Below are 56,836 nucleotides of genomic sequence, written 5' to 3'. Positions count from 1 at the left end.
GCCGCAGCGGTCACCTGGGCGATCATGAAGCCGGAGTTGACCCCGCCATTGGCCACCAGGAACGGCGGCAGCTGGGACATGTGCTTGTCCATCATCAGCGAGATACGGCGCTCGCTCAGGGAAGCGATCTCGGCGATGGCCAGGGCCATGTTGTCGGCCGCCATGGCCACGGGTTCGGCGTGGAAGTTGCCACCGGAAATCACATCGCCTTCGGCTGCGAACACCAGCGGGTTATCGGATACGGCGTTGGCTTCGACCACCAGCACTTCGGCCGCCTGGCGGAACTGGGTCAGGCAGGCGCCCATCACTTGCGGCTGGCAACGCAGGGAGTACGGGTCCTGAACCTTGTCGCAGTTCTGGTGCGAGGCGGACACCTCGGTGCTGTCGCCGAGCAAGGCGCGATAGGCCGCAGCGGTATCGATCTGCCCGCGCTGGCCGCGAGCGGCGTGAATCCGTGGATCGAACGGCGAGCGCGAACCCAGCACGGCTTCCACCGTCAGGCCGCCACAGACCAGGGCACCGGCGAACAGGTCTTCGCCTTCGAACAGACCGCGCAGGGCGTATGCGGTGGACACCTGGGTGCCGTTGAGCAGCGCCAGGCCTTCCTTGGCGGCCAGGGTCAGCGGCTTGAGGCCGGCGACTTCCAGGGCCGCAGTGGCGTCCAGCCATTGCCCCTTGTAGCGCGCCTTGCCCTCACCCAGCAGCACCAGGGACATGTGGGCCAAAGGCGCCAGGTCGCCGGAAGCGCCCACCGAGCCCTTGAGTGGAATATGCGGATAGACCTCGGCGTTGATCAGGGCGATCAGGGCATCGATCACCTGACGGCGGATGCCGGAGAAACCGCGGCTCAGGCTGTTGACCTTGAGCACCATGATCAGGCGCACCAGATCGTCGCTGATGGGCTCGCCCACGCCGGCGGCATGGGACAGCACCAGGGAACGCTGGAGGTTTTCCAGGTCGGCGCTGGCGATGCGGGTCGAAGCCAGCAGGCCAAACCCGGTGTTGATCCCGTAGGCGGTGCGGTTCTCGGCGAGAATCTGCTCGACACAAGCGACGCTGGCGTCGATCTGCGCCGAGGCGCTGTCATCCAGGGTCAGGGTCAGCGGCTGCTGATAGATGGCCCGCAGTTGGGCCAGGGTCAGTTGGCCGGGAATCAGGTTTAGCGCAGTCACATTCATGCTCCTTTTGAGAGTTTTGTAATAACTACCAGTCGCTCCGGAAGCTTCCGTTATCCGTCGTCACTCGCAGTATCGAGCGAGTGACGCCTTGGCACGCTGGTTATGGGAAAAACGGTTTATTGCACTTTGGAAAAACGTTTGGGCAGCAGCAAAGGGTCCTTGAGCAGCGCCGCGGCGCCGGCAATGTCCGGCGCCAGCCAGCGGTCCTGGTCATAGGCCGCAATCCGCTCGCGCAGCAGGCACCAGGCGATACCGGTGCCGGTGCCGAAGCGCTGCTCCTTGAGAAATTCGAAGGCCTGGGCGGCCAGCAGGTACTCGATGGCCAGGATCTGGGTGCAGTTCTCCAGCACCTGATGCAGCTTCAGCGCGGCGTTGGTGCCCAGGCTCAAGTGGTCCTCCTGCAGGCCCGAAGTCACGTAGTTGTCCAGCACCGCCGGCTGGGCCAACTGACGGTTCTGCGCACACAGCGAGGCCGCCACGTACTGCACGATCATCATTCCGGAGTTGACCCCGGGCTCGCTCACCAGGAATGCCGGCAAGCCGCTGACATGGGGGTTGATCAAGCGGTCCAGGCGACGTTCGGCAATGGAGCCGATCTCAGCCATGGCGATGGCCAGCAGATCCGCCGCCAGAGCCACCGATTGCCCGTGAGGGTTGGCCTGAGACACCACCCGATAGTGATCCGGGGTGCCCAGCAGCAACGGGTTGTCGGTAGCTCCATTGAGCTCGGTTTCTACCTGCTTGATCGCATGGGCCAACTGATCCCGGGCTGCACCATGTACCTGGGGAATGGAGCGGATACTCAAGGCGTCCTGGGTGCGAATGCCGCGGCTAGCGGCGATGACTTCACTGCCATCGAGCAAGGCCCGCAGATTGCTGCCCACCACCTGCATGCCGGGGTGCGCCTTGAGGGCGATGATCTCGGCATCGAAGGCGTCGATCTGGCCCCGCTGGGCTTCGAAGCTCATGGCGCCGATCACGTCGGCCCATTGCAACAGGCGGCTGGCATCGGCCAGGGCCAGACAGCTCAGACCCGTCATGCACGGCGTGCCGTTGACCAGGCACAAGCCATCCTTGGCCCCCAGTTGCACCGGCTGCAGCCCCTCTTCGGCCAGGGCCTGTTCGGCGCAAACAATGCGACCGCGATAGCTGACCTGACCGACGCCCAGCAAGGCGATGCCAATGTGGGCCATATGGGTCAGATAACCCACCGACCCCTGGGACGGCACTTGTGGGGTGATGCCGCGATTGAGCAGGGCCAGCAACGCCTCGACCACCTGCCGGTGGATACCGGATTTACCATGGCTGTAGTTGATGATGGCGGCGCAGAGGATCGCCCGAGTCTGTTCGTCGGCCAGCGCCGGCCCGACACCGCAGGCATGGCTGAGCAAGGTATTGCGCGATAGCTGGCTGAGTTGCTCACCGGCCAGCACCACGTTGCACAAGGCGCCAAGGCCCGTGCTGATGCCATAGGCGCGCTCGCCGCTGTTCACCACCTGGCGGACGATGGCCTGGGCATTGTCGATACGCGCCCAGGCCTGGGCCGACAGCTCGAGCTGCGCGCCATGACGGGCGACGGCGACTACATCCTGCCAACCCAGGGGGGCGTCGACGATAACGATTTTTTCAGCCTGGGACATCGGGGACCTCTTCTTGCAAACCTTGGGTTGTCTGCCGCTTTGCCGGACCTTTCGCCGGCAAGCCGGCTCCTACACTGTGGCGGCGCGACGCTGGACGAAACGATCGACGTATTCATCCGCCGGCGAATGCAGGATCTCCTTCGGCGTCCCCACCTGGATCAGGCGGCCGTCCTTGAGAATCGCGATGCGATTGCCGATGCGTACCGCCTCGTCCAGGTCGTGGGTGATGAAGACGATGGTCTTGTGCAGGGTCTTCTGCAGCTCGAGCAACTGGTCCTGCATCTCGGCACGGATCAACGGGTCCAGGGCGCTGAAGGCTTCGTCCATGAGGATGATGTCGGTGTCAGCAGCCAGGGCCCGGGCCAGGCCGACGCGCTGGCGCATGCCGCCGGACAGCTGGTGCGGGTACTTCTTCTCGTAACCCTTGAGGCCCACGGTGTTGATCCAGTGCAAGGCCCGCTCGGCGCACACCGACTTGCTCTCGCCACGCACCTTGAGGCCGTAGGCGACGTTGTCCTGGACATTGCGGTGGGGCAGCAGACCGAAGCTCTGGAACACCATGCTGATCTTGTGTCGACGGAATTGGCGCAGGGCTTCCATGTCGTATTGCAGGATGTCTTCGCCATCCACCAGGATCGCCCCACTGGTGGGGTCGATCAGGCGGTTGAAGTGACGCACCAGAGTCGACTTGCCGGAACCGGACAGGCCCATGATGACGAAGATCTCACCGGTGCCGATGCTCAGGGACAGGTCGTTGACCCCCACTACGCAACCGGTTTCGGCCAGCACCTGGTCCTTGCCCTTGCCTTGGCCAATCATCGCCAGGGCGTCGGCGGAACGGTTGCCGAATATCTTGAAGACGTTCTTGACTTCGATCTTGCTGACGGCAGCGTTGTTCATTTGTTCACCTCATGGCGTGGACGACCATAGGCCTGGGTAATGCGGTCGATCACCACCGCCAGAATCACGATCGCCAACCCGGCTTCCAGGCCGCGCCCGACGTTGAGGGTCTGGATCCCCACCAGCACATCCTCGCCCAGGCCACGGGCGCCGATCATCGAGGCGATCACCACCATCGACAGGGCCATCATGGTGGTCTGGTTGATCCCCGCCATGATGCTCGGCAGGGCCAGGGGCAGTTGTACGCCGAACAGCTGTTGCCAGCGGTTGGCACCGAAGGCGTTGATCGCCTCCATCACTTCACCGTCCACCTGGCGGATGCCCAGGTCGGTGAGACGAATCAGCGGCGGTGCGGCGTAGATCACCGTGGCGAAGATCGCCGGCACCTTGCCCAGGCCAAACAGCATCAGCACCGGGATCAGGTACACGAAGCTGGGCATGGTCTGCATGATGTCCAGCAGCGGCATCAATACCGAACGCAGGCGGTTGCTGCGGGCCGAGAGGATCCCCAGGGGAATGCCGATCAGCACCGAGATCACCGTCGCCACCAGCATCAGCGCCAGGGTCTGCATCAGCTTGTCCCACAGGCCGACGGCGCCCACCAGGAACAGCAGGCCGACAATCACCGCCGTGGTCAGCAGCTTGCGGGTGGAATGCCAGGCGATGCCGCCGACAATCGCCAGCATCAGCCACCAGGGCGCCGCGCGCAGCAGGCCTTCAAGGTTGACGATGGCCCACAACAGGGTGTCGGAGATGTGCCGGAACACATCGCCGTAGTGGGTCACCAGGGAGTCGACCCAGCCGTTGACCCAGTCGGCGATGGAAAAGGTGAAGCTTTCTGGAAACATAAGAAATTCTCGATCAAAGGAGGTTGTGGTCCAGCCTCCGACGGCTCTTGTGAACCGCCGGAAAAGCCCGACCTACAAGGCCGCGTCGATTTTCCTGGCTGCGTCGTCACTCACCCATGCGTGCCAGACTTCAGGATGTTCCTTGAGGAAGATTTTCGCCAGTTTCGGCGACTCGATGCGCTCGCGGGTCATGCGCGCGAGGTTCTGGTTGAGCAGGTCGATGGGCAGGTTGGCCTTGGCCAGTACCGCCACCAACTCCGGGGCTTCGTCGTGGAAGGTCTTGGACAGGCCGACCTTGATGCTCACGCTCTTGTCGACGCCGGGTTTCTCATCCAGCTTGACCAGATCCACCTGGCCCATCAGCGGGGTCGGCGACCAGTAGTAGAAGAGAATCGGTTCGCCACGCTTGTAGCTCGACAGCACCGCCGCATCCAGGGCCGGGCCGGTGCCCGGACGGAAGTTGGTGTAGCTGCTTTCCAGGCCGTAGCTCTTGAGCATCTCGCTGTTGTCCAGCTCACAGGTCCAGCCGGCCGGGCAATTGTAGAAGCGGCCCTTGGTCGGCTCTTCCGGGTCCTTGAACACGCTGGCGTACTTGCCCAGGTCGGCGATGTTCTGCAAGTCCGGCGCCTTGGCTTCGAGCTTGCGCTTGGCGTCGCCCTCGATCACATAACGCGGCACATACCAGCCTTCGACGGCGCCCACCACCGGTGCGCCGACACCCACGACCTTGCCGGCCTTCTCGGCCTTGTTCCACACCTCGCTGCGGCCCACCCACTCTTCGGCGAAGACCTGGATGTCATTGCTGCCCAGGGCGTTCTCCATGGTGATGGAGTTGCCCGGCAGGCTGTCGGTCTTGCAGTCGTAGCCCTTCTCCAGAACAAACTGCAGGACGTCGGTCAGCAACATGCCGCTTTCCCAATTCAGACCGGCGAACTTCACCGTTTTGCCCGACTCGCACCAGCCGGCCGCCTGGGCGCCGGAAGCGGCCAGCAAGCCCAAGGACAGCAACGTGGTCAGCAGGGTCTTATGCATTTTCATTGTGTGACGCTCCTAATCATGAGTTGGCTTACGGCAGTTAAGAGGCATCCAGCCCTGTCCACGTCCCGTCAAGACTCACACCGCAGCAGCGCGACGGGCCTGACTCAGCTTTTGTTCGTTGGGCGCGTCCTGCTCTACCGGCAGGATCAGGTGCTCGGGCACCGCGCCATGCCACTTCTTCGCGCAGACGTAGTACAACGCCGCGGGCACCACCAGGCCGATGATCCAGGAGATATCGGTATCGCCAAGACTCGCCACCAGGGGGCCGGTATAGAAGTGGGTGGAGATGAACGGCATCTGGATCAGCACGCCGAACACATAAATGGAGATGCCCATGGCATTCCAGCGCCCGTAGCGGCCGTCCGGGTTGGACAGGGCCGGGATGTCATAGCGCTCTTTGGTGATGCAATAGAAGTCCACCAGGTTGATCGCGCTCCAGGGCGTGAAGAACGCCAGCAGGAACAGGATGAAGGCGGAGAAGTCCTTGAGGAACGAGTCCTTGCCCAGCAGTGCCAGCGCCGCGGCGATCGACACCATGAGGAAGATGTAGAGCAGGCGCACGCCACTGCCGATATGCCGGCTGCCGCGGAAGCCGCTGATGATGGTGGCGATCGACATGAAGCTGCCGTAGGCGTTCAGGGTGGTCACCGTGACCTTGCCGAAGGCCACCGCAAAATACAGCAGGCCGGCGACGATCCCGGTACCACCGAGGCTGACGATGAACGACACCTCATGATGGGCGAACTGGGAACCGGCCAGCGCCGCGGCAAACACCCCGAAGACCATTGAGGCCTGGGCGCCGATCACCGAACCCAGGCCAACCGCCCAGAAGGTTTTTGCCGCCGAAGTGCTGCGCGGCAGATAACGCGAGTAATCGGCCACATAGGGGCCAAAGGCAATCTGCCAAGAGGCCGACAGCGACACCGCCAACAGGAAGCTGGCCAGTGAGAAATGCTTGTTGCCGAGCAAGGCCGCGATATCGTTGCCTGCCAGCAGCTTGTAGAACAGATAGATGAAAGCCACCACGCCAAGCACGCTGGCGATGCGACCGATACCGTGGATCACCCGGTAGCCAAAAATGGTGAAGACCATGATCGAGCCGGCGAACAGCACAATGCCGACCCAGTCCTCGACGTGCAGCAATTGCGCCACCGCCTGCCCGGCCAGCAACGAGCCGCTGGCGGAAAAGCCGACGTACATCAGGCACACCAGCACCAGAGGAATCACCGCGCCATACACACCGAACTGCACGCGGCTGGAGATCATCTGCGGCAGCCCCAGTTGCGGCCCTTGCGCCGCATGCAGCGCCATCACCCCGCCGCCCAGCAGTTGCCCGATCAACAGACCGATCAACGACCAGAACACATCACCGCCCAACACCACCGCCAGAGCGCCGGTGACGATAGCCGTGATCTGCAGGTTGGCACCCAGCCACAGGGTGAACTGGCTCAATAGACGACCGTGTCTTTCCGCTTCCGGGATGTAGTCGATCGAACGCCTTTCGATCAACGGCTTGTTGCTTGCACGATCATTCGATGAAGCCATGGACGTCAAACCTCTAATGGGCACTGCAGACGATTTCCACTGTAGGAGCGCGCTTGCTCGCGAGGCGGTGTAGCTGATGCACCGCGGTGCTTGCTTCGCCAGCAAGCTGGCTCCGACAGGGAGGGGTGGTTATTTGCCGGTGATCATCGGCAGATTCAGGCCCTGTTCCTTGGCGCAATCGATAGCGATCTGGTAGCCGGCATCGGCATGCCGCATGACCCCGGTGGCCGGATCGTTGTGCAGCACCCGGGCAATCCGCTCGGCTGCTTCATCGGTACCGTCGCAGACGATGACCATCCCCGAATGCTGGGAGAAGCCCATGCCAACGCCACCGCCATGGTGCAGGGAAACCCAGGTCGCGCCACTGGCGGTGTTCAACAGGGCGTTGAGCAGCGGCCAGTCGGACACGGCGTCGGAACCGTCCTGCATGGATTCGGTTTCACGGTTCGGGCTGGCTACGGAGCCGGAGTCCAGGTGATCGCGACCAATGACGATCGGCGCCGACAACTCGCCGCTGCGCACCATCTCGTTGAACGCCAGACCCAGCTTGGCGCGCTGGCCCAGGCCGACCCAGCAGATCCGCGCCGGCAGGCCCTGGAAGCTGATGCGCTCACGCGCCATGTCCAGCCAGTTGTGCAGGTGGGCGTCGTCGGGGATCAGTTCCTTGACCTTGGCGTCGGTCTTGTAGATGTCCTGAGGATCACCGGACAGCGCCGCCCAACGGAACGGGCCGATGCCGCGGCAGAACAGCGGACGGATATAGGCCGGGACGAAACCTGGGAAGTCGAAAGCGTTTTCCACGCCCTCTTCCTGGGCCATCTGGCGGATGTTGTTGCCATAGTCGAAGGTCGGAACGCCCATTTTCTGGAAGGCCAGCATGGCTTTGACGTGCTCGGCCATGGACTGCTTGGCGGCCTTGATCACGGCAGCGGGCTCGGTCTTGGCGCGGTCGCGGTACTGCTCCCAGGTCCAGCCTTTGGGCAGGTAGCCGTTGAGCGGATCGTGGGCGCTGGTCTGGTCGGTGACCATGTCCGGACGCACGCCACGGCGTACCAGTTCCGGAAGGATTTCAGCGGCGTTGCCGCACAGGGCGATGGAGATCGCGCGGCCTTCGGCGGTGTACTTCTTGATCCGCGCCAGGGCGTCGTCCAGGTCAGTGGCCTGCTCGTCGACGTAGCGAGTCTTGAGGCGGAAGTCGATGCTGATCTGCTGGCACTCGATGTTCAGCGAGCAAGCCCCGGCCAGGGTCGCGGCCAGCGGTTGTGCGCCGCCCATGCCGCCGAGGCCGGCGGTCAGAACCCAGCGGCCCTTGAGGTTGGAATCATAGTGCTGGCGACCGGCTTCAACGAAGGTTTCGTAGGTGCCCTGGACGATGCCCTGGCTACCGATATAGATCCAGCTGCCGGCGGTCATCTGGCCGTACATGGCCAGGCCCTTGGCGTCCAGCTCATTGAAGTGCTCCCAACTGGCCCAGTGCGGCACCAGGTTGGAGTTGGCGATCAGGACCCGTGGCGCGTTGCTGTGGGTCTTGAACACGCCCACCGGCTTACCGGATTGCACCAGCAGGGTCTCGTCGTCATTCAGCTGAGTCAGGGCTTCGACGATCTTGTCGTAGCACTCCCAGTTGCGCGCGGCGCGACCAATGCCGCCGTAGACCACCAGTTCCTTGGGGTTCTCGGCAACTTCCGGGTCGAGGTTGTTCATCAGCATGCGCAGCGGCGCTTCGGTCAGCCAGCTCTTGGCGGTCAGCTTGTTGCCGCGTGCGGCGCGAATTTCGACATTGCGGAATTTGGTGGGTTTGCTGTCAGTCACGGAAAAACTCCTCGGCGATGAGTCCAAGGTGCGAAGAGGATTCCATCGACTCTTACGCACACATATTTACTTGTACATACAAGCATATGCAATCAAGCGGCCAACTCGCTTGAGACGTAACTGAAAAACCTTGGGAGAAAACCGCAGGCCTTGCTGGACAAGGCTTTCAACAGGGCGAGAATTTTCTAGAAGAGATTTTTGGCCGCAACGAAGCTGTTACCAAAACTCGGTTTTGCGCTGTGCTGGGGCGTTCGGTAACAAACTGGTGCGCGAGAGAAACAGCAACTGCAGGGAAATGTGCGCCCGTTCTGCACGACAGGTGCGCACAGGGGTTCTGGCGCAGCGAGGGAGCGAATAGAAGAGAGAAGCCGGCAGCAGGCGCAGGCCGTATCCCGGCCTGCACCCACCCACAATGATCAGATGGCGGTGAGCTCGATGACGCAGCAGCGTCCATCGGTGGCGATTTCCACAACCCCGGCATTGTCATCCAGGCGCAGGCAGTCATAACGCCCCAATGCCTGCACCGGAGTGCTACCCGTGTCCACCCAGGCCTGTTCGGCAGCACTGAACACCAGCACGGTGTGTGCCTGGGTGAAGAAACGTTGCTGACCATCGAACCACTGCAAGCGAGCGACGTAACGCTCAGGGCAATAGATCAGGTTGAAATCGCGGATCGCCCCCTCCAGCAGGGTGCAATTCACCTGGCTGGCACCGCTGAAGGCAAAGGGGTCCAGGGGCAGCAAGGGCCGTACCTCTTCGCCATCGACCGTCAGTTGCATGCCCGCACCCTGCAGCACGGTGATGATCCGCTGATAACCGGCAAAGCTGGAAAAGCCGCCGGATTCGCCGATATCGGCAATCGACAGGCGCCAGCCAAACCCTTCCAGGCCAGTGCCGGCATCACGAGTGATTTCTTCGGTGCTGCCGCCGCCGTTTTTCCACGGCATGCGCGGGTAATCGGCGGCGCGTAACAAAGTGGACTGGATCATTTATGAAAGCGCCCTTCCAGACGATGACGGGAACCGGGGTGGATCAAGCGGGCGGCGGTCACCGGCTGGCGCCCGGACCAGGTGCGACGCCGAATCAACAGGCACGGCTCGCCACGCTCGATCTGCAGCAGCTCGCACTCTTCAGGCTCGGCGAGAATCGCCTCCACCACATGCTCGCCCTCGGTCAATGGGGCGACCTGGGACAGATAGGCGTAGGGGGTTTGCAGGGTGAAGTCCTGCTTGAGGTACTCCGGCGCCACCAGGGCGTTGACGAAGCGATCCTCGATCTGCACCGGGATGTCGTTCTCGAAATGCACGATCAGCGAGTGGAAAACCCTCTGGCCTTCGCGCATGTCCAGGGCCAGGGCGCGCTCGGAACCGGCAGCCTCTTCGCCCAGGGTGACGACCTGGCAGGTGTGGCGATGACCGCGAGAGGCGATCTCGTCGGCAATGTTATGCACTTCGAACAAGGCCGACTGGCTCTTGGGTTCGGCGACGAAGGTCCCCACGCCCTGCATGCGCACCAGCATGCCCTCAGCGGTCATTTCCCGCAGCGCGCGGTTGATGGTCATGCGGCTGAAGCCCAGCTGATTGACCAGTTCGCTTTCCGAGGGAACGCGGTAATGCGGCGGCCAGTTTCCGCTCTCGATCTGCTGGGTGATCATCTGTTTGACGCGGGCATACAAGGGCGCCGGACTATCGCCCAGATGGGCAGCCAGCGGCGATTTGGCAGGCGGAGTCGGCACGGGAAATCCTTGTTGAGCAAAAAAGGTGACTAGCTTGCCGGAGTTTACCGAGCAGGCAAACGTCTGTATATGTATATACAAATAACACACGATGGGGTGCTTGAACCATGTCCGCCTTCTTCGCCGAACGCGCGCTGCTGCCTAACGGATGGGCCAACGATGTACGTCTTGAAGTCAGCGCCGACGGCCTGCTGACTCACATCCAGGCCAACGCCAGTGCGGAAGGTGCAGAGCGGCTCAAGGGCCCGCTGCTACCCGGCATGCCCAACCTGCACTCCCACGCTTTCCAGCGAGCCATGGCCGGGCTGGCGGAAGTGGCCGGCAATCCCAACGACAGCTTCTGGACCTGGCGCGACCTGATGTACCGCCTGGTGGGCAAGATCAGCCCTGAACAATTGGAGATCATCGCCCGCCAGCTGTACATCGAAATGCTCAAGGCCGGCTACACCTCGGTGGCGGAATTCCACTACGTGCATCACGACACCGACGGCCAACCCTACGCCGACCCTGCCGAGCTGTCCCGACGCATCAGCCAGGCCGCCGCCGGCACCGGTATCGGACTGACCTTGCTGCCCGTGCTGTACAGCCATTCGGGATTCGGCGGCCAGGCCCCCAATGACGGCCAACGCCGCTTTATCAACAGCACGGAAAACTACCTCCAGCTGCAACAGCGCTTGCAGCCTCTGCTGGCGCAACAGGCCAACCAGCAACTGGGCCTGTGCTTTCACTCGTTGCGCGCGGTCACGCCACAGCAGATCAGCGAAGTCCTGGCCGCCAGTGACCGCCAGTGCCCGGTGCACATCCACATTGCCGAACAGCAGAAGGAAGTCGACGACTGCCTGACCTGGAGCGGACGTCGCCCACTGCAATGGTTGTATGAAAATGTCGAGGTGGATCAACGCTGGTGCCTGGCCCACGCCACTCACGCCAATCCGCAAGAAGTCAGCCTCATGGCCGAAAGCCGGGCCATTGCCGGCCTGTGCCTGACCACCGAGGCCAACCTGGGCGACGGCGTCTTCCCGGCGGTGGAGTTCCTCGCCCAAGGCGGACGCCTGGGCATCGGCTCTGACAGCCATGTGTCTTTGAGCGTGGTGGAAGAACTGCGCTGGCTGGAGTACGGCCAACGCCTGCGGGACCAGCGTCGCAACCGTCTGTACCGCGCGGACCAGCCCATGGTCGGCCGCACTTTGTACGATGCCGCGCTCGATGGCGGTGCCCAGGCGCTGGGGCAACCCATAGGTACATTGGCCGTGGGCAAGCGTGCCGACTGGCTGGTACTGGATGGCAACGACCCTTACCTGGCCACGGCGGATGGCGACGGGATTCTCAACCGCTGGCTGTTTGCCGGCGGCGACCGCCAGGTATGGGATGTGATGGTGGATGGCCAATGGGTCGTGCGTGACGGCCGTCACGCCGCCGAAGAAGACAGTAACCAGGCCTTCACCCAGGTCCTGCGCGACCTGCTCAACTGACCCATAGGCATAGGAGCCGGCTTGCCGGCGAAAGCGTCCATGAGAGCGCCTTCGCCGGCAAGCCGGCTCCTACAGGTCTATTTCGAGGTCTGGGCCATGGCCGAGTCCGACACCCGCCAGATCAACCGCGTGGTGTCATAACCCTGCTGACGCGCCTTGCTCAGCAACTCTTCACGCACCGTCTCGTTGACCTCCGGCGTGCGCGACAGCAACCACAGGTAACGGCGGTTCGGATTGCCGACAATGGCGGTCTTGTAGTCATCGCTGACATACAACACCCAATAGTCGCCCTTGGTTGCCCCCGGCAGCAGTCGCGAGAACCAGTTATCGAACTCGACCCAGAGCTTGTCGGTCTTGCCCGGTACCTGAGGCGTTGCCGTGCCACGAGCCTCCTCCCACTTCCACTCCGGAGTCAGGCAGCGGTTGAGCACCGCCACGGTGCCATCCGGCAGCAAGGTATAGCGGGCCTCGGATTGCGCGCAGTTACGCTGGAAATACATCGGCAACCGCGCCAACTCGTACCAGGTCCCCTGATAGCGCTTGAGATCGACGTGGTTGATAGTCTTGGGCGCCAGCGAATCGTCCCGGGACGTGGCGCAGCCGGCCAAGAGCAGGCCGACCAGAAGAGTGAAAACAAAACGCATCATTATTTTTCTCCCGCGGGCCCGAAGCCCCGGTTTTTACTTCAGGCCTTGCCCGGAAAACATCAGAACCTTGTCACCGGCATACTGCACGCTGATAAAGCTGTTCTTGTCACCCCAGGTGCAACTGGACATGCCCAGCGCGCCCGAACAGTCAGTCGGCTTGCCCAGGAGTTGTTCAACCTCGGCCTTGGGCATGCCCGCCGAGAGCTTGGAATAGTTTTCCTGATTGACCTTGCTGCACGCAGCCAGCAGCACGCAGAACGACAACAGAGCGAGAGAACGCAGGGACATGGTGAACTCCTGGACGAAAGGGGGAAGGCCTGTCAGCCAACCAGAAGCTTAGAAGAGAAAAGCCCCTTCTGGTTCCCCGGAGAGCCGGGTATTTCTTGCCCGGCTCTGTGGGCATTTTCCCGGTAAATCAAACACCTTTTCGCCTTGCCCTGCTGTTCGTCGGTTTTTCTCCACGAGGCCTCATCTTCAGTAATGGCCAGTCGACATAACTGCAGCGTAAAGCCCTCCACTGTGGCAAATTGACGCCCCTCGTTGACCAGCCCATCGCGGTAGTTCACTTAATGACCAGCAATATGAAATTCAGCCACAAGATCCTGCTTGCCGCCGCCCTTGTGGTGGCCGTCGCGTTCGCCTGTTTTATTCTGTTCAATGACTACCGACAGCGTGAGGCCCTGCGCAGCAGCACCGAGTCCACCATGCAGGAACTGGGTAGCCTGACCACCAGCAATATCCAGACCTGGCTGGAAAGCCGCATCCAGCTCCTGCAATCTTTGGCCCAGCAGATCGCCGTGGACGGCAACGGCGCCGACAGCCTGAAACGCAGCGTCGGCCTGCCCGCCTACACCAGCAACTTCCAGCTCAGCTACTTCGGTGGCCAGGACGGCGTGATGTTCTCGGTACCGGCCGGCAACCGCGCCGCCGACTACGACCCCCGCGCCCGGGGCTGGTACAAGGCGGCCAACAGCGCCCAACAAACCATAGTCACCGAACCCTATATCGCCGCCTCGTCCGGCAAGCTGGTGATCACCGTCGCCACTCCGGTGCAACATCAGAACCAGATGATCGGCGTGGCCGGTGCCGATATCGATCTGTCGAGCATCAGCGCCATCATCAATTCACTGAACTTCGGCGGCCATGGCCAGGCTTTCATCGTCAGCGCCGACGGCAAGATCCTCATCCATCCCGACAGCAAGCTGGTACTCAAGAGCCTCGCCGAGGCCTATCCCACTGGCGCGCCGAGCATCAGCCCCGGTCTGAAAGAAGTGCAACTGAACGGCAAGACCCAGTTCATCTCCTTCACCCACGTCAACGGCGTACCCTCGGCCGACTGGTACGTGGCTCTGGTCCTGGACAAGGACACCGCCTTCGCCGTGCTCAGCGAATTTCGCACCTCGGCGATCATCGCCATGCTGATCGCGGTGGTGATCATCATCAGCCTGCTGGGCATGCTGATCCGCATACTGATGCAGCCGCTGCATCTGATGGGCCGAGCCATGCACGACATCGCCGAAGGCGAAGGCGACCTGACCAAGCGTCTGGTAATCCACGGCCACGACGAGTTCGGCACCCTGGGTATGTCGTTCAACCGTTTCGTCGAGCGGATCCACAGCTCGATCCGCGAAGTCTCCTCGGCCACCGGCCAGGTCAACGAAGTGGCCCTGCGGGTGGTCGCCGCCTCCAACTCGTCGATGTTCAACTCCGACCAGCAAGCCTCCCGCACCAGCAGCGTGACCGCCGCCATCAACCAGTTGGGCGCCGCTGCCCAGGAAATCGCCCAGAACGCCGCCCTGGCTTCGCAACACTCCAGCGATGCCCGCAGCCTGGCGGAAGACGGCCAGCAGGTGGTGGACAAGACCATCGCCGCCATGCAGCAGCTGTCGGCGAAGATCAGCAGCTCCTGCAACAACATCGAGACCCTCAACAGCAACACGGTGAACATCGGGCAGATCCTCGAAGTCATCACCAGCATTTCTCAGCAGACCAACCTGCTGGCCCTCAACGCCGCCATCGAAGCGGCACGGGCCGGGGAAGCCGGTCGCGGTTTCGCGGTGGTGGCGGACGAGGTGCGCAACCTCGCCCACCGCACCCAGGACTCGGCGCAGCAAGTGCAGAAGATGATCGAGGAGCTGCAAGTGGGCGCCCGTGAAGCGGTGGGCACCATGACCGAGAGCCAGCGCGAGAGCGAAAGCAGCGTCGGCATCGCCAACCAGGCCGGCGAACGCCTGGGCAGTGTGACCCAGCGTATCGGCGAGATCGACGGCATGAACCAGTCGGTGGCCACCGCCACCGAAGAGCAGACCGCCGTGGTGGAGTCGATCAACGTCGACATCACCGAGATCAACACCCTCAATCAGGAAGGGGTGGAAAACCTGCAAGCCACCCTGCGCGCCTGCGCCGACCTGGAACAACAGGCCAAACGCCTGCAGCATCTGGTGGGCAGCTTCCGTATCTAAGGAACAGCTTCGCCGGCAAGCCGGCTCCTACCGCAATTGCGTAGGAGCCGAGTTGCCGGCGAAAGCGATCTTAAAAACGCGAACCGGGCTCGCGCAGGAAAGCCAGCTCTTGGGCAGTGGACTCACGGCCGAGGATGGCGTTGCGATGGGGAAAGCGCCCGAAGCGGGCAATAACTTTCTGGTGCCGTTCGGCGTAGTCCAGATGATCGGCGAACACCGGACGATCTTCCTCCGGCTGTGCGTCATGCAGGGCAGCAAAACGTGAAACCCCTTCGTTCTGCACCGCCAGGTGCTCGCAATGCTCGAACACCAGGTAGATGAAGCTGCGCTGCATGGCCGGTAATTGCCGGTCGAGGTCCGCGGCAATGCCCTGGGCCACCAGTGCCTGGGCACGGGTATCGCCGGAGAACGCCTTGGGAGTATCGCGATAGATCATGCGTGGCAGTTGATCGAGCAACAGCACCAGGGCCAGCCAACCTTGGGGACTTTGCGTCCACCCGGTCAATCCGCCGGCCAGTGCCTGCTCCACCAGGGCCCCGAAGCGCTCACGCGCCTCAAGGTCCTGACTGTCACGCTTGCCGAACCACAGCAGGCCCTTTTCCGCCACGATGTCCGCCGGTTTGTCGGCTGAACCGAACCACCAATCGAGCAAGGGCTGCCAGGGCGCGGCCATGTTTTATTCCTTGTGGTAGGCGGTGACGCGAGCCACTTCTTCCTTCGAACCCAGGAACACTGCCACACGCTGGTGCAGGCCTTCAGGCTGAATGTCGAGAATGCGCTTGTGGCCATCGGTGGACGCGCCGCCGGCCTGTTCCACCAGGAACGACATCGGGTTGGCTTCGTACATCAGGCGCAGCTTGCCCGGCTTCTCCGGTTCGCGGCTGTCACGTGGGTACATGAACAGGCCGCCACGGGTCAGGATTCGGTGCACGTCGGCCACCATGGCCGCGACCCAGCGCATGTTGTAGTTCTTTTTCAGTGGACCGGTGTCGCCGGCCAGCAGCTCATCAACGTAGCGCTTGACCGGGGCTTCCCAGTGACGCTCGTTGGACATGTTGATGGCGAATTCCTGGGTGGATTCCGGGATCTTGATGTCTTCGTGAGTCAGCACGAAGCTGCCCATTTCACGGTCCAGGGTGAAGCCTTTGACGCCGTCGCCCAGGGTCAGCACCAGCATGGTCTGTGGGCCGTAGATGGCGTAACCGGCAGCGACCTGCTGGGTGCCCGGCTGCAGGAAGGCCTTTTCGTTCAGGGCTTCGTTCTGGCTCAGGTATTCGTTAGGGCAGCGCAGTACCGAGAAGATGGTGCCAACCGGTGCGTTGATGTCGATGTTGGACGAACCGTCCAGTGGGTCGAACACCAGCAGGTAGGCGCCTTTCGGGTATTTGCCCGGGATCTGGTAGGCATTGTCCATTTCCTCGGACGCCATGCCGGCCAGGTGACCGCCCCATTCGTTGGCTTCGAGGAGGATCTCGTTGGAGATCACGTCGAGCTTCTTCTGCACTTCGCCCTGCACGTTTTCCGTGCCCATGCTGCCCAGAACACCACCCAGGGCGCCTTTGGACACTGCGTGGCTGATCTCCTTGCAAGCACGCGCCACCACTTCGATCAGGAAGCGCAGATCGGCAGGAGTGTTGTTGCTGCGGGTCTGCTCAATCAAATAGCGACTCAGGGTAACGCGGGACATGGAAGGCTCCGGAGGAATGGGGGGCTAAAAACCCGCGCAGTTTAACGCGAGTCGGGGCGCATTTCCTCCTCTCAGACAGGGAACCGGCAGATAGAGTTCAGGCGCCCGCTTCAGCGTAGCCACAAAACCGCAGGCAGGATGGGCGTCCGTGGCGAGAGAGCTTGCTCCCTCGCCACAAGCGCCCGCCTCAGACCGCGGGTTTGCGCAACATGCTGAAGGCCATGCCGCCCAGGGCCAGCACCCCCAAGAGCAATACCGCCCACAGGCCGATTTTCTTCCAGTCCGGCCCGCTGGCCGCCACGGCAGCAGCAGGAGCGGCAGTGGCCGAGGCCAGTTGCGCCGCGCCCTCGACCTTGGCCTGGCCCAATTGCTTGAGGCGTTGCGGGCTGTAGTCGGGGATCAGGGTCGCCAGCGGCAGGTTGGCCGCACTCGCAGTGGGGTTGCCCAGGGCCAGAGTGTAAGGCCCGGCACCCCGGGCCAGGAATACCAGTTGGGTGCCGCGCACGGCGAACTCCAGACTCGGGGCCTCGGCGCCCAGACCGCCGCCGCGCTCGTCCACCACCAGCTTGAGTTGCTGCACAGTCTGCCCCGGCAATTGCAGTTCGTTCTGTTGCACGTCCTGGCCGTTCTGGGTCAGGCGGTACAGCAGACCATTGCCCAGGGGCTGCCACGGCAGGCTGCTTTCACGGCGCCCATACAGCGTGGCCGGGGCCAGGCTGTTGGCCTGGGTGAGGGCAATCCGTACCCGTTCCAGGTTCAGGCCCATGGGCAACTGCCAGGTGTATTCGCCGGCCTTGCCACTGCTGCCTCCCAGGGGCTGCGACCACACCAGCGGCGATGGCAGGCTGCTGGTAGTGCTGCTCTGCAACTGGGCCGAGGTCAGCACCGGCGCCGCTTGCGGGGTGTTCCACAACAGGCGCAGGTAGCGCGCCGTCTGCCCGGGCAAGGCCACTTCATGCTGCTCGACCCGCTCGTCGGCGAACGACAGGCGCGCCACCTGGCCTTCGCCCCAGGGCTGCCAGTGCTGCAAGTCGTCACTGGCCTCGATGCTGAACCGCTGGAAGCCGTCGCGCTCGCTGTTCCAGTCCAGCACCAATTGCTGCAACGGTGCCTTGATCGCGCTGGCATCCAGCAACCAGCCGCGCAGGACCTCCTCCCCGGCCTCCATCTGCGTGGAAGGCTGGACCTCCACCAAGGTGCCATTGGTGGTGGACTGCACCCGCACGCTGGGGATGCTGTCGGCGGCGTCCGCCGAGTTGTACAGCGGGAACCACTTCACATCACTGAGCTTGCGCTGCTCGGTGGTCTGCGCCTGCTGGCGCGCCAGGGCATAGGCCTGGGGCTCGCCGGCGGCGTTGAATACACGGATGTCCCGCAGGTCGGTCTGGCTGGCGTGCAGCTGCACCGCCAACGGCAACTCCAGGCGATACCAGGGGCCTTCGCCGCTCAGGCTCAGGGGCGCAAGAGACCTGAAATCCCCCGGTTTGTCCTGGGCCGCGGCGGACAGCGCCACACACAGGCCAACAGCCCCCAACCAGCCCAGGCTCAGCTTCGCACTCACGATGACACTCCTTCATTCAACGGTTTGCCGGGCTCGGCTTCAGCCTCGGCGCGCTTGGGCGGCAATGGGGCGAAATAGCCCACCACCAGCAGCAATACTCCCACCCCGATGAACGAGACGATCCGCGCCAGCCCGCCACGGTTGCTCAATTCCACCAGGAACAGCTTGGCCACCACCACGGCGATCAGCACCGCACCAATCAGCCACACTTCGCGGCGATGGCGCAGATGGCCGCCGATCATCAGGCTCAGGGCAATCAGGGTCCAGACGATGGACAGCCCGGCCTGGACCATCATCGACTCAAGCAAGGCATCCGCCTGGAACGGCACACCGCTCCAATGGTGGGCGGCCCGCATCACCAGCACGGTAAAGAAGGCGAACAGCGACAGCCCCGCCACCAGTTGCGTGGCGCGCTCGGCGTAATCGGCGCGGATCGCCAGCTCCTGCACTGCACTGCGAGACCACACATAAACCCCGAACAAGGCAAACAGCAGCCCCAGCTCCAGGGGATTGAGCAATGGCAGATAAGGCAGCGGCTCGGCCCGGCCATCGCTGAAGGTATTGGCCAGCCAGAACCAGCCCAGCATCAATACCGCCAGAGGCAGCGCGGCATACAGGCGGTACTCCCGGGAATGCGCGGCAACCGGCCACGGCCAATGGCGCGGCGCAGCCATGGCCACCAGATACAGGCTCGGCAGGATCGCCCAACCCAACCAGCGCCAGGCGTTGTACTGCTCGGACAACAGCAGCAGGCCATAACGCAGCTCCAGGGCCAGCACGCCGATCAGCAGCCAGCAACCCAGCACATGGGCAATGCTCAGGATCCGCGTCGGCAGCCATGCCGCCAGGCGCCGCAAACTGAAGAAGTGCACGGCGAACAGCAGGGCCCAGGCCAACCAGCCCAGATCCGCCGCCGGGTGATAACGCGGCGCCCAAGCCGCCAGCAGCACCAGTGCCCCCGCCGGTATCAGCAGGCTGCACACCAGCCCCAGGGACTTCCACTGCAGTCGCACCGCCAGCAGCGCGCAGAGCAGCACACTGGCCGCGGTGATCAGCAGCAACAGGCTCGCCTGCCAATGGGCCGGGGCGAAGCGCAGTACTTCCTTGAGCCAGGTAAAGGCCCACCAGCACGCGCCCCAGGCCAGCAACAGATCGGACAGGTGGCCCAGGCTCAAGGCATCGAAAGCCGAACCGTGATTGCCCCGCTGCAGACGCCAGGCGCCCACCAGGGCCGCCAGGGCCAGCACCATCGGCGTCCAGAAGTCGCCATTGGCCAGGGGCCGTGCAGCGTTCGCCGCCACGAAATACCAGTCCGAACCGGCCAGCAGGAAGGTGCTGCCGCCAATCACCTGGAGCACCAGGCCGAAGACAAAACTGGCCCGCTGCTGCAAGTACAGGCTGAGCCAGATGATCAGCAGGCCACTGGCAGCCCAGACACCACTGGCCGTGCTCCACGGCAGAACGAACAGCACCGCCAGGTTGATCATCATCAACCCGGCCAGCAGCACCAGGGACAGGCCTCGCAGCAACCGCGGATCACTGCGCACCATGTGATTGCGGGCCGCCAGGAGCATGCCGCCGATCAGCGCCAGGCCGATCAGCGAAGCGCTCATCAGGCCGCTCCAGCCGGCGCTGAACACTGCACCGGCATCGCCGTCCGCGCCTTGCAGGCGCATCAGGAACAGTGCACCGCCCAACAGCTGCACGGCGAAGGCGGTGAACAGGAAGGTCCGTGATTGCAGACGCAGGCCGACAAACAGCGTTGCCAGCCCGGCCAGTGCCCAACTGATGGCCGTGCCCTGGGTGAACAGGAACAGCGGCGCCAGCAGGTACAGGAAAGCCAGCCCGGCAACCGCCAGGATCGGCGCAATGCCCTGCTCCCAACTCGATACCTGGGTCTTCTGTGCCCGCCGCAACTGGTCGAAGCTGAACAGCAACGCGATACCGAGCAACAGTGCGCCCAACGGCGCACCGTCCAACAGACTGGATTCGCCAGGCCGCAGCTCACTGAGGAAGGCCAGGGCCGAGCCCACCTGCAACAGCAAGGCGAAGGCCCGGGCCAATGGGCGCTGCTGGCGCAGGCCGAGCCAGAAGATCCCCGCGCCCTCCACGGCCCAGGCGGCCGAGGTCCAGCGGGCATCGAGTCCCAGTGGAATGGCCAGACTGGCGAAAATCACCCCCAGGGCCAGGCAGGTTTCACCCAGCAACAGAGCGCGGCCGCCCATCAGCACCCGCGCCAGGACCATGTAGATCAGGCCCAGGGCCAGGGCGCTGAAGGAGGCAGCGAATTCCAGATGCTGGACCAGCGCCAGCTGCAGGCCGAAGCCCACCAGCGGCGGGCCGAAGAGCATGCTGCCGTCGACGTAGTCGCCCTGGCGCGCGGACCAGTGCAGCAGCGCCTGACGATCGGCGCCCACCGGAGCATCGGTCATTTCCAGCAGTTTGCGCCGGGTGAACAGCAGGCCGATGGCCAGGTACATGAGGAAGAACAGGATCAGGAACGGCTCGGTGCTCCACAGCAGCTCCGGAGTATAGGAACGCAGGCCCCAGGCGAAACCGATGCCGAAGGTGCCGACAAAGCCGATCAGGTTGAGCAGGCGCCAGGCCTTGAACCAGGCAATGGCGAGGATACCGGCGTTGAGCAAGGCGAAGTAGCTGAACAGCGCCACATGGCTGCCGGCGCCAGTGGACGTCAGGATCGGCGCGGCAAAACCGCCCAGGGCGGCGGCCGCCGCCAGGGCCAGGGCATCCTGGGTAATGGCCAGGATCGCCGAAAACACGGTCACGGCCACCAGCAGGCCCAAGGCCGCGGAAGGGTCGAGCAACGGATGCAGGCGCATGGCTGCAAACACCGTCAGGTAGAGCACGGCGATGCCGGTGCCCTGCAGCATCAGCGCGTAGTTGCTGTTGCGTCGCCGCAGCCACCAACCCAGTCCCAGCAGCCCCAGGGAGCTGGCCGCCACCCCGGCATAACGCAGTTCGATGGGCACCACCATGCCTTCGGTGGCGTAGCGCAGGAGGAAGGCCAGGCCGAGGAACAGCAGCACCACACCGACCCGCAGCACGGTGTTGCCACCAAACAGCCAGGTGCGCGCACCGCTGATGGCGCGCTCGATCAGGTTCGGTTGCAGATCCACAGGGGCCGCAGGCTGCTGCGGCTCCCGGGACGTCGCCTGGGGCGCGGGTTGCCAGACCGAATCCGGCACCGGCTGGCTGGCTTCCATTGCCGCGACAGGGCGCACCGCAGCGGGCAACTCCCAGACCAGCTCGGGGGCCACCGGCACCGGCTCCACAGGCTGGACTTCATCCAGAATGAATTCAGGCAGCTCTTCGCGTTCCGACGCGGCGCTCATGCTTGCGCTGGCCTCGGCAAGCGGGGCACTCGGGGGAGCTGACGCGGGTTCGGCAGCGGAGCCACCGTTGCTTTCCAGCAGGGCCAGACGCTGGCCCAGCGTGGTCAAGGCCTTTTTCGCCTGTTCCAGCTCGCGGTGCTGGTCGACAACTTGTCGCTGCAGGGCGCCGAAACGAATGGCCAGGCCGACGGCCAGGCCCAGCAGCGCACCTATCAGGGCATCGCTGATGGACTCATCAACGATCCACCCCAGCACCATCCCCAACAGCATGAACATCCATTGCATGTGTCGATATCCCTAAGCGGTCCACTAAAGGACAGGTACAGCTGTGTTGACGCTTTCGCCGGCAAACTGGCTCCTACGGAGATTGTAGATGCCGGTTTGCCGGCGAAGGCCGGTCCCCGATTGGAAGCTGAGCGCGGCTCAAAAGACACCATCCGGGAGATAAAATCGCCGCTCAGTATATCGACCCGGCCCAATAAACGTTGGGCCTTGTGCACAGTTCGAGCATTTTCCCGAACGCCTCACTCCAGCGCCTTCCAGATCTGCGTGGCGTATTCACGGATGGTCCGGTCCGAAGAAAACCAGCCCATGCGCGCCGTGTTGAGCACCGCAGAGCGCCACCACTCCTTGGAGTCGTGCCAACGCTCCTCGACTCGGGCCTGGGCACTCCAGTAAGCATCGAAATCGGCACAGACCAGGAACCGGTCGTAGTCGATCAGGGAATCGATCAGCCCGATGTAGCGCGACGGATCATCTGGAGAGAACACCCCGCCACGAATCGCCTGCAGCACATCGTTGAGCCGATGGGAGGCAGCGATATCCGGCACCGCGCTGAATTCGCCATTGCGCTTGCGCGCCTCAACCTGCTGGGCGCTGAGGCCGAAAATGAACATGTGTTCGGCGCCCACCTGCTCGCACATTTCGACGTTGGCGCCATCCAGGGTGCCGATGGTCAGGGCGCCGTTGAGGCCGAACTTCATGTTGCTGGTGCCCGAAGCCTCGAAGCCGGCGGTGGAGATCTGCTCCGACAGGTCGGCGGCGGGAATGATGCTTTCCGCCAGGCTGACGTTGTAGTTGGGCAGGAACACCACTTTGAGCAGCCCGCGCACTGTCGGGTCGTTGTTCACCGTACGGGCGATGTCGTTGGTCAGTTTGATGATCAGCTTGGCCTGGTGATAACTGGCGGCTGCCTTGCCGGCGAAGATCTTCACCCGGGGCACCCAGTCGGTTTCCGGCTCGGCGCGGATCGCCTGGTACAGCGCCACGGTATGCAGCAGGTTGAGCAATTGGCGCTTGTACTCGTGAATGCGCTTGACCTGCACATCGAACATCGCCGCCGGGTTGACCGCGATTCCCAGACGCTCATGGATGATTGCCGCCAGGGCGCGCTTGCTGTGTAGCCGCTGTTCGGCGAACTGCTTGCGAAAGGCCGCTTTCTCGGCAAAGGGCTCAAGACCCAGTAGCAGTTCCTCGGGATTGTCCAGCAGTTCGGGGCCCAGAGCGTCCACCAGCATTTCGGTCAGTTGCGGGTTGGCCTGGTATAGCCAGCGGCGGAAAGTGATGCCGTTGGTCTTGTTGTTGATCCGCTCGGGGTACAGCTTGTGCAGCTCGGAGAACACCGTGCTGCGCATCAACTGGGTGTGCAGTCCGGAGACGCCATTGACGCTGTGGGAGCCGAGAAATGCCAGGTTGCCCATGCGCACCCGGCGACCGTTGTCTTCCTCGATCAGCGACACCGCCCGCAGTACGTCGAAATCATGCAGGCCCTTGGCCCGCAAGGAGTCGATGTGCTGGGCGTTGATCAAATAGATGATCTGCATGTGCCGTGGCAGCATGCGTTCCATCAGGCCCACCGGCCAGGTTTCCAGGGCCTCGGGCAACAGGGTGTGGTTGGTGTAGGACAGGGTTTCCACGGTGATCTGCCACGCCGCATCCCAGGCGATGCCGTGCAGGTCCACCAATTGGCGCATCAGCTCGGCCACAGCGATCGACGGGTGGGTGTCATTGAGCTGGATGGCCGCGTGCTCGCCGAGGCTGAGCACCGAGTCGTGCATGTTCTTGTGGCGCCGCAGCAAATCCTGCAACGACGCCGAGACGAAGAAATACTCCTGGCGCAGGCGCAGCTCCTGGCCCGCCTCGGTGCTGTCGGCCGGGTACAGCACCCGGGAGATGCTCTCGGCCCGGGCCACTTCTGCCACGGCGCCCAGGTGGTCTCCGGCGTTGAAACGCTCCAGGTGCAAATCCTCCATGGCCCGGGCCCGCCACAGACGCAGGGTGTTGACACTGGCCCCACGCCAGCCCACCACCGGGGTGTCGTAGGCCACTGCCCGTACGGTTTCCGCCGGCCACCAGACCTGGCGAGTGTTGCCCGCCTCGTCGGTCACAGTGTCGACGCTGCCGCCAAAGCCGATGGAGTAGATCACCTCGGGGCGCTCGAACTCCCAGGGGTTGCCGAAATCCAGCCAGTGTTCGGTCTGCTCCTGCTGCCAGCCGTCGACAATCGCCTGGCGGAACAGACCGTGCTCGTAACGGATACCGTAGCCGTGACCGGCGAGGCCCAGAGTCGACATGCTCTCCATGAAACACGCCGCCAGGCGCCCCAGGCCGCCGTTGCCCAGGGCCGCATCGGGCTCCAGCAAGCGGATGCGCTCCAGGTCCACCCCCAGATCGGTGAGGGCCTCACGGGCCACGTCCAGCAGGCCAAGATTGCTCAGGCTATCGAACAGCAAGCGGCCGATCAGGAACTCCAGGGACAGGTAGTACACCCGCTTTTGCCCCTTGCGATACATCTGTCGCGTGTGATCCATCCAGTGGTCGACCATATGGTCCCGCGCAGCCAGGGCAATGGCCTCGAACCAGTCGTGGTCGAAGGCGTGATCCGGGTCTTTGCCTACCGCGTAGGTGAGTTTGGTCAAGACGGCTTCGCGAAAGGCGGCCACCTCAGCGTCGCGAACAAGGGATTCCTGAGTCATCGATACGACCTCTGACGAGATACACAGTGAGCATGGAATGGTCTGAGCCTAGTCGGTCTGACACGGAGCGAAGGCTCTGGTTCGGCGCTGTTTCAAATGGCTCGGCTCAAGAGGGAGTCTTCTGCGCCTGCGGGGAAAAAGATGCAGATGCCGTGCCGCCAGGGACTAATCGCCAAGCACGAAAGAAAAATCCGACCTAAAGTCGTTCAAAAATCCACCAGTCCCGGTATGATCGCGCGCCCTGGAACATGCCGGAACCACCACCTTGATGAAGTCCAACCTGATCGCCGCCGCGGAAATCGACCGTCTCGATACCTGGGCCAAATACACCGCGCCCATGTGCGGTTCCTGCATGTCCAGCTGCTGCACCCTGCCGGTGGAAGTGAAGATCAAGGACCTGATCCGCATTGGCATCGTCGACGAATTCGAGCGCGGCGAACCGGCGAAGAACATCGCCAAGCGCCTGCAGAAAGAAGGCATCGTCGAGCGCTACAACCAGAAGTCGGAAATCTTCACCCTGCAGCGCATGAGCAACAACGACTGCCTGTATCTGGATCGTAAAAGCCGCCTGTGCACCATTTATGACAAGCGCCCGGACACCTGCCGCAACCACCCGAAGATCGGTCCACGTCCGGGCTACTGTGCCTACAAGCCCAAGCCCCAGGAGCGCCCGACCAATACCAGCAGTCGGACCCTGGAACGCTTCTGAGCCCGATCGGCTAGCGGGAGCCCTCCCCGCGCACAAAAAACCGGCACAAAAAAAACGCCCCCGACCGCAAGGCCGGGGGCGTTTTCATTCAGCCGGAACTAAAGACTCAGTTCTTGGCTTTCTTGGCAGCGCGGGTACGCTCGCTTTCGTCCAGGATCTTCTTGCGAAGACGGATGGACTTAGGCGTCACTTCGCACAGCTCGTCGTCCTGGATGAATTCCAGAGCCTGTTCCAGGGTGAAGCGAACAGGTGGAACCAGGGCGATGGTTTCGTCCTTGCCCGAAGCACGCATGTTGTCGAGCTTCTTGCCTTTGGTTGGGTTCACACCCAGGTCGTTGTCACGGCTGTTCAGACCAACGATCTGACCGTTGTAGATTTCCTGACCGTGTTCAACGAACAGCTTGCCACGCGCCTGCAGGGTTTCCAGGGAGTAGGTCAGTGCCTTGCCGGTTTCAACCGAAACCAGAACGCCGTTCTGACGGCCGGACATGTCGCCGGACTTCATCACGTCGTAACGATCGAAGATCGAGGTCAGGATGCCAGCACCGTTGGTCAGGGTCAGGAACTGGTTACGGAAACCGATCAGACCGCGAGCAGGGATGTTGTATTCCAGACGTACACGGCCCTTGCCATCCGGCACCATGTTGGTCAGGTCGCCCTTACGCAGGCCCATCTCTTCCATCACCTTGCCCTGGGATTCTTCCGGCAGGTCGATGGTGACGTTTTCGAACGGTTCGTGCTTCACGCCGTCAACCAGACGGATGATCACTTCTGGACGGCCTACAGCCATTTCGAAGCCTTCGCGACGCATGGTTTCGATCAGTACCGAGAGGTGCAGCTCACCACGGCCGGAAACCTTGAACTTGTCGGCCGAGTCGCCTTCTTCAACGCGCAGAGCAACGTTGTACAGCAGCTCTTTGTCCAGACGTTCCTTGATGTTACGGGACGTCACGAACTTGCCTTCTTTACCGCAGAATGGCGAGTCGTTGACCTGGAAGGTCATGGAAACGGTTGGCTCGTCAACGGTCAGAGGCTTCATCGCCTCGACGGTGTCCGGGTGGCACAGGGTGTCGGAGATGAACAGCGAGTCCATACCGCTGATGCACACGATGTCGCCTGCAGCCGCTTCTTCAACGTCCACACGGTGCAGACCGTGGTGACCCATCAGCTTGAGGATACGACCGTTACGCTTCTTGCCAGTGGCGTCGATAGCCACGACTGGAGTGTTCGGCTTGACCCGACCACGAGCGATACGGCCAACGCCGATCACACCCAGGAAGCTGTTGTAGTCCAGTGCGGAGATCTGCATCTGGAACGGACCGTCACGGTCAACAGCCGGCGCAGGTACGTTGTCGACGATCGACTGGTACAGCGGGGTCATGTCTTCAGCCATTTCGGTGTGGTCCAGACCGGCAATGCCGTTCAGGGCCGAGGCGTAGACGACTTTGAAGTCCAGCTGTTCTTCAGTGGCGCCCAGGTTGTCGAACAGGTCGAAGATCTGGTCCAGAACCCAGTCAGGACGCGCGCCCGGACGGTCAACCTTGTTGATCACCACGATTGGACGCAGGCCGGCTTCGAAAGCCTTCTTGGTCACGAAACGGGTTTGCGGCATAGGGCCGTCTTGAGCGTCGACCAGCAGCAGCACGGAGTCGACCATGGACATTACGCGCTCAACTTCGCCGCCGAAGTCGGCGTGGCCCGGGGTGTCCACGATGTTGATGTGGTAGCCGTTCCAGTTGATGGCGGTGTTTTTGGCCAGGATGGTAATGCCGCGTTCTTTTTCCTGGTCGTTGGAGTCCATCACGCGCTCGTCGTTGAGCTCGTTGCGCTCCAGGGTGCCGGATTGACGCAGGAGTTTGTCTACCAGGGTGGTCTTACCATGGTCAACGTGGGCAATGATGGCGATGTTGCGTAGATTTTCGATCACTTGTGTATCTCGATCAGAGGATTCGGTGTGCTGACAAATGCTGGCAGCGATTAACAATAGATTCAGGCCTGGCCGTTACAGCTGGACGGCGGCGTCGGGGGGCCGGTGACGCAAGCCACAGGCGAACATCCCCGGGCACTTAGCTCGGTCTATAAACGCGCACATTGGCATGTCCCTCACTGAGCAGATGGTGAGCATGCAGGCGACTCATGACGCCTTTGTCGCAATACAGCAGGTACTGGCGCGTAGGGTCCAGTTCCTTGAAGCGGGCGTTCAATGCATAGAACGGCAGCGCTTTTACTTCGACGCCAGGCAGCTGCAGCGGGTCATCTTCCTCGGCATCCGGGTGACGGATGTCGATGACGATCTGACCGGCCAGCGCTTCACTGACTTCTTCAATCTGCAAATCCTGGCCCAACTCGTCGATCACTCGATCGATCGGCACCAGTTTGGCCCGCTCGATCGCACGCTCGAGCACCGCCATATCGAATTCTTTCTCTTCATGCTCGACGCGATGGCGCTTGGCATGGGTCTTGGGGTTCACCGAGATGACCCCGCAGTACTCCGGCATGTGCTTGGCGAAGTCGGCGGTACCGATTTCGACGGCCAGGTCGATGATGTCCTGCTTGTGGCTGGCGATCAGCGGACGCAGTACCAGCTTCTCGGTCACGCAGTCGATTACCGACAGGTTCGGCAGGGTCTGGCTGGACACCTGGGAAATCGCCTCGCCGGTCACCAGCGCGTCGATGTGCAGGCGGTCGGCGATGCTCGACGCGGCACGCAACATCATACGCTTCAAAATGACGCCCATATGACTGTTGTCGACTTTGCCAAGGATTTCCCCGAGCACTTCCTCGAACGGCACGCTGACGAACAGCACCCGCTGGGAGCTGCCGTACTTCTTCCATATATAGTGCGCGACTTCCATCACGCCCAGTTCGTGGGCACGTCCGCCCAGATTGAAGAAGCAGAAATGCCCCATCAGGCCGCGGCGCATGATCTGGTAGGCCGCCACGGTGGAATCGAAACCGCCGGACATCAGCACCAGGGTCTGTTCCAGGGCGCCTAGCGGGTAGCCGCCGATGCCATTGTGCTGGCTGTGGATCACGAACAACCGTTGGTCGCGAATTTCCATCCGCACTTCGATTTCCGGCTCTTTCAGGGAAATGCCGGCGGCGCCGCACTGCCGACGCAGTTGGCTGCCAACGTACTTTTCCACATCCATGGAGCTGAATTCATGCTTGCCGGCGCGCTTGCAGCGCACCGAAAAAATCTTCCCGGGCAAGGCCTCGCCGAAGTGCTGCTTGCACTTGGCAACGATGTCGTCGAAGTCGCCCAGAGGGTACTCGTCGACCTGCAGGAAATGTGCGATGCCGGGCATGCAGCTCAGGCGCTCGGTCAGGTCCTTCAGGGCCTTGGGCTCGCTGAGGGCGGTTTCCAGTTCGAGGTTGTCCCACACACCATTGACCACCACGGCCGGGTCCAGATCGCGGAGCACGGCACGGATGTTCTTGGCCAACTGACGGATGAAACGCGTCCGTACCGGGCGGCTCTTGATGGTGATTTCCGGGAAAACTTTAACGATTAGTTTCATGAAAACAGCGCGCGCTGGGCCAGCCGAAAAAGGGGGGCGCGGATTATAGCGGAAATTGCTCAAGGTTTAACCAGTTAATGTGCAGAAGGTTTTCAATGCACCAAAACGGGTCATTTATCAAAGAAGACGCTACATTGCAGTGCGCCAAATGCCGGCATTACGCCAAATCCGCTGCAGAAAGCGTGATTTTGGGGCAGAAAACCCATCTCGGGGCACTGGCATGCAATTTGCTCCCTTGTGAGGCAGGTTGCCATGGCAGAGTATTCGCGCCGGCATCACCCACATTCTAAGGGCACTCCAACACCAAGCCCGAAGCCACCCCGGAGGACACTATGTCGAAGTCGGTTCAACTCATCAAAGATCATGACGTCAAATGGATTGATCTGCGCTTCACTGACACCAAGGGCACTCAACATCACGTGACCATGCCGGCTCGTGATGCGCTGGATGAAGACTTCTTCGAATCCGGCAAGATGTTCGACGGCTCCTCCATTGCTGGCTGGAAAGGCATCGAAGCCTCCGACATGATCCTGATGCCGGACGACGAAACCGCCGTGCTGGACCCGTTCACCGAAGAACCGACCCTGATTCTGGTCTGCGACATCATCGAACCTTCGAGCATGCAAGGTTACGACCGCGACCCACGCGCCATCGCCAAGCGCGCCGAAGAGCACCTGAAAGCCACCGGCATCGGCGACACCGTATTCGCCGGTCCAGAGCCAGAGTTCTTCATCTTCGACCAAGTGAAATTCAAGTCCGACATCTCCGGCTCGATGTTCAAGATCTACTCCGAACAAGGTTCCTGGATGTCCGACCAGGACATCGAAGGCGGCAACAAGGGCCACCGTCCAGGCGTCAAAGGCGGCTACTTCCCGGTTCCACCGTTCGACCACGACCACGAAATCCGTACCTCCATGTGCAACGCACTGGAAGAAATGGGCCTGACCGTTGAAGTTCACCACCACGAAGTGGCGACTGCCGGCCAGAATGAAATCGGCGTCAAGTTCAACACCCTGGTGAAGAAAGCCGACGAAACCCAGACCCTGAAATACGTCGTGCACAACGTGGCCGACGCCTACGGTCGCACCGCCACTTTCATGCCTAAGCCACTGTACGGCGACAACGGCTCGGGCATGCACGTGCACATGTCCATCTGGAAAGACGGCAAGAACACCTTCGCTGGTGAAGGCTATGCCGGCCTGTCCGATACCGCCCTGTACTTCATCGGCGGCATCATCAAGCACGGTAAGGCTCTGAACGGCTTCACCAACCCGGCAACCAACTCCTACAAGCGTCTGGTTCCAGGCTTCGAAGCCCCGGTCATGCTGGCCTACTCGGCGCGCAACCGCTCCGCTTCGATCCGTATTCCTTACGTGTCGAGCCCTAAAGCCCGCCGTATCGAAGCCCGTTTCCCGGACCCGGCTGCCAACCCGTACCTGGCCTTCGCTGCTCTGCTGATGGCCGGCCTGGACGGTATCCAGAACAAGATTCACCCTGGCGACGCTGCTGACAAAAACCTGTATGACCTGCCGCCTGAAGAGGCCAAAGAGATTCCACAAGTTTGCGGCAGCCTGAAGGAAGCCCTGGAAGAGCTGGACAAAGGTCGTGCGTTCCTGACCAAAGGCGGCGTTTTCAGCGACGACTTTATCGACGCTTACATCGCCCTGAAAAGCGAAGAAGAGATCAAGGTCCGTACCTTCGTACACCCACTCGAATACGAGCTGTACTACAGCTGCTGATCCGCAAGCCGCGTGATCAAGAGGCCTCCTTCGGGAGGCCTTTTTTATGCCCGCGCATTTGCCCTGCCCGGGGTGGTTGCGTGCATCATGGGCGCCGACCTTCTCTTATCAGCCGAGCCCACCCATGACTTCGCGCCTCAATCTGTGCCTCGCCCTGACCTGCAGCCTGCTCACTACAGCCGCCTGCGCCACCGAAGCTCCCGCCGCTCTCGCCCCATTGCTGGACAGCATCGGCGAACGCCTGGCAATTGCCGATCAGGTGGCCCTGAGCAAATGGGACAGCCACAAGGCGGTGGAGGACCGTCCTCGGGAACAGCAGGTGATTGCCGGCGCTACGGCCCAGGCCGCCACCTATCACCTGAGTGAGGAAACGGTCGGGCAGTTCTTCGCCGCCCAGATCGAAGCCAACAAACTGCTGCAGTACGCCAGGCTGTCCAGCTGGCACCTGCAAGGCCTGGCGCCGGAAACGCCGCGCCAGGACCTGGCCGGACAGATCCGCCCACAACTCGATCAGTTACAAAAACGCCTGCTGCAGCAACTGGCCGACTTCAGCTCCCATCGCGGTGATCGCCAATGCCCGCAATGGCTGGCCCAGGCCAATCAGGCCGCCAGCAGCGACCCGTTGCGGCGGCTGGCAATGATTCGCGCTACCGCTGAGTTATGTGTGTTCAAAGGTTAACCGCGCCCGCGCCCAGCCTCACGCCGCCCTATGCTGAGCCTTTCAACCGCACACCCGTAATGGGCTGGAATCACCGTGATGCGCATCGCTGTTTTTTGCCTGCTGTGGATAACGGCGCTGCCCGCCAGCGCAGAGCCTTACACACAACTGCAGTTGCAGGGCGTGCCAGACCACGGCGCGCTGCGGGCCAACAACGGCAGCTTCAATGTGCAGGTGACGCTAGCCCCGGACTTGCAGCCGCAGCATCGCCTGCGTCTGCTGCTGGACGACCAGCCTTATGGAAGCCCCAGCCGAGGCCCCGAGCTGCCGCTGGTGAATATCGACCGCGGCCAACATCGCCTGGCGGTGCAGATCCTCGACGGCGCGCGGGTGCTGCAACAGAGTCCGAGCATCACCTTCAGCCTGCTGCGAGCCCATCGTCGTTGAGCGCAAACCTCAACCGCGCACCACCCCGCTGGCCAACAGCTTGGCGATAGTTGACTCATCCAGCCCCAACCCCTGCAGCACCGCGCGGGTGTCCTGGCCCAGGGCCGGCGGCGCACTGCGATAACTGGCCGGCGTGCGCGAAAGCTTCACCGGTGAACCCACACCCCGATAATCCCCCATCTCCACCAACAGGCCGCGATGCCGGGTATGGGGATGAGCCACCACCTGATCCACCGTGGCAATCGAACCGCAAGGCACTCCCAGGCCAATCAGCCGCGGCGCCAGCGAGGCCCCATCGTGGGCAGCCAGATGCCGCTCCAGCGCCTGCTTCAAGGCCTGGCGATTGACCGAGCGCTGGCCGTTATCGGCAAACCGCGGGTCTTCCAGCAACTCGCTGGCCCCCAGTTCCTGGCACAGCCTGGCGAACTGTCGATCATTGCCAACCGCGAGGAAGATCGGTTCGCCAGCCGTGCAATAGCTGTCGTAAGGGGCAATGTTGGGATGGGCATTTCCAGTGCGTTTCGGGGGCTTGCCGGAGGCGAAGTAGTTCGGCAGATGAGGGTGCAGCAGGGAGACACCGCAGTCATACAGGGAAATATCCAGAGACTGCCCAAGGCCACTGCGCTGACGTTCGTTGAGGGCCAGGAGAATCCCCGCCAGAGCATTGAGCCCGGTGACCATATCGACGATCGGCAGGCCGATGCGCAATGGCCCGCCCTCGCCTTCACCGTTGACACTCATCAAGCCGGCCATGGCCTGGATCACCGCGTCATAGCCGGGCAAACCGCCCAGGGGGCCATCGGCGCCAAAGCCGGAGATCGCGCAATGGATCAACCCCGGGAAACGCGGGCTCAGCACCTCCTGAAAACCGATGCCCCAGCGTTGCAGGGTGCCGGGCTTGAAGTTCTCCACCAGCACGTCGGCGCCTTCCAGCAATTGCATCAGCAGGGCCAGGCCCTCGGGGCGCGACAGGTCGACGGCAATCCCCTGCTTGTTACGGTTGATGCCGCGAAAGTACGAGGCGTCGTCGCCTTCGAACGGCGGCCCCCAACCCCGGGTCTCATCGCCACTCAAAGGCTCCAGCTTGATGACTTCGGCGCCATGGTCGGCCAGGGCCTGGGTACAGTAGGGACCGCCCAGCACGCGACTCAGATCGATGACTTTCAGGCCCGCCAGGGCCCCTTGGGCAAGCTTCATCCAGGTACTCCGCACATCGGAAAGGGACGGCCAATCAGGCCGGCAGCAACTGCATGGCCTCGGCTTGCGACAGCGGGCTCTCATTGGCCAGGCGCGCCAGCAATTCGGCATCGATGGCCGGCTCCAGGCTCAAGGGGTCCCGTGGCAGCACCCTGTGCGCCAGCACCAGATGAGCCAGGGCCAGGCGTCGATAATCCGGAGCCTGGCGCACGGCCTCCCAGGCCATGAAGATCGCGCTGGTCAGGTGATACAGCACGCTGCCGAACTGCCGCACCTGCTCATCCCGCCGTTGTTGCGCCACCGCACTGAAGCCAGTGACCGTGCGCAGCAGGGCCGAATCGAACAGCCGGCGGCTGATGTCCGGCAGATCGGCCTCGACCAGCAGTGCCGTCAGATAGCCTTGCAAGGATTCCAGCGCCTGCTCACGGGTCACCGCCCGGGCAATGTCCAGCGCGACGATATTGCTGGTGCCCTCCCAGATCGAACCCAGATGGGCATCGCGTACCAGCCGGGCATCGCTCCACTCCTCGATGTAGCCGACCCCACCTCGCACCTCCATGGCATCGCCGGTGACCCGCCGAGCGTCGCGGCAGGCGCGGAACTTGATCAGCGGGGTGAGAATCCGCACACATTTGCGCGCCGCCTCGTCACCGCCATCGGCCCGGGGCAGCAAGCTGGCGATCTGCATGAACATCGAGCGCGCCTGCTCGGTGGGCAGCATCATCTTCAGCAACTGCCGCTGCATCAGCGGCATCTCGATCAGGTACTTGCCGAAGGCCCGGCGCTGGCGGGCGATGAACAACGCTTCGTTGACCCCGCGGCGCATCAGCCCCGCCGCCCGCACGCCGTTGGACAGCCGCGACATGTTGACCATGTCGGCCATCTGCTGGAAGCCACGACCGACCTCGCCGATCAGGTAGGCGCTGGCGCCTTCCAGGGTGATCTCGCCACTGGCCATGGAGCGGCTGCCCAGCTTGTCCTTCAGGCGCTGAATCCGATAGTGGTTGCGCGAACCGTCGGCCAGGACTTTCGGCAGCAGAAACAGGGTGACCCCGGCCATGCCCGCAGGCGCCTGTTCCGGGCGCGCCAGGACCATGGCCAGGTCGGCATCCGGGTTGGAGCAGAACCATTTCTCGCCGTACAGCCGCCATTGGCCGTCTTCCAGCCGGGCGCGGGTTTCGGTGCGCGAGACATCGGAGCCGGCGGCCTGCTCGGTCATGAACATCGCCCCCTGGAACAGCTCGTCGAAATCCTGGGACTGCAGCTGCGGCAGATAACGCTGCACCAGCTCAGGCGCGCCGAACTTGCGCAGGGTGCGGGCCAGGGAGTCGGTCATGCTCACCGGGCAGCACAGGCCAAATTCCGCCTGGACGAACAGATAGGTCAGGGCGTACTTGACCAGCGGCAGCGGCCCGTCAGGGCGATGGCTCATGGAGGCCAGGCCCAGCTCGGCGTAGGCCACCCGCTCCAGGGCGACATAGTCCGGGTGCTTGGCAATGCTTTGCAGGTTCTCGCCGCGGCGGGTGCGGGGCTGCAACACAGGCGGGTGCTTGTCGGCGGACAGGGCCAATGCATCCAGCTCGCCACCGGCCCGGGCGCCCAGGCGCTGCAAGGTCGGCAGCCACTGCTGGCAGACCTCCGGCGGCAGGTAGACCTTGAGCAATGCGCCCAGGCCGGCGTCGCATTCAAACAGGTTGATACCACGGCTGTCGGGGATGTTCAGGCGGTCTTCAATAGGGCGGGGCTCGGCGGTCATGGCGCGTCTCCTGATTTTTGTAGGCCGAGACTAGAGCCGCCTTCGATAAGTATCTAATACAAAATTGATCAACTACGATAAGTAATCCAGATCGTAGAGGCAGGATCACATGGACCTCAAACAGCTGCGCTACTTCGTCGCCGTGGCCGAGGAACTGCACTTCGGGCGGGCCGCAGCGCGCCTGTGCATTTCACAACCGGCGCTGAGTTTCGATATCAAGAAGCTTGAAGGGCAACTGGATCTCCAGTTGCTCAACCGCAACAACAAGTCAGTGAGCCTGACCAACGCCGGTCAGGTGCTGCTGGGCGAGGCGCGCTATCTACTGCTGCGGGCCGACCAGGCACGACGCCTGACCCAGCGTTCGGCCGAAGGCTTTGCCGGACGCCTGAGTGTGGGTTTCGTCAACTCGATCCTGCACCGCGGCCTGCCCCAGACGGTCAAGGCCTTCGAGCGCGATCATCCGGACACCGAGATCGTGCTGATGGAAATGAACAGCGCCGCTCAGGCCCAGGCCCTGCAGCGGGGCCAGATCGATATCGGTTTCGTCCACGGTGGCACCTTCGCCGCCGGCATCCACAGCGAGACACTGCTGGCCGAACCCTTTCTCTGCTGCCTGCCCCAGGGCCACCGGCTGGCCCGACAGGCGCAAGTCGACCTGGGGCAATTGGCCAATGATGACTTCATCCTGTTTCCACGGGAGGTCTCGCCCCACTACCACGACCTGATCATCGCCCGCTGCGTGGCCGCCGGATTCAGCCCGCGCATCCGTCACGAGACTCGGCTCTGGCAAACCGTGGTGGCGATGGTGGCCCATGAGATGGGGGTGGCGCTGGTGCCCCAGACCCTGGCCCTGCTCGGCCAACCGGGAGTGCGTTACTGCGAGATCGAAGGCAAGGGCGCGCCTTCAGAGATCCTGGCGATCCATCTGGCGGACCAGCCTTCGGCCGCAGCCGACAGCTTCCTCGCCATGTTCCGGGCCTTGCTGCAACCGGCAATCACAGGGGAGTGAGCGCCACGCGGCGATACGAAATCACGTATCAAACCATAAGATTTAATCATTATATTTTTCGATTCCTGCCTGTATAGGCTCCCAGCGGTCGGGCCTTGCATGAAGCCCACGTGCCCTGCGCGGGTGCCCATAACAATAACAAGCAGGAGTTGCACATGACCGCCGCCCTGGAAGCTGCCGCCCACAAGAAAGCCCGCAAGGCGGGCATCGCCTCGTTCATCGGCACCACCATCGAGTGGTATGACTTCTACGCCTACGGAATCGCCGCCGCCCTGGTGTTCGGCAAAGTCTTCTTCCCCGCCGACCTGCCCCCGGGCACCGCTACCCTGCTGTCCTTCCTGACCCTGTGGGCCGGCTTTGTCGCGCGCCCCATCGGCGGCATCATCTTCGGCCACATGGGCGACAAAATCGGCCGCAAGACCACCCTGGTGATCACCCTGATCATGATGGGCGTGGCCACCACCTGCATCGGCCTGCTGCCCAGCTACCTGCAGATCGGCATCTGGGCGCCGATTGCCCTGGTGACCTTGCGCATCATCCAGGGCATCGCGGTGGGCGGCGAATGGGGCGGGGCGATCCTGATCGCCAGCGAGAGCGCGCCCAAGGGCAAGGGCATTCTCTATGCCGCCTTTGCCCAACAGGGCTCACCGGCCGGCAACCTGCTGGCGACCCTGGTGTTCTTCGGCCTCAGCGCCCTGCCCGCGCCGGACTTCCTGCTCTGGGGCTGGCGCATCCCGTTCCTGCTCTCGGCGCTGCTGGTGATAGTCGGCATGATCATTCGCCTCAAGCTCGAAGAGTCCGATGACATGCAGCGCCTGATCGCGCAGAAGAAGACCGTCAAGCTGCCGATTCTCGAAGTGCTGCGCAACCACTGGCGGCTGGTGCTGCTGGGCGCCGGAGTGCTGCCGATCATCCACGTCACCTACTTCAAGAGCACCTTCGCCCTGTCCTGGGCCACCAAGGAACTGGGCTACACCCAGGGCAGCTTTCTCAGCGTGATCGTCATGGCCCTGGTGGTGCAGTTCATCACCCAGCCCCTGGGGGCGGTGCTGGTTTCACGCATCGACATGCGCAAGGCCATGGTGTTGATGGTGGTGCCGGAACTGGTGCTGATGCCGGCGATGTTCTTCGCCGTGGAAACCGGCAGCTACTGGATCGCCGTACTCGGCATGTGCCTGGCCACCGTGCCCCATTCGATGTTCTATGGCGCGGTAGGCGGCATCCTGGCCCGGGCCTTTCCGACCCGGGTGCGCTACAGCGGGCTGTCGATTTCCTATCAGCTGTGCTCGCTGCTGGTGGGGGGCGCCACCCCGGTACTGGCCCAGAGCATCCTCAACGGCACCGGCTGCATCGTCGGCGTGGCCATCGCCTCGGCCTGCTACACCCTGGTTTCGCTGCTGTGCATGCTGGCGCTGCTCAAGCGCATCGGCCACAACGCTGCCGAGCTGTCCACGGCGGAGCAGGCGGATGCCGATGAACTGGCGCGCCAGACAGACAACCGGCTGCAGCGACCTGTGGATATCCCGGAGCAAGCCGGCCCGGGTCCTTCAGGCAAGCCGCTACAGCCCGCTCACTGAATCGCCCCGGGGCCTGGACATGCGGCGCTCATGCTCCAGCAGCCAGCGTTTGCGCCACAGCCCGCCGCCGTAGCCGGTCAGCGCGCCATCGCTACCAATGACTCGGTGGCAGGCGATGACGATGGAGATCTGATTGGCGCCGTTGGCTCGGGCCACGGCACGCACCGCTGACGGCGAGCCGATCCGGCTCGCCACTTCGGCATAACTGCAGGTGCTGCCCAAGGGGATGGCGCGCAAGGCCTGCCACACCGTTCGGGTAAAGGGCGAGGCGTTCATCGCCAGAGGGGTATGGAAGCCGGCGGACTCTCCGGCGAAGTAGCGCTGCAGCTCGGCCTCGATTTGATCGATGGGGGCGAAACGTCCGAACCCTATGCTGGAACCGCTGCTCTTTTGCAGGTTTTGCAGTTCATTGGCCAGGGCCGGACGATCGAAAAACTCCAGCAGATGCAGGACCTGGGCATCCGCCACCGCCAGCATCACGCCAATGGGGGTCTGTAGCCAGTCCACCTTGAGCAGCTCGCGCCCCCGCAGGTTCGACGGCGGCTGGCCGGCCAGGCGGGCAAAGGCACGACGAAAGCCACTATCGGAGTCAAAGCCGGCGCTGATCTGCGCCTCGATCACCGACTCTCCGCAGGACAGCTGCTGCATGCCTTGGCCCATGCGTCGCAGGCGGGCCATTTCCAGGAAGGTCACCCCAAAGTAGCGCTTGAACGCGCGACGCACCGTGGACGGGTCCAGCCCCTGGCGGCTCAGGTCATCTTCGTACCAGCGGCGTTCGGGATCGCTTTGCAACTGATCCAGCAGGGTTTGCACCCAGGGCTCCTGCACTCCGGACCGCTCCAGGGGGCGACAACGCAGACAGGCGCGCAATCCCGCTTCGACGCAGCCCTTGATGGAGCTGAAGAACACCGTGTTCTCACGCTTGGGCTTGCGTGCGGCACAGGTCAGGCGACAGAACACGCCGGTACTTTTGACCCCGACAAAGGCAAAGCCTTCATAGGCCGGGTCGCGATCCAGAAGGGCCTGGTACAGGGTGTCGTCATCGGGGAGCTGGAACAGCAGGGGGGCGTTTTCCATGGCCGCATCCTAAACCTTGAAGCATTGGGTTCGAGCACTTTAAACCCGCTCCCTGACAGCGGCCGCTGAAAAACGGGCGTTGATTCCCACACCACCGAACAGTCGCAAGCACCATACAGATTCATGCACTATATTGGTGCAACACCTTGCACTCAGGGGCCATTCCCAGCCCATTTTGGTTCGAAAATACCCGCCAGGGCTGGCAAAGCGCCACGCAATCGAGCTTCAAACAGCTGTTTCAGGGCTTGGACGCTTCTTTTCGGAGCCTTGGTTTGGTTTTTGCATTTTCTCCACATCAGCGCCTTACCCGCGCGCGCAATTCGGGACCGGCCCCGGATTGTCTTGCTTCAAAAGAGGTCACCCTTTACCCATGACCATCAGCGACCCACTGCACCGTCTGCTTCTGGACAACCTGACCACCGCCACCATCCTGCTCAACGCCGACCTGCGCCTTGAGTACATGAATCCGGCGGCGGAGATGCTCCTGGCCATCAGCGGCCAGCGTAGCCATGGGCAATTCATCAGCGAGCTGTTCACCGAATCCGCCGAAGCCTTGAGCTCCCTGCGCCAGGCAGTGGAACAGGCGCACCCGTTCACCAAGCGCGAAGCCATGCTCACCGCCCTGACCGGCCAGACCCTGACCGTCGACTACGCGGTGACGCCGATCCTCAGCAATGGCGACACCCTGTTGCTGCTGGAAGTCCACCCCCGGGACCGGCTGCTGCGCATCACCAAGGAAGAGGCCCAGCTGTCCAAGCAAGAAACCAGCAAGATGCTGGTGCGCGGCCTGGCCCACGAGATCAAGAACCCCCTGGGAGGGATTCGCGGCGCCGCACAATTGCTGGCCCGGGAGCTGCCCGAGGAAAGCCTCAAGGACTACACCAACGTCATCATCGAAGAGGCCGACCGCCTGAGAAACCTGGTGGACCGCATGCTGGGCTCGAACAAGTTGCCATCCCTGGCACCGACCAACATCCATGAAGTGCTGGAGCGGGTTAGCAGCCTGGTGGAAGCCGAAAGCCAGGGCTGCATCACCCTGGTACGCGATTACGACCCGAGCATCCCCGACGTTTTGATCGACCGCGAGCAGATGATCCAGGCGGTGCTCAACATCGTGCGCAACGCCATGCAGGCCATCAGCACCCAGAACGAAATGCGCCTGGGGCGCATCACCCTGCGCAGCCGCACCATGCGCCAGTTCACCATCGGCCATGTGCGCCATCGCCTGGTGACCAAGATCGAAATCATCGACAACGGCCCGGGCATCCCCGCAGAGCTGCAGGACACCCTCTTCTTCCCCATGGTCAGTGGCCGGCCGGACGGTACCGGGCTGGGTCTGGCCATTACCCAGAACATCATCAGCCAGCACCAGGGCCTGATCGAATGTGACAGCCATCCCGGCCACACCACCTTCTCGATCTTTCTGCCTCTGGAACAAGGAGCCCCATCGACATGAGCCGTAGTGAAACCGTGTGGATCGTCGATGACGACCGTTCTATCCGTTGGGTCCTGGAAAAAGCCTTGCAACAGGAAGGCATGACCACCCAGAGCTTCGACAGCGCCGATGGGGTGATGAGTCGCCTGGCACGCCAGCAGCCGGACGTGATCATCTCCGATATCCGTATGCCCGGTGCCAGCGGCCTCGACCTGCTGGCGCGGATTCGCGAGCTGCACCCGCGCCTGCCGGTGATCATCATGACCGCGCATTCGGACCTGGACAGCGCCGTCGCCTCCTACCAGGGCGGGGCCTTCGAGTACCTGCCCAAGCCATTCGATGTGGATGAGGCGGTGTCCCTGGTCAAGCGCGCCAACCAGCACGCCCAGGAACAGCAAGGCCTGGAAGTGGCGCCGACTCTGACCCGTACCCCGGAAATCATCGGTGAAGCACCGGCGATGCAGGAGGTGTTCCGCGCCATCGGCCGCTTGAGCCACTCCAACATCACGGTGTTGATCAACGGCGAGTCGGGCACCGGCAAGGAACTGGTGGCCCACGCCCTGCATCGCCACAGCCCGCGGGCGGCTTCGCCGTTCATCGCCCTGAACATGGCGGCGATTCCCAAGGATCTGATGGAGTCCGAGCTGTTCGGCCATGAAAAAGGCGCCTTCACCGGCGCCGCCAACCTGCGCCGTGGACGTTTCGAGCAAGCCGATGGCGGCACCCTGTTCCTCGACGAAATCGGGGATATGCCCGCCGATACCCAGACTCGCCTGCTGCGGGTTCTGGCCGATGGCGAGTTCTACCGGGTCGGTGGACATACTCCGGTCAAGGTCGATGTACGGATCATCGCCGCCACCCACCAGAACCTGGAAACCCTGGTGCATGCCGGCAAGTTCCGTGAGGACCTGTTCCACCGCCTCAACGTGATCCGCATCCATATTCCGCGCCTGTCGGACCGTCGTGAAGACATCCCGACCCTGGCCAAGCACTTCCTCAGCCGTGCCGCCCAGGAACTGGCGGTGGAACCCAAACTGCTGAAAAACGAAACCGAGGAATACCTGAAGAACCTGCCCTGGCCGGGCAACGTGCGCCAGCTGGAGAACACCTGCCGCTGGATCACCGTCATGGCGTCGGGGCGCGAGGTGCACATCAGCGACCTGCCGCCGGAGCTGTTGAGCCTGCCCCAGGACTCGGCGCCGGTGACCAACTGGGAACAGGCCCTGCGCCAGTGGGCCGACCAAGCCCTGGCCCGTGGGCAATCGAGCCTGCTGGACAGCGCGGTACCGAGTTTCGAGCGGATCATGATCGAGACCGCCCTCAAGCACACTGCCGGCCGCCGCCGCGACGCTGCAGTCCTGCTGGGTTGGGGCCGCAACACCCTGACCCGCAAGATCAAGGAGCTGGGAATGAAGGTGGACGGTGGCGACGAGGACGAAAGCGAAGAAGGCTGAAGCCCCGCCCCACGGCACGTAGGAGCTGGCTTGCCAGCGAAAAGGCCCCTGAGCCTTGCAGAGCGCTGACAGGCGCTTTCGCCGGCAAGCCGGCTCCTACGACGAGGATGGGCGTGCACCAGGATGGGGTGCATGCACTGCCCGAAGGCGCGATGAACCGCAATCGAGCACAGCGCGATCATTCGAGGCCTGGCCTTCAAATCTGAAAATTTGCCCTTCGAAAACGCAAAAGCCCCGGAATCCGGGGCTTTCGGCTTTTTATCCAGGCAATTCATACACGACCGGCCAGAGTTGGCACGCCCCCTGCAATAACTCCATCACTACCCAGTTTCGGGGACCTTGGTACAGGCAGGCCGGGGATTCCCCTCTTTAACACCCGGCCCACCACGCTCACAGCGACGGGCCAAGCTTTCGGGAACCTCGGTACAGGCAGGCCGGGAATTCCCTCTTTAACACCGGGCTCATCAAGCGCATCGCGACGAGCCCAAGGTTTCGGGAACCTCAGTACAGGCAGGCTGGGGCTTCCCTCTTTAACACCGGGCTCATCACGTTGTGAACGACGCGCCCACAACCCTTTCGGGGACCCTGGTACAGGCAGGCCGGGAATCCCCTTCTTTACACCGGGACTCATCGCCCCCAAGGCGATCAGCCCCTCCCGCTTTTGGGGGCCTTGGTACAGGCAGGCCGGGGTTTCCCTCTTTTATTCCTCCCGCAGGTGGATCGCCAGGCGCCAGCGCCCCTCCACCTCGCTACCCGCCCAATCGCCCCGCAACGGCCGGGCGGCCACCAGGTTCAGTAGCAAGCCCTGGTCCGCCAGGCGCACCCGCCAGTTCACATTCTTCTGATTGACCTGTAGCTGGCCGTTCTGCACGCGCCCCTGGGCGTCGAACAGCAACGCCACGGCGCCGTCGATATGTTCGCCGTGAACCTTGGGTTCATGGTTGAACCACAGCACCAGGCCATCAGGGGCCACCTCGACCTGCTGCAGTTCCACAGGATCGGGCTGGGTCAGGCGGCCGATCATCAGCCCCACCATCATCCCGACAATCGCCAGGGAGCCGAATACCCGCAGCATTAGCTTCGGTCGCGAGTACGCTTCAGGCGTAGAATGCAGCCTGTCTTTCTCTTCGGAGCCGTGCATGTTTCACGTCATCCTCTTTCAACCAGAAATTCCGCCGAATACCGGCAACGTTATCAGGCTATGCGCCAACAGCGGCTGCCACCTGCATTTGATCGAGCCGCTGGGTTTCGAAATGGACGACAAGCGCCTGCGCCGTGCCGGCCTCGACTATCACGAATACGCCACCCTGCAACGCCATGCCGACCTTGCCAGCTGTCTGGAGAGTCTTGGCCATCCGCGCCTGTTCGCCTTCACCACAAAGGGCTCGCGCCCCTTCCATGACGCCAGCTTCCAGGAGGGCGACGCCTTCCTGTTCGGCCCCGAGAGCCGCGGGCTGCCGGCGGACGTACTGGACGCCCTGCCGGGCGAGCAGCGCCTGCGCCTGCCCATGCGCGAAGGTTGCCGCAGCCTGAATCTGTCCAACACCGTGGCCGTGGCCGTCTATGAGGGCTGGCGGCAGTTGGGGTTCAAGTAGGGCCTGGGGGGCGCGGGCAAGCCCGCTCCTACAGGTTTTGCCCGAGCATGAAAAAAGCGCCATTACAGGCGCTTTTTTCATGCTCGGGCGACGCTCTTATTGAACGGTGTTCTCGCCGGCGGACTGCAGACGTTGCAGTTCCTGGGCGTACAGCGCGTCGAAGTTCACCGGGGCCAGCATCAGGGCCGGGAACGAACCACGGGTCACCAGGCTGTCCAGCGCTTCGCGAGCGTAAGGGAACAGGATGTTCGGGCAGAAGGCACCCAGGGTGTGGCTCATGGAAGCCTCGTCCAGGTTCTTGATCAGGAAGATGCCGGCTTGTTGCACTTCAGCGATGAAGGCCACTTCGTCGCCGTTCTTCACGGTCACGGACAGGGTCAGCACCACTTCGTGGAAGTCGGCTTCCAGGGCTTTCTGACGGGTGTTCAGGTCCAGGCCGACGCTTGGTTCCCACTGCTGGCGGAAGATGGCCGGGCTTTTCGGCGCTTCGAAGGACAGGTCACGCACGTAGATGCGCTGCAGGGAGAATTGCGGTGCGCTTTCGTCTTCGGCAGCAGCAGTGTTCTGTTGGTCAGTCATCTCATGATCCTTCTTGATCTTGGGTCTATAGGGTTAGGTTCTGTACGCAAACTGCCTGCGCTTCGACCATGCTGCGTTAAAAACAGGCTCGGAATGCTCATGTAGGCCCCTACACTCCGCTTCCTCGCCTGTTTTTGCCTTGCCTGATCTTCGCTCGGCGAGTTTCCATACGAACCTAGGAATTTCAGGCCGCCAGCAGCGCGTCGAGCTTGCCGGCGCGCTCCAGGGCAAACAAATCATCACAACCACCTACATGGGTGGCACCGATCCAGATCTGCGGCACGGACGTGCGTCCGGCCTTCTGGGCCATATCGGCGCGCACCTGCGGCTTGCCATCGACCTTGATCTCTTCGAAGGCTACGCCTTTGCTCCCGAGCAGATGCTTGGCCCGCGAGCAGTAAGGGCAGTAATCACTGGAGTAGACGATGACCTTGGGCATTACTTCACCAATGGCAGGTTGTCGGCTTTCCAGCTGGACACGCCGCCGGACAGTTTGGCCGCGGTGAAACCGGACTTCATCAGTTCACGGGCATGAGTGCCGGCGTGCTGGCCTTGGGCGTCCACCAGGATGATGGTCTTGGCCTTGTGCTTCTCCAGCTCGCCGACGCGGGCGGTCAGCTTGTCCTGGGGAATGTTCAGCGCGCCGACGATGTGGCCGGCAGCGAAGTCCTTGGACGGACGGATATCGATCACTACGCCCTGCTCGCTGTTGACCAGTGCGGTCAGTTCACGGGTGCTGAGGCTGCGGCCACCGCGGCTCAATTCATGAGCGATCAACAGAGCCAGCAGGATGGCGAAGGCGCCGACGAGCAAGTAGTGTTCAGTGGCGAATTGAATCAGGTGAGCAACCATCTAAGGAGGTTCCAGGGCGTTAAAATGTCGGCCAGTATACACAGCCCTCAAGGTCGGCCAAACCCCGCCCGGCGGTGACGCCACCGGAACTTCGCTTTAAACTGCCACTCCCTTTTTCAACACCTCCCTTTTCAACACTTTCCTATCCAGCCACGAGTGGACGCCATGACTACCACGCCTAAACCTTTGGTCCTGATGATTCTGGATGGCTTCGGTCACAGCGAGAGCCACGAATCCAACGCCGTCTATGCGGCCAAGAAGCCAGTCCTGGACCGCTTGTGCGCCAGCATGCCCAACGGCCTGATCTCCGGCTCGGGCATGGACGTCGGCCTGCCGGACGGGCAGATGGGCAACTCCGAAGTCGGCCACATGAACCTGGGTGCCGGTCGCGTGGTGTATCAGGACTTCACCCGGGTGACCAAGGCCATCCGTGACGGTGAGTTCTTCGAGAACCCGACCATTTGCGCGGCCGTGGACAAGGCCGTGGCCGCCGACAAGGCCGTGCACATCCTCGGCCTGCTGTCGGACGGCGGCGTGCACAGCCACCAGGACCACCTGATCGCCATGGCCGAACTGGCCTTCAAGCGCGGCGCCGAGAAAATCTACCTGCACGCCTTCCTCGACGGTCGCGACACGCCGCCGAAAAGCGCCCAGTCGTCCATCGAACTGCTGGATGAGACTTTCAAGACCCTGGGCAAGGGCCGCATCGCCAGCCTGATCGGCCGTTACTTCGCCATGGACCGCGACAATCGCTGGGACCGCGTGGCCCAGGCCTACAACCTGATCGTCGACGGCCAGGGCCAGTTCAACGCCGCCACCGCCCAGGAAGGTCTGCAAGCTGCCTACGCCCGTGAAGAGAGCGACGAATTCGTCAAGGCCACCACCATCGGTGAACCGGTGAAGGTCGAAGACGGCGATGCCGTGGTGTTCATGAACTTCCGCGCCGACCGGGCCCGCGAGCTGACCCGGGTCTTCGTCGAGGACGACTTCAAGGACTTCGAGCGTGCGCGCCAGCCAAAGCTGGCCGGCTTTGTCATGCTCACCCAGTACGCCGCCAGCATTCCCGCGCCGTCGGCCTTCGCTCCGGGCAGCCTGGAAAACGTGTTGGGCGACTATTTGGCGAAAAACGGCAAGACCCAGCTGCGCATTGCCGAAACCGAGAAATACGCTCACGTGACCTTCTTCTTCTCCGGCGGCCGTGAAGAGCCGTTCCCGGGCGAAGAGCGCATCCTGATTCCGTCGCCAAAAGTCGCCACCTACGACCTGCAGCCGGAAATGAGCGCTCCGGAAGTCACTGACAAGATCGTCGATGCCATCGAGCACCAGCGTTACGACGTGATCATCGTCAACTACGCCAACGGCGACATGGTCGGCCACAGCGGTGTGTTCGAAGCCGCGGTGAAAGCCGTTGAATGCCTGGACCTGTGTGTCGGTCGCATCGTCGATGCCCTGGAAAAAGTCGGCGGCGAAGCGCTGATCACCGCCGACCACGGCAACGTCGAGCAGATGTCCGACGAGTCCACCGGCCAGGCCCACACGGCCCACACCACCGAGCCGGTGCCTTTCATCTATGTGGGCAAGCGTGCGCTGAAAGTCCGCGAAGGCGGGGTCCTGGCAGACGTAGCGCCTACCATGCTCAAACTGCTGGGCCTGGCGCAGCCTGAAGAGATGACCGGCAAGTCGATACTGCTGGACGCCTGAAACTGAAGCTGGCTGTTTCCTGCACAAACGCCCGATACACCGTATCGGGCGTTTGTGTATCAGCAGCAGCCATTGCCTCGCAGACTCTCCAGCTGATGAGCGCATCCGGGCAGCACAATCCTCAGCACTGCCGCACAAATAGTAATAGTTATCAGTTACGATTGCGCAGCATCTGGAGAAATCGAATGAACAAGACCGCTGTATTTTTTTTAGCCTCCGTCCTCGCAGGTTGCGCCAACCCTGCCCATGTTGAACACAGACACACACCTGAAGTGGCTGCACTCGAAGATCAGCGTCCCTCGGTGGAAATGGATAGCTACACCGCCGAGAAACTGAGCGCCCTGCTCAAGCTCCGCCAACAGTCCGAGGCAGACAGCATGGGCCAACTGAGCGAGCAGATTTCACGGGAGTTCATGCACACGCCTTATGCAGCGAACATGTTGCAAGGCTCGGCGACCCTGGCGGAGAAGCTGGTCGTCGACTTCAGGGGCCTGGATTGCTTCACCTACCTGGATTACGTCGAGGCCCTGCGAAAATCCACCGACCAGGACAGCTTCATCAAGAACCTCATCCAGACCCGCTATGTCGGCGACGGCGTGCACTATGCAGACCGCCGGCACTTCTTCACGGATTGGGCGCATGCCGGGCAACCGCTGACCGAAGACCTGACGGCGCAGCTGAGCGCGGATGCGGTGACCGTGACTAAACACCTCAACCAAAAGGCTAACGGCGACCTATACCTGCCAGGCCTGCCCCTGGTTGAACGCGACATAACCTACATACCCAGCACGTCGATTGACGAGCAGTTGCTCAGCCGCCTGCACACTGGCGACTACATCGGCATCTACACCCATCTTGCGGGCCTGGACGTCACCCATACCGGGCTCTTCATCAAAACCGCCAACGGCCCCGTGCTGCGCAATGCATCGTCCAAGAAGATGCAACGCGAGGTCATGGATTCACCCTTCATGGAATACGTGCAGAACATCCCGGGCATCGTGGTGTTGCGCACCCGACAAGACGGCCAGGCTTTCACACCGCAGTCGGTGCCGAATATCGACGCGCAATCAGCACGGCAACCAAGCCAGGCGCTCACTCACGGCTGATGGCCAACGGCGATCGGCCGCCAGCCACGCCAGCGAACGGGCCCGGCTCGATCGGGGTCGGCGGCAATAACCGCCTGCATCCTGATAGCAAAAGGCCCAATAATGGGCCGGAAACGGCTTTTTATGACGAACGCCTCAAAGCAGTTGGCTTTGAGGCGTTTTTTTTGCAGCGATGGGCGGGCATACTAGACCGTCCCTTTCCCTGGTGTCGCCCGCCTCTATGCTTCGCGCCCTGATTGCCCTTGCTCTGATCTGCCTGCTCCAACCGGCTTTTGCCGATGAGCGCGCGCAAACCCAACAACAGTTGGACGCCACGCGTCAGGACATTGCCGAGCTGAAAAAGCTGCTGGGCAAGCTGCAGGAAGAGAAGTCCGGCGTGCAGAAAGACCTGCGCGGCACCGAGACCGAGATGGGCAAGCTGGAGAAGCAGGTCGAAGCCCTGCAGAAAGAGCTGAAAAAAAGCGAATCCGAGCTGCAGCGACTCGATGAGGAGAAAAAAAAACTCCAGAGCGCGCGCACTGAACAGCAACGACTGATCGCCATCCAGGCCCGCGCGGCCTACCAGAACGGCCGTCAGGAATACCTCAAGCTGCTGCTCAACCAGCAGAATCCGGAAAAATTCGCCCGCACCCTGACCTACTACGACTACCTGAGCCAGGCGCGCCTGGAGCAGCTGAAGAATTTCAACGAGACCCTGCGTCAGCTGGCCAATGTGGAAAAGGACATCTCCCTGCAACAGGCCCAGTTGCTGGTGCAGAAGAGCAGCCTCGACACCCAGCGTGCAGAACTCGACAAGGTCCGCAAAGAGCGGCAACTGGCCCTGGCCAAACTCAATGACGACGTGAAGGCCCGGGACGACAAGCTCAAGGCCCGCGAACAGGACCAGGCCGACCTGGCCAAGGTCCTGAAAACCATTGAAGAAACCCTGGCCCGCCAGGCCCGTGAGGCAGAGGAAGCGCGCCAGAAAGCGCTGATCGCCCAGCAGGAAGCCGAAAAAAAGCGTTTACGTGAGGCCCAGGCCGACGCCAGCGATGCCCCGCGCAAGCCCGTCAGATCAAGCCCCGGTGCCTTGGTTTCCAGCGCCGGTCCTTCCTTCGGTGGTGCATTTGCTGCGGCCCGGGGAAAACTTCCATGGCCCGTTGATGGTCGACTGCTGGCACGCTTTGGGGAAACCCGTGGCGACGACTCCCGTTCCAAGTGGGACGGGGTGATGATCAGCGCCGCTGCCGGCAGCCAGGTGCACGCCGTACACGGTGGCCGGGTAGTGTTCGCCGACTGGCTGCGCGGTGCCGGGCTGCTGGTGATCCTCGATCATGGCAACGGTTACCTGAGCCTCTACGGACACAACCAGACCCTGCTCAAAGAAGCCGGTGATGTGGTCAAGGCCGGAGAGTCCATCTCCACAGTGGGCAATAGTGGCGGACAGGACACTCCTGCGCTGTACTTTGCAATTCGTCAGCAGGGCCGCCCCAGCGACCCGGCACAGTGGTGCCACGCGCAAGGATAAGCGCTGCATCTAAATTAGGAGTTCGTTCGACATGCTGCATTTGTCCCGCCTTACCTCGCTGGCCCTGACGATCGCCCTGGTGATCGGAGCGCCTCTGGCGTTTGCCGCCGAAACCGCTCAATCAGCGACCGCCGCGACCACCAAGGCACCTCTGCCGCTGGAAGAACTGCGCACCTTTGCCGAGGTCATGGACCGGATCAAGGCGGCCTATGTCGAACCCGTGGATGACAAGACCCTGCTGGAAAATGCCATCAAGGGCATGCTCAGCAACCTCGACCCGCACTCGGCCTACCTGGGGCCGGAAGACTTCGCCGAGCTGCAGGAAAGCACCAGCGGCGAATTCGGCGGCCTGGGCATTGAAGTCGGTGCCGAAGACGGCTTTATCAAAGTGGTCTCGCCCATCGACGACACCCCGGCCTCCAAGGCCGGCATCCAGGCCGGCGACCTGATCGTCAAGATCAACGGCCAGCCGACCCGCGGCCAGACCATGACCGAAGCCGTGGACAAGATGCGCGGCAAGATCGGCCAGAAAATCACCCTGACCCTGGTGCGCGACGGCGGTACGCCGTTCGACGTGACCCTGGCCCGCGCCACCATCCAGGTGAAAAGCGTGAAGAGCCAGTTGCTGGAATCGGGCTACGGCTACATCCGCATCACCCAGTTCCAGGTCAAGACCGGCGAGGAAGTCTCCAAGGCCCTGGCCAAGCTGCGCAAGGACAACGGCAAGAAGCTCAATGGCATCATCCTCGACCTGCGCAACAACCCGGGCGGCGTGCTGCAGGCCGCCGTGGAAGTGGTGGACCACTTCATCACCAAGGGCCTGATCGTCTACACCAAGGGCCGCATCGCCAACTCCGAGCTGCGCTTCTCCGCCACCGGCAAGGACGAGAGCGAAGCCGTGCCGATGGTGGTGCTGATCAACGGCGGCAGCGCCTCGGCTTCGGAAATCGTCGCCGGCGCCCTGCAGGACCAGAAACGCGCGGTGCTGATGGGCACCACCAGCTTCGGCAAAGGCTCGGTACAGACCGTGCTGCCGCTGAACAACGACCGTGCGCTGAAGATCACCACCGCCCTGTACTTCACCCCCAACGGCCGCTCGATCCAGGCCCAGGGCATCGTTCCGGACATCGAAGTGCGCCGCGCCAAGATCACCAGCGAGGCCCAGGACGGCGAGTACTTCAAGGAAGCCGACCTGCAGGGCCACCTGGGCAACGGCAACGGTGGTGCCGACAAGCCAAGCGGCTCGTCGAGCAAGGCCAAGCCGATGCCACAAGATGACGACTACCAGCTGGCCCAGGCCCTGAGCCTGCTCAAGGGGCTGAGCATCACCCGCGGCAAGTGATTGAACCCTTCGCTGGCAAACCGGCTCCTATCAGGAGCCGGTTTGTGTAGGAGCTGGCTTGCCCGCGAAGCGCCCGCCAGGGCGCCAATCCCCCCTAAAGGCCTGACCCCGATCCCCATGATTTCCCGCTGCTCACCCCTGTTCCGCTCACTCCGGGCCCCGCTGCTCACCCTGCTGTGCCTCTTGCCCCTTGCAACCCAAGCCGCCGAACCCACAGCCGCCGCACCCAAGGCCTACCTGAGCCTGATCATCGACGACCTCGGCCAGAACCTGCCCCGTGACCGTCGCGTACTGGCCCTGCCCGGCCCGGTAACCACGGCGATCATGCCCGACACGCCCCACGCTGCCGAATTCGCCCGCGAGGCCCATCGCGCCGGCAAGATCGTCATCCTGCACATGCCCATGGACCCGGCCACCGGGCCGTTCGCCTGGCACCCCGAATTGCCCATCGAAGAGTTGCAAAAACGCCTGGAAGCCGCCTTCCAGGCCGTGCCCTACACCAGCGGCATCAACAACCATATGGGCAGCCGCATGACCGCCCAACCCCAAGCCATGGCCTGGCTGATGGCTGACTTGCAGCGCCGCCACAAGTTCTTCGTCGACAGCCGCACCAGCGCCCAGACAGTCGCCGCCGCCGAAGCGCAGAAGATCGGCCTGGCCAGTGTTTCCCGGGATGTATTCCTGGATGACGAGCGCACCGAAGCGGCGATTGCCCAGCAGCTACAGACAGCGATCAAGCTGGCCCGCAAACAGGGTTCGGCGGTGATGATCGGCCACCCTTATCCACAGACCCTGGCGGTGCTCGAGCGCGAACTGCCCAAGCTCAAGGCCCAGGGCATCGAGTGGATCGATATCAAGTCGATGATCAGTCTGCGCAGCAACCAGGCCATGGCGGGGCATGGCAAGAATGGGGTTTATCGCTAAAGCCCTTCGCCGTAGGAGCTGGCTTGCCAGCGAAGCGCCTACAGATAACGCCCCATGATCTCTTCCACCACTCCCTCTTTGCGCATCTGCTCCAGGGCCGCCTGCAGCTTGGCCACAACCTCGTCAGGCACGTCCTTGTTCAGGGCCAGGTACAGCTCGGCGCTATTGAAGCGCAGCACGGTCTTGAGGCCGGTGATGCCTTCCTGCTTGGCCAGATAACGTCCGGCCGGGTCGCCGGTGGCCCAGAGGTCGATCTGCCCCGCCACCAGCTTCTTGGCATTGTCCTGGTCCCGCAGCACCACCTGGGGTGTCAGGCCCTGCTTGGTCAGGGTCTCGGCAATGGCATCGCCCTTATAGGCGCCGATCTTGTATTTGCGCGCCTGTTCCAGGGATTCGAGGGTGATCTTGCTGCCGGCCTTGGCCAGCATGATCCAGTCATCCGGGCCAATGGGGCCGACCCACTTGAACAGCGGTTCGCGGTCCGGCAGACGCGCCATGACGAACACGCCATAGCCCGGTTGCTCCAGGGCCATCTTGTAGATGCGCTCCCAGGGGAAGCGCAGGGTCAGGCTGTAGTTGACCCCGGCACGCTTGAACATTTCGCGGACGATATCCACGGCAATGCCATCGATATTCTCGCCTTGAGCGAAGTTCTTGCCGTTCTTGGCCATGTTGTAGGGGGGAAAGTTTTCCGTCAGCAGCACCAGGGAGGTGTCGGCGGTTTCAGCGGCGCGGGCCAGGCTGCCAAGGAGCAGCGAAGCGCTGGCGACAACCACAAGAAGACGTTTGAACATGACGGGTTACCAGAATCCATGGCGTGCTCAAGAGTGCCGCGAGCACGCCATGCTGTCCAGTGGCTATCGCACAACAATCCCGCGCTGGGCCATATAGGCCTTGGCCTCGGGAACCGTGTATTCGCCGAAGTGGAAAATGCTCGCCGCCAGCACTGCACTGGCGTGGCCTTCAATGATGCCGTCGGCCAGGTGCTGGAGGTTGCCGACGCCGCCGGAAGCGATCACCGGAATACCCAGCGCATCACTGATGGCCCGGGTCACGCCCAGGTCAAAGCCGTTTTTCATGCCGTCCTGATCCATGCTGGTCAGGAGGATTTCGCCGGCACCCAGGCCTTCCATCTTCTTCGCCCACTCCACCGCGTCCAGCCCGGTGGGCTTGCGCCCGCCATGGGTGAAGATCTCCCAGCGCGGGGTTTCGCCCGGGCCGGAGACTTTCTTCGCGTCGATGGCGACCACGATGCACTGGGAGCCGAAGTGCTGCGCCGCTTCGCCGACGAACTCGGGGTTGAACACTGCTGCGGTGTTGATCGAAACCTTGTCCGCGCCGGCATTGAGCAAGTTGCGGATGTCCTGCACGGTGCGCACACCACCGCCCACGGTCAGCGGGATGAACACCTGGCTGGCCATGCGCTCGACGGTATGCAGAGTGGTATCGCGCCCATCGACGCTGGCGGTGATATCGAGGAAGGTGATCTCGTCGGCGCCCTGCTCGTCGTAGCGTCGAGCGATTTCCACCGGATCGCCGGCGTCACGGATGTTCTCGAACTTGACGCCCTTGACCACCCGGCCGTTGTCCACGTCCAGGCAAGGGATGATGCGTTTGGCCAATGCCATGGCGAGTCCTCAGCCTTGGTACGAATCGCAGAAAGCCTGGGCTTCTGCGACATCGAGGGTGCCTTCATAGATCGCGCGGCCAGTAATGGCGCCGATGATTCCTGGAGCCTTGGCATCCAGCAGGGCCTTGATGTCGCCCAGGTTGTGGATACCGCCGGAAGCGATCACCGGGATCTTGGTGGCCGCCGCCAGGGCTGCGGTGAACGGCACGTTGCAGCCCTGCATCATGCCGTCTTTGGCGATGTCGGTATAAACGATGGCGGACACGCCGTCGGCTTCGAAACGCTTGGCCAGGTCGATCACTTGCACGCTGCTGACTTCAGCCCAGCCATCGGTGGCGACGAAGCCATCCTTGGCGTCCAGGCCAACGATGACCTTGCCCGGGAAAGCGCGGCAAGCCTGGGCAACGAACTCCGGCTCCTTGACCGCCTTGGTGCCGATGATCACGTAGCTCACGCCGGCCTTCACATAGTGTTCGATGGTTTCCAGGGAGCGGATGCCGCCACCGATCTGGATCGGCAGATTCGGGTAACGCTTGGCGATCGCGGTCACCACCTCGCCGTTCACCGGCTGGCCTTCGAAGGCACCGTTGAGGTCCACCAGATGCAGACGACGGCAACCGCCTTCAACCCACTTGGCAGCCATGCTCACCGGGTCATCGGAGAACACCGTGGAATCTTCCATGCGGCCCTGGCGCAGACGTACACAGGCACCGTCTTTAAGATCGATAGCGGGAATAATCAGCATCTGGCAAACCTTCAAATTCGATTGTTCAGCTTCACTCGAAAATCAATTTTTCTCGAGCGCCCACAGGTCGCTTTCGATGCTCTCGAACCTCTCTTTGAGGTGCGTCTGCACATCGAAAATCGCCCGGTTGTAATAGTGCGGAGCAATTTCGCGGGTAAACAGCTCAAGAATTTCCGCCGCCTCGAACGAGCCCAGGTCGAGCTCGAAACGGTCCTCCATGAAGCGCTTGATCTTGTGCGTCGCCTCACTCTCCTGTTCGGTAGTGAGGGTCAGGATCGGCGGCTTGGACTTCTTGATCGCCATTACCAGCGACCGTCCCAGGCCGCGAAGTTCTGCAGCAACTGCAGGCCGTGGGTATGGCTCTTCTCCGGGTGGAACTGCACGGCGAAACGCGAGCCGTCGGCCAGCGCTGCGGCGAAGTCCACGCCATAGTGACCGCTGCCTACCACCTGCCGGGCATTGCCGGCATTGATGTAGTAGCTGTGCACGAAGTAGAAGCGCGCCAGGTCCGCAATGTTGTGCCACAGCGGATGGTCCACCGCCTGCTTCACCTCGTTCCAGCCCATGTGCGGCACCTTCAGGTGTTCGCCATCCTCGATCAGGCCCTTGCCGAAGAACTTCACCTGGCCGGGAAACAGGCCGATGCAGTCAACACCCTCGTTCTCTTCGCTGTGGTCGAGCAAGGCTTGCATGCCCACGCAGATGCCGAGGAAAGGACGATCCTGGCTGACTTCACGCACCAGGGCGTCGAAGCCCAGGCGACGGATCTCGGCCATGCAATCGCGAATGGCACCCACGCCGGGAAACACCACCCGGTCGGCTTCGCGAATCACGTTGGCATCACTGGTGATCAACACCTTGCCGGCGCCCACGTGCTCCAGGGCCTTGGCCACCGAGTGCAGGTTGCCCATGCCGTAGTCGATAACGGCGACGGTCTGCATTACAGCACGCCCTTGGTGGACGGCATCTGGCCGGCCATACGCTCGTCCAGTTCCACCGCCATGCGCAGTGCACGGCCGAAGGCCTTGAACACGGTCTCGATCTGGTGGTGCGTGTTGGTGCCGCGCAGAGTATCGATGTGCAGGGTCACGTTGGCGTGGTTGACGAAGCCCTGGAAGAATTCCTGGAACAGGTCAACGTCGAAACCGCCGACAGTGGCGCGGGTGAAGGGTACGTGCATCTGCAGGCCGGGACGGCCAGAGAAGTCGATTACCACGCGGGACAGGGCTTCATCCAGCGGCACATAGGCGTGACCGTAGCGACGGATGCCCTTCTTGTCGCCGATGGCCTTGCTGAACGCCTGGCCGAGAGTGATACCGACATCCTCCACGGTGTGGTGGTCGTCGATATGCAGGTCGCCCTTGCTTTCGATGTCCAGGTCGATCAGCCCGTGCCGGGCGATCTGGTCCAGCATGTGCTCAAGGAAGGGCACGCCGATATCGAATCGGGCCTTTCCGGTGCCATCCAGGTTGATCGAGGCTTTGATCTGGGTTTCCAGAGTGTCGCGCTCGACAGATGCCTTACGTTCGGCCATCACCAGCTCCGCAAAATCATTGGGCGAAAAAGGCGAATAGTATAGGCCCGACGGCGGCCAAACAGAAACACGCTGGACAATATCCTGACGGGCGCCAGCCAATGGCTACGGGGCTGTACCTGTCATGACAAGCGGCGAAGCGTTCGCCGGCCAGCCGGCTCCTACGTAGGAGCTGGCTGGCCAGCGAAGCCCTTAATGGAACAGCACCGCCGTCTTCTGCAGGGTGACCCACACGCCCCACGCCAGGGGAATGCCCACGGCCAGCCAGGCAGCGATCACCAGCGGCTGGCTGGCGGACGAAGCTTTCCACTCCAGCACGACGCTGCTGTCAGCGCCCTTGTCGTGGCCCAGAGCCTGCTCGGCCGCCAGTTGCTCGTCGGTCATGAAGTACTTGTCGGCTACCGGGCGCACCAGCAGGTTGCACAGGAAGCCCAGCACCAGCAGGCCGGCGAGGATGTACAGGGTGATGTCGTAGGCCGCGGCGCGTTCGACGCCGATGCTCAGCTGATACTCACGCAGGTAGTTCACCAGCACCGGGCCCAGTACGCCCGCCGCCGCCCAGGCAGTCAGCAGGCGACCGTGGATCGCACCCACCATTTGTGTCCCGAACAGGTCCGCCAGGTAGGCCGGAACTGTGGCGAAACCACCGCCGTACATCGACAGGATGATGCAGAACGCCGCCACGAACAGGGCGATGTTGCCCAGGTGGCCGAGGTTCGGAATCAGCGCGTAGAGGGCAAAGCCCAGGGCGAAGAACACGAAGTAGGTGTTCTTGCGACCCAGGTAGTCGGAGAACGACGCCCAGAAGAACCGCCCGCCGATGTTGAACAGGCTCAACAGACCGGTGAAGCCGGCAGCGATGGCGGCGATCTGCGCCAGTTGCCCGGCATCCAGCTGGCTGAAGGTCAGGTCGTTGCCCAGCAACTTGCCGGCGAACACTTCCTGCAGCAGCGGCGACGCCATGCCGAGGATGCCGATACCGGCCGATACGTTGAGGCACAGCACCAGCCAGACCAGGCGGAACTGCGGAGTCTTCCAGGCCACGTTCACGTGCACATGGCGGTGGGTGATCATCGCATTGGCGGCTTTCTTCGCCGGCGCAGTCCAACCTTCAGGTTTCCAGCCGGTCGGCGGAACCCGATAGGCCAGGGCGCCGCCGATCATGAACACGAAGTAGATCGCGGCCATCACCAAAAAGCTCTGCCACACGCCGACGCTGGTAGGCGTGGCGAAGTAGCTCATCAGGGCTGCCGCCAGGGGCGCGCCCACCATGGCGCCACCGCCAAAGCCCATGATCGCCATGCCGGTGGCCATGCCGCGCTTGTCCGGGAACCACTTGATCAGGGTCGACACCGGGGAAATGTAGCCCAGGCCCAGGCCAATACCGCCGATGACCCCGGAGCCGATCCACATCAGCCAGATCTGGTGGGTGTAGATCCCCAACGCCGAAATCAGCAGGCCGCCGCACCAGCACAGCGCGGAAACCACCCCTGCCTTGCGCGGCCCGGCATGTTCCAGCCAGCCGCCCCAGATCGCTGCCGAGCAGCCCAGGAAGATGAAGAACAGGGTGTAGATCCAGCCGAGCATGGAGATCGGCCAGTCACACTGGGACGAAAAGACCTGCTCGATAAAACCCATGCCCGGCGCACACGCCACTGGCGCACCGATGCCCAGCGCCTTGGACAGCGGCAGCCAGAACACCGAAAAGCCGTAGGCCATGCCGATGCACAGATGAATGGCCAGAGCGGCCGGTGGGACCAGCCAACGGTTGAAGCCGGGCTTGGCAATGATGCGTTCTTTGGACAAGAACGCTGGCTGAGCAGACGGACTGGCCGCCGCGTTGCTAGAGCTCATGGATGTTTCCCCCAATTATTAGAATTGTTCATCGG

Annotated in this window: 49 protein-coding genes and 1 pseudogene (1 of these 50 only partly in view); 17 read left to right on the top strand and 33 right to left on the bottom strand. The window is 62.6% G+C overall.

Annotated features, from left to right (window positions below):
* The 9 genes from hutH to hutC all read right to left on the bottom strand — a co-directional run.
* Positions 1–1,178: the 5' portion of a histidine ammonia-lyase gene (gene hutH / locus ACSSVC_RS05830; RefSeq protein ID WP_492612070.1), read on the bottom strand. It extends 361 nt beyond the left edge of the window; the window shows 1,178 of its 1,539 coding nt (coding positions 1–1,178); it begins with the start codon at positions 1,176–1,178; its stop codon lies off the left edge, out of view.
* Between the two features lie 116 nt (positions 1,179–1,294).
* On the bottom strand, positions 1,295–2,818 hold the full coding sequence (locus tag ACSSVC_RS05825; protein WP_492612069.1) for an HAL/PAL/TAL family ammonia-lyase: 1,524 nt from the start codon (positions 2,816–2,818) through the stop codon (positions 1,295–1,297).
* Positions 2,819–2,887: 69 nt separating this feature from the next.
* Positions 2,888–3,718, bottom strand: coding sequence for a quaternary amine ABC transporter ATP-binding protein (locus ACSSVC_RS05820; RefSeq protein ID WP_346634439.1), 831 nt, complete (start codon positions 3,716–3,718; stop codon positions 2,888–2,890).
* Positions 3,715–4,566: an ABC transporter permease gene (locus ACSSVC_RS05815; RefSeq protein ID WP_346634438.1), complete on the bottom strand. Its 852-nt coding sequence runs from the start codon at positions 4,564–4,566 to the stop codon at positions 3,715–3,717. Before ACSSVC_RS05815 ends, ACSSVC_RS05820 begins: the two co-directional genes overlap by 4 nt.
* A 72-nt stretch (positions 4,567–4,638) precedes the next feature.
* Positions 4,639–5,604, bottom strand: a complete 966-nt coding sequence (locus tag ACSSVC_RS05810) for an ABC transporter substrate-binding protein (protein ID WP_404938086.1) — start codon at positions 5,602–5,604, stop codon at positions 4,639–4,641.
* A gap of 75 nt (positions 5,605–5,679) precedes the next feature.
* Positions 5,680–7,149, bottom strand: a complete 1,470-nt coding sequence (locus ACSSVC_RS05805) for a purine-cytosine permease family protein (protein ID WP_404938085.1) — start codon at positions 7,147–7,149, stop codon at positions 5,680–5,682.
* Between the two features lie 129 nt (positions 7,150–7,278).
* Positions 7,279–8,961, bottom strand: coding sequence for a urocanate hydratase (gene hutU / locus ACSSVC_RS05800; RefSeq protein ID WP_346634435.1), 1,683 nt, complete (start codon positions 8,959–8,961; stop codon positions 7,279–7,281).
* 416 nt (positions 8,962–9,377) lie between these two features.
* The gene (locus tag ACSSVC_RS05795; RefSeq protein ID WP_346634434.1) at positions 9,378–9,950 is read right to left on the bottom strand and encodes a HutD/Ves family protein; all 573 of its coding nucleotides are present in this window, start codon (positions 9,948–9,950) and stop codon (positions 9,378–9,380) included.
* Positions 9,947–10,696 carry a histidine utilization transcriptional repressor HutC gene (gene hutC, locus ACSSVC_RS05790; RefSeq protein ID WP_123724121.1) on the bottom strand — a complete coding sequence of 250 codons (750 nt, stop codon included), beginning with the start codon at positions 10,694–10,696 and terminating at the stop codon, positions 9,947–9,949. The genes ACSSVC_RS05795 and hutC overlap by 4 nt, the downstream gene beginning before the upstream one ends.
* A gap of 107 nt (positions 10,697–10,803) precedes the next feature.
* On the opposite strand from hutC, the gene ACSSVC_RS05785 reads away from it, so the two are divergent.
* A complete protein-coding gene (locus ACSSVC_RS05785) occupies positions 10,804–12,168 on the top strand; it encodes a formimidoylglutamate deiminase (protein ID WP_492612068.1) in 1,365 nt (454 codons plus the stop codon).
* Between the two features lie 77 nt (positions 12,169–12,245).
* Here ACSSVC_RS05785 and ACSSVC_RS05780 read toward each other — a convergent pair whose 3' ends face one another.
* Genes ACSSVC_RS05780 through ACSSVC_RS05770 form a run of 3 tightly spaced genes read right to left on the bottom strand, consistent with a single transcriptional unit; the run spans position 12,246 to position 13,381 of the window.
* Positions 12,246–12,815 carry a lipocalin family protein gene (locus ACSSVC_RS05780; RefSeq protein ID WP_346634209.1) on the bottom strand — a complete coding sequence of 190 codons (570 nt, stop codon included), beginning with the start codon at positions 12,813–12,815 and terminating at the stop codon, positions 12,246–12,248.
* Between the two features lie 33 nt (positions 12,816–12,848).
* Positions 12,849–13,103 carry a hypothetical protein gene (locus ACSSVC_RS05775; RefSeq protein ID WP_011058771.1) on the bottom strand — a complete coding sequence of 85 codons (255 nt, stop codon included), beginning with the start codon at positions 13,101–13,103 and terminating at the stop codon, positions 12,849–12,851.
* A gap of 32 nt (positions 13,104–13,135) precedes the next feature.
* Positions 13,136–13,381 (bottom strand): hypothetical protein, encoded by a 246-nt coding sequence (locus ACSSVC_RS05770; protein ID WP_446439530.1) that lies wholly within the window; start codon positions 13,379–13,381, stop codon positions 13,136–13,138.
* Positions 13,382–13,384: 3 nt separating this feature from the next.
* On the opposite strand from ACSSVC_RS05770, the pseudogene ACSSVC_RS05765 reads away from it, so the two are divergent.
* Both ACSSVC_RS05765 and ACSSVC_RS05760 read left to right on the top strand, forming a co-directional pair.
* Positions 13,385–14,419 (top strand): annotated as a pseudogene (locus ACSSVC_RS05765) (HAMP domain-containing protein); the annotation flags it as partial.
* Positions 14,399–15,277, top strand: a complete 879-nt coding sequence (locus ACSSVC_RS05760) for a methyl-accepting chemotaxis protein (RefSeq protein ID WP_492612554.1) — start codon at positions 14,399–14,401, stop codon at positions 15,275–15,277. The pseudogene ACSSVC_RS05765 and the gene ACSSVC_RS05760, both read left to right, overlap by 21 nt.
* A gap of 70 nt (positions 15,278–15,347) precedes the next feature.
* Here ACSSVC_RS05760 and ACSSVC_RS05755 read toward each other — a convergent pair whose 3' ends face one another.
* The 5 genes from ACSSVC_RS05755 to ACSSVC_RS05735 form a co-directional block, all read right to left on the bottom strand.
* A complete protein-coding gene (locus tag ACSSVC_RS05755) occupies positions 15,348–15,950 on the bottom strand; it encodes a DUF924 family protein (RefSeq protein ID WP_346634206.1) in 603 nt (200 codons plus the stop codon).
* Positions 15,951–15,953: 3 nt separating this feature from the next.
* Positions 15,954–16,964 carry a class 1 fructose-bisphosphatase gene (locus ACSSVC_RS05750; RefSeq protein ID WP_346634205.1) on the bottom strand — a complete coding sequence of 337 codons (1,011 nt, stop codon included), beginning with the start codon at positions 16,962–16,964 and terminating at the stop codon, positions 15,954–15,956.
* Between the two features lie 187 nt (positions 16,965–17,151).
* The gene (locus ACSSVC_RS05745) at positions 17,152–18,525 is read right to left on the bottom strand and encodes a DUF3999 domain-containing protein (protein WP_492612067.1); all 1,374 of its coding nucleotides are present in this window, start codon (positions 18,523–18,525) and stop codon (positions 17,152–17,154) included.
* Entirely contained in the window at positions 18,522–22,163 is a 3,642-nt protein-coding gene (locus ACSSVC_RS05740; RefSeq protein ID WP_492612066.1) for a DUF2339 domain-containing protein, read from the bottom strand. The genes ACSSVC_RS05745 and ACSSVC_RS05740 overlap by 4 nt, the downstream gene beginning before the upstream one ends.
* A 239-nt stretch (positions 22,164–22,402) precedes the next feature.
* Positions 22,403–24,853 carry a glycogen/starch/alpha-glucan phosphorylase gene (locus tag ACSSVC_RS05735; RefSeq protein WP_346634202.1) on the bottom strand — a complete coding sequence of 817 codons (2,451 nt, stop codon included), beginning with the start codon at positions 24,851–24,853 and terminating at the stop codon, positions 22,403–22,405.
* Between the two features lie 265 nt (positions 24,854–25,118).
* Here ACSSVC_RS05735 and ACSSVC_RS05730 point away from each other — a divergent pair, with 265 nt between their 5' ends.
* Positions 25,119–25,562 carry a YkgJ family cysteine cluster protein gene (locus ACSSVC_RS05730; RefSeq protein WP_170002055.1) on the top strand — a complete coding sequence of 148 codons (444 nt, stop codon included), beginning with the start codon at positions 25,119–25,121 and terminating at the stop codon, positions 25,560–25,562.
* A 106-nt stretch (positions 25,563–25,668) separates the two neighbouring features.
* On the opposite strand, the gene typA is transcribed toward ACSSVC_RS05730, so the two are convergent.
* Together typA and thiI are read right to left on the bottom strand one after the other, a co-directional pair.
* Positions 25,669–27,489: a translational GTPase TypA gene (typA, locus tag ACSSVC_RS05725; protein WP_041751915.1), complete on the bottom strand. Its 1,821-nt coding sequence runs from the start codon at positions 27,487–27,489 to the stop codon at positions 25,669–25,671.
* 139 nt (positions 27,490–27,628) lie between these two features.
* Positions 27,629–29,083 (bottom strand): tRNA uracil 4-sulfurtransferase ThiI, encoded by a 1,455-nt coding sequence (gene thiI, locus ACSSVC_RS05720; protein ID WP_346634201.1) that lies wholly within the window; start codon positions 29,081–29,083, stop codon positions 27,629–27,631.
* A gap of 332 nt (positions 29,084–29,415) precedes the next feature.
* Between thiI and glnA the strand changes: the two genes are divergently transcribed.
* From glnA to ACSSVC_RS05705, 3 genes are all read left to right on the top strand, one after another.
* Positions 29,416–30,822 (top strand): glutamate--ammonia ligase, encoded by a 1,407-nt coding sequence (gene glnA / locus ACSSVC_RS05715; protein ID WP_016965623.1) that lies wholly within the window; start codon positions 29,416–29,418, stop codon positions 30,820–30,822.
* A gap of 124 nt (positions 30,823–30,946) precedes the next feature.
* Positions 30,947–31,501 carry a chorismate mutase gene (locus ACSSVC_RS05710; protein WP_446439533.1) on the top strand — a complete coding sequence of 185 codons (555 nt, stop codon included), beginning with the start codon at positions 30,947–30,949 and terminating at the stop codon, positions 31,499–31,501.
* Between the two features lie 78 nt (positions 31,502–31,579).
* A complete protein-coding gene (locus tag ACSSVC_RS05705; RefSeq protein ID WP_346634199.1) occupies positions 31,580–31,927 on the top strand; it encodes a hypothetical protein in 348 nt (115 codons plus the stop codon).
* 9 nt (positions 31,928–31,936) lie between these two features.
* Here the strand turns inward: ACSSVC_RS05705 and ACSSVC_RS05700 are convergent, their stop codons facing one another.
* On the bottom strand, positions 31,937–33,124 hold the full coding sequence (locus ACSSVC_RS05700) for a CaiB/BaiF CoA transferase family protein (protein ID WP_446439534.1): 1,188 nt from the start codon (positions 33,122–33,124) through the stop codon (positions 31,937–31,939).
* A 34-nt stretch (positions 33,125–33,158) separates the two neighbouring features.
* The gene (locus tag ACSSVC_RS05695) at positions 33,159–34,880 is read right to left on the bottom strand and encodes an acyl-CoA dehydrogenase family protein (protein ID WP_492612065.1); all 1,722 of its coding nucleotides are present in this window, start codon (positions 34,878–34,880) and stop codon (positions 33,159–33,161) included.
* A gap of 109 nt (positions 34,881–34,989) precedes the next feature.
* Between ACSSVC_RS05695 and ACSSVC_RS05690 the strand changes: the two genes are divergently transcribed.
* Positions 34,990–35,889 (top strand): LysR substrate-binding domain-containing protein, encoded by a 900-nt coding sequence (locus ACSSVC_RS05690; protein ID WP_346634196.1) that lies wholly within the window; start codon positions 34,990–34,992, stop codon positions 35,887–35,889.
* 155 nt (positions 35,890–36,044) lie between these two features.
* On the top strand, positions 36,045–37,466 hold the full coding sequence (locus tag ACSSVC_RS05685) for an MFS transporter (RefSeq protein WP_492612064.1): 1,422 nt from the start codon (positions 36,045–36,047) through the stop codon (positions 37,464–37,466).
* Here the strand turns inward: ACSSVC_RS05685 and ACSSVC_RS05680 are convergent.
* On the bottom strand, positions 37,449–38,543 hold the full coding sequence (locus tag ACSSVC_RS05680) for a bifunctional transcriptional activator/DNA repair enzyme AdaA (RefSeq protein WP_492612063.1): 1,095 nt from the start codon (positions 38,541–38,543) through the stop codon (positions 37,449–37,451). The genes ACSSVC_RS05685 and ACSSVC_RS05680 overlap by 18 nt on opposite strands.
* Positions 38,544–38,913: 370 nt before the next feature.
* Between ACSSVC_RS05680 and glnL the strand changes: the two genes are divergently transcribed.
* Positions 38,914–39,999 (top strand): nitrogen regulation protein NR(II), encoded by a 1,086-nt coding sequence (gene glnL, locus ACSSVC_RS05675; RefSeq protein ID WP_346634193.1) that lies wholly within the window; start codon positions 38,914–38,916, stop codon positions 39,997–39,999.
* The gene (gene ntrC, locus ACSSVC_RS05670; protein ID WP_346634192.1) at positions 39,996–41,432 is read left to right on the top strand and encodes a nitrogen regulation protein NR(I); all 1,437 of its coding nucleotides are present in this window, start codon (positions 39,996–39,998) and stop codon (positions 41,430–41,432) included. Before glnL ends, ntrC begins: the two co-directional genes overlap by 4 nt.
* 700 nt (positions 41,433–42,132) lie before the next feature.
* On the opposite strand, the gene ACSSVC_RS05665 is transcribed toward ntrC, so the two are convergent.
* A complete protein-coding gene (locus tag ACSSVC_RS05665; protein WP_346634191.1) occupies positions 42,133–42,573 on the bottom strand; it encodes a hypothetical protein in 441 nt (146 codons plus the stop codon).
* Here ACSSVC_RS05665 and trmL point away from each other — a divergent pair.
* Complete coding sequence (gene trmL / locus ACSSVC_RS05660; RefSeq protein ID WP_011058750.1) at positions 42,572–43,027, top strand: tRNA (uridine(34)/cytosine(34)/5-carboxymethylaminomethyluridine(34)-2'-O)-methyltransferase TrmL; 456 nt, start codon at positions 42,572–42,574, stop codon at positions 43,025–43,027. The two genes, ACSSVC_RS05665 and trmL, sit on opposite strands and share 2 nt — an antisense overlap.
* Before the next feature lie 96 nt (positions 43,028–43,123).
* Here the strand turns inward: trmL and secB are convergent, their stop codons facing one another.
* The 3 genes from secB to ACSSVC_RS05645 form a co-directional block, all read right to left on the bottom strand.
* Entirely contained in the window at positions 43,124–43,606 is a 483-nt protein-coding gene (secB, locus tag ACSSVC_RS05655) for a protein-export chaperone SecB (RefSeq protein WP_016963308.1), read from the bottom strand.
* Positions 43,607–43,790: 184 nt separating this feature from the next.
* Positions 43,791–44,045, bottom strand: coding sequence for a glutaredoxin 3 (grxC, locus tag ACSSVC_RS05650; RefSeq protein WP_102882126.1), 255 nt, complete (start codon positions 44,043–44,045; stop codon positions 43,791–43,793).
* Entirely contained in the window at positions 44,045–44,458 is a 414-nt protein-coding gene (locus ACSSVC_RS05645; RefSeq protein WP_346634190.1) for a rhodanese-like domain-containing protein, read from the bottom strand. Before ACSSVC_RS05645 ends, grxC begins: the two co-directional genes overlap by 1 nt.
* 165 nt (positions 44,459–44,623) lie before the next feature.
* Between ACSSVC_RS05645 and gpmI the strand changes: the two genes are divergently transcribed.
* From gpmI to ACSSVC_RS05620, 5 genes are all read left to right on the top strand, one after another.
* On the top strand, positions 44,624–46,159 hold the full coding sequence (gene gpmI / locus ACSSVC_RS05640) for a 2,3-bisphosphoglycerate-independent phosphoglycerate mutase (RefSeq protein WP_346634189.1): 1,536 nt from the start codon (positions 44,624–44,626) through the stop codon (positions 46,157–46,159).
* Between the two features lie 185 nt (positions 46,160–46,344).
* Positions 46,345–47,265, top strand: a complete 921-nt coding sequence (locus ACSSVC_RS05635; RefSeq protein ID WP_346634188.1) for a DUF1460 domain-containing protein — start codon at positions 46,345–46,347, stop codon at positions 47,263–47,265.
* A gap of 220 nt (positions 47,266–47,485) precedes the next feature.
* Positions 47,486–48,772: a murein hydrolase activator EnvC family protein gene (locus tag ACSSVC_RS05630; RefSeq protein ID WP_346634187.1), complete on the top strand. Its 1,287-nt coding sequence runs from the start codon at positions 47,486–47,488 to the stop codon at positions 48,770–48,772.
* A gap of 31 nt (positions 48,773–48,803) precedes the next feature.
* Positions 48,804–50,114, top strand: coding sequence for a S41 family peptidase (locus tag ACSSVC_RS05625; protein WP_110595366.1), 1,311 nt, complete (start codon positions 48,804–48,806; stop codon positions 50,112–50,114).
* A 117-nt stretch (positions 50,115–50,231) separates the two neighbouring features.
* On the top strand, positions 50,232–51,038 hold the full coding sequence (locus tag ACSSVC_RS05620; protein WP_346634186.1) for a divergent polysaccharide deacetylase family protein: 807 nt from the start codon (positions 50,232–50,234) through the stop codon (positions 51,036–51,038).
* A gap of 38 nt (positions 51,039–51,076) precedes the next feature.
* Here the strand turns inward: ACSSVC_RS05620 and ACSSVC_RS05615 are convergent, their stop codons facing one another.
* The 7 genes from ACSSVC_RS05615 to ACSSVC_RS05585 all read right to left on the bottom strand — a co-directional run bounded on the left by ACSSVC_RS05615 (position 51,077) and on the right by ACSSVC_RS05585 (position 56,801).
* On the bottom strand, positions 51,077–51,832 hold the full coding sequence (locus tag ACSSVC_RS05615; protein ID WP_446439539.1) for a substrate-binding periplasmic protein: 756 nt from the start codon (positions 51,830–51,832) through the stop codon (positions 51,077–51,079).
* A gap of 63 nt (positions 51,833–51,895) precedes the next feature.
* Positions 51,896–52,666: an imidazole glycerol phosphate synthase subunit HisF gene (gene hisF / locus ACSSVC_RS05610; protein WP_015633827.1), complete on the bottom strand. Its 771-nt coding sequence runs from the start codon at positions 52,664–52,666 to the stop codon at positions 51,896–51,898.
* A gap of 9 nt (positions 52,667–52,675) precedes the next feature.
* Positions 52,676–53,413, bottom strand: coding sequence for a 1-(5-phosphoribosyl)-5-[(5-phosphoribosylamino)methylideneamino]imidazole-4-carboxamide isomerase (hisA, locus tag ACSSVC_RS05605; protein ID WP_019093879.1), 738 nt, complete (start codon positions 53,411–53,413; stop codon positions 52,676–52,678).
* A gap of 42 nt (positions 53,414–53,455) precedes the next feature.
* Complete coding sequence (locus tag ACSSVC_RS05600) at positions 53,456–53,716, bottom strand: DUF2164 domain-containing protein (protein WP_123724143.1); 261 nt, start codon at positions 53,714–53,716, stop codon at positions 53,456–53,458.
* Complete coding sequence (hisH, locus tag ACSSVC_RS05595; protein WP_123724144.1) at positions 53,716–54,354, bottom strand: imidazole glycerol phosphate synthase subunit HisH; 639 nt, start codon at positions 54,352–54,354, stop codon at positions 53,716–53,718. Before hisH ends, ACSSVC_RS05600 begins: the two co-directional genes overlap by 1 nt.
* Positions 54,354–54,947: an imidazoleglycerol-phosphate dehydratase HisB gene (gene hisB / locus ACSSVC_RS05590; protein ID WP_011058736.1), complete on the bottom strand. Its 594-nt coding sequence runs from the start codon at positions 54,945–54,947 to the stop codon at positions 54,354–54,356. Before hisB ends, hisH begins: the two co-directional genes overlap by 1 nt.
* A 192-nt stretch (positions 54,948–55,139) precedes the next feature.
* A complete protein-coding gene (locus ACSSVC_RS05585; RefSeq protein WP_346634184.1) occupies positions 55,140–56,801 on the bottom strand; it encodes an OFA family MFS transporter in 1,662 nt (553 codons plus the stop codon).
* Positions 56,802–56,836 lie beyond the last annotated feature (35 nt).

This window comes from Pseudomonas sp. E1BtOHC1, assembly GCF_058744285.1.
The sequence above is the reverse complement of the archived record's forward strand: the minus strand, read 5'-3'. Positions and strand labels throughout refer to the sequence as shown.

What these genes read in the sequence shown, in the direction of transcription:
- ACSSVC_RS05785 (WP_492612068.1), top strand. Translation starts at nt 10,804, where the DNA reads ATGTCCGCCTTCTTCGCCGAACGCGCGCTGCTGCCTAACGGATGGGCC.
- ACSSVC_RS05795 (WP_346634434.1), bottom strand. Translation starts at nt 9,950, where the DNA reads ATGATCCAGTCCACTTTGTTACGCGCCGCCGATTACCCGCGCATGCCG.
- trmL (WP_011058750.1), top strand. Translation starts at nt 42,572, where the DNA reads ATGTTTCACGTCATCCTCTTTCAACCAGAAATTCCGCCGAATACCGGC.
- hisF (WP_015633827.1), bottom strand. Translation starts at nt 52,666, where the DNA reads ATGGCATTGGCCAAACGCATCATCCCTTGCCTGGACGTGGACAACGGC.
- ACSSVC_RS05815 (WP_346634438.1), bottom strand. Translation starts at nt 4,566, where the DNA reads ATGTTTCCAGAAAGCTTCACCTTTTCCATCGCCGACTGGGTCAACGGC.
- ACSSVC_RS05735 (WP_346634202.1), bottom strand. Translation starts at nt 24,853, where the DNA reads ATGACTCAGGAATCCCTTGTTCGCGACGCTGAGGTGGCCGCCTTTCGC.
- ACSSVC_RS05635 (WP_346634188.1), top strand. Translation starts at nt 46,345, where the DNA reads ATGAACAAGACCGCTGTATTTTTTTTAGCCTCCGTCCTCGCAGGTTGC.
- ACSSVC_RS05690 (WP_346634196.1), top strand. Translation starts at nt 34,990, where the DNA reads ATGGACCTCAAACAGCTGCGCTACTTCGTCGCCGTGGCCGAGGAACTG.
- ACSSVC_RS05820 (WP_346634439.1), bottom strand. Translation starts at nt 3,718, where the DNA reads ATGAACAACGCTGCCGTCAGCAAGATCGAAGTCAAGAACGTCTTCAAG.
- hisH (WP_123724144.1), bottom strand. Translation starts at nt 54,354, where the DNA reads ATGCAGACCGTCGCCGTTATCGACTACGGCATGGGCAACCTGCACTCG.
- secB (WP_016963308.1), bottom strand. Translation starts at nt 43,606, where the DNA reads ATGACTGACCAACAGAACACTGCTGCTGCCGAAGACGAAAGCGCACCG.
- ACSSVC_RS05630 (WP_346634187.1), top strand. Translation starts at nt 47,486, where the DNA reads ATGCTTCGCGCCCTGATTGCCCTTGCTCTGATCTGCCTGCTCCAACCG.
- ACSSVC_RS05695 (WP_492612065.1), bottom strand. Translation starts at nt 34,880, where the DNA reads ATGACCGCCGAGCCCCGCCCTATTGAAGACCGCCTGAACATCCCCGAC.
- ACSSVC_RS05775 (WP_011058771.1), bottom strand. Translation starts at nt 13,103, where the DNA reads ATGTCCCTGCGTTCTCTCGCTCTGTTGTCGTTCTGCGTGCTGCTGGCT.
- ACSSVC_RS05740 (WP_492612066.1), bottom strand. Translation starts at nt 22,163, where the DNA reads ATGCAATGGATGTTCATGCTGTTGGGGATGGTGCTGGGGTGGATCGTT.
- ACSSVC_RS05600 (WP_123724143.1), bottom strand. Translation starts at nt 53,716, where the DNA reads ATGGCGATCAAGAAGTCCAAGCCGCCGATCCTGACCCTCACTACCGAA.
- ACSSVC_RS05585 (WP_346634184.1), bottom strand. Translation starts at nt 56,801, where the DNA reads ATGAGCTCTAGCAACGCGGCGGCCAGTCCGTCTGCTCAGCCAGCGTTC.
- hisB (WP_011058736.1), bottom strand. Translation starts at nt 54,947, where the DNA reads ATGGCCGAACGTAAGGCATCTGTCGAGCGCGACACTCTGGAAACCCAG.
- glnA (WP_016965623.1), top strand. Translation starts at nt 29,416, where the DNA reads ATGTCGAAGTCGGTTCAACTCATCAAAGATCATGACGTCAAATGGATT.
- ACSSVC_RS05710 (WP_446439533.1), top strand. Translation starts at nt 30,947, where the DNA reads ATGACTTCGCGCCTCAATCTGTGCCTCGCCCTGACCTGCAGCCTGCTC.
- ACSSVC_RS05705 (WP_346634199.1), top strand. Translation starts at nt 31,580, where the DNA reads ATGCGCATCGCTGTTTTTTGCCTGCTGTGGATAACGGCGCTGCCCGCC.
- ACSSVC_RS05755 (WP_346634206.1), bottom strand. Translation starts at nt 15,950, where the DNA reads ATGGCCGCGCCCTGGCAGCCCTTGCTCGATTGGTGGTTCGGTTCAGCC.
- gpmI (WP_346634189.1), top strand. Translation starts at nt 44,624, where the DNA reads ATGACTACCACGCCTAAACCTTTGGTCCTGATGATTCTGGATGGCTTC.
- ACSSVC_RS05645 (WP_346634190.1), bottom strand. Translation starts at nt 44,458, where the DNA reads ATGGTTGCTCACCTGATTCAATTCGCCACTGAACACTACTTGCTCGTC.
- ACSSVC_RS05625 (WP_110595366.1), top strand. Translation starts at nt 48,804, where the DNA reads ATGCTGCATTTGTCCCGCCTTACCTCGCTGGCCCTGACGATCGCCCTG.
- ACSSVC_RS05760 (WP_492612554.1), top strand. Translation starts at nt 14,399, where the DNA reads ATGTCGTTCAACCGTTTCGTCGAGCGGATCCACAGCTCGATCCGCGAA.
- ACSSVC_RS05780 (WP_346634209.1), bottom strand. Translation starts at nt 12,815, where the DNA reads ATGATGCGTTTTGTTTTCACTCTTCTGGTCGGCCTGCTCTTGGCCGGC.
- ACSSVC_RS05810 (WP_404938086.1), bottom strand. Translation starts at nt 5,604, where the DNA reads ATGAAAATGCATAAGACCCTGCTGACCACGTTGCTGTCCTTGGGCTTG.
- glnL (WP_346634193.1), top strand. Translation starts at nt 38,914, where the DNA reads ATGACCATCAGCGACCCACTGCACCGTCTGCTTCTGGACAACCTGACC.
- hisA (WP_019093879.1), bottom strand. Translation starts at nt 53,413, where the DNA reads ATGCTGATTATTCCCGCTATCGATCTTAAAGACGGTGCCTGTGTACGT.
- ACSSVC_RS05825 (WP_492612069.1), bottom strand. Translation starts at nt 2,818, where the DNA reads ATGTCCCAGGCTGAAAAAATCGTTATCGTCGACGCCCCCCTGGGTTGG.
- thiI (WP_346634201.1), bottom strand. Translation starts at nt 29,083, where the DNA reads ATGAAACTAATCGTTAAAGTTTTCCCGGAAATCACCATCAAGAGCCGC.
- grxC (WP_102882126.1), bottom strand. Translation starts at nt 44,045, where the DNA reads ATGCCCAAGGTCATCGTCTACTCCAGTGATTACTGCCCTTACTGCTCG.
- ACSSVC_RS05750 (WP_346634205.1), bottom strand. Translation starts at nt 16,964, where the DNA reads ATGTCCCGCGTTACCCTGAGTCGCTATTTGATTGAGCAGACCCGCAGC.
- ACSSVC_RS05685 (WP_492612064.1), top strand. Translation starts at nt 36,045, where the DNA reads ATGACCGCCGCCCTGGAAGCTGCCGCCCACAAGAAAGCCCGCAAGGCG.
- ACSSVC_RS05805 (WP_404938085.1), bottom strand. Translation starts at nt 7,149, where the DNA reads ATGGCTTCATCGAATGATCGTGCAAGCAACAAGCCGTTGATCGAAAGG.
- ntrC (WP_346634192.1), top strand. Translation starts at nt 39,996, where the DNA reads ATGAGCCGTAGTGAAACCGTGTGGATCGTCGATGACGACCGTTCTATC.
- ACSSVC_RS05665 (WP_346634191.1), bottom strand. Translation starts at nt 42,573, where the DNA reads ATGCACGGCTCCGAAGAGAAAGACAGGCTGCATTCTACGCCTGAAGCG.
- ACSSVC_RS05620 (WP_346634186.1), top strand. Translation starts at nt 50,232, where the DNA reads ATGATTTCCCGCTGCTCACCCCTGTTCCGCTCACTCCGGGCCCCGCTG.
- ACSSVC_RS05615 (WP_446439539.1), bottom strand. Translation starts at nt 51,832, where the DNA reads ATGTTCAAACGTCTTCTTGTGGTTGTCGCCAGCGCTTCGCTGCTCCTT.
- ACSSVC_RS05700 (WP_446439534.1), bottom strand. Translation starts at nt 33,124, where the DNA reads ATGAAGCTTGCCCAAGGGGCCCTGGCGGGCCTGAAAGTCATCGATCTG.
- ACSSVC_RS05680 (WP_492612063.1), bottom strand. Translation starts at nt 38,543, where the DNA reads ATGGAAAACGCCCCCCTGCTGTTCCAGCTCCCCGATGACGACACCCTG.